The organism is Micromonospora mangrovicola (assembly GCF_047200535.1).
Classification (GTDB): domain Bacteria; phylum Actinomycetota; class Actinomycetes; order Mycobacteriales; family Micromonosporaceae; genus Micromonospora.
On sequence record NZ_JBJZOG010000001.1, the window covers coordinates 1 to 56,734 of the forward strand.

49 protein-coding genes, 2 tRNA genes and 2 pseudogenes (1 of these 53 cut by a window edge) are annotated in these 56,734 nt (G+C 72.5%); 23 read left to right on the forward strand and 30 right to left on the reverse strand.

Features of this window, described 5'->3' with window-relative positions; translation table 11 throughout:
• Positions 1-8: 8 nt before the first annotated feature.
• Positions 9-590: a YceI family protein gene (locus ACL02O_RS00005; protein WP_412815827.1), complete on the reverse strand. Its 582-nt coding sequence runs from the start codon at positions 588-590 to the stop codon at positions 9-11.
• 100 nt (positions 591-690) lie between these two features.
• Here ACL02O_RS00005 and ACL02O_RS00010 point away from each other — a divergent pair, with 100 nt between their 5' ends.
• Positions 691-1,200 (forward strand): MarR family winged helix-turn-helix transcriptional regulator, encoded by a 510-nt coding sequence (locus ACL02O_RS00010; protein ID WP_412815828.1) that lies wholly within the window; start codon positions 691-693, stop codon positions 1,198-1,200.
• Between the two features lie 228 nt (positions 1,201-1,428).
• Here the strand turns inward: ACL02O_RS00010 and ACL02O_RS00015 are convergent, their stop codons facing one another.
• The 9 genes from ACL02O_RS00015 to ACL02O_RS00055 all read right to left on the reverse strand — a co-directional run bounded on the left by ACL02O_RS00015 (position 1,429) and on the right by ACL02O_RS00055 (position 16,349).
• Positions 1,429-3,990, reverse strand: a complete 2,562-nt coding sequence (locus tag ACL02O_RS00015; protein WP_412815829.1) for an ATP-binding protein — start codon at positions 3,988-3,990, stop codon at positions 1,429-1,431.
• 123 nt (positions 3,991-4,113) lie between these two features.
• A complete protein-coding gene (locus tag ACL02O_RS00020; RefSeq protein WP_412815830.1) occupies positions 4,114-5,268 on the reverse strand; it encodes an acyl-CoA dehydrogenase family protein in 1,155 nt (384 codons plus the stop codon).
• Between the two features lie 89 nt (positions 5,269-5,357).
• A complete protein-coding gene (locus ACL02O_RS00025; RefSeq protein ID WP_412815831.1) occupies positions 5,358-6,890 on the reverse strand; it encodes an acyl-CoA carboxylase subunit beta in 1,533 nt (510 codons plus the stop codon).
• A 197-nt stretch (positions 6,891-7,087) separates the two neighbouring features.
• Positions 7,088-8,008 (reverse strand): hydroxymethylglutaryl-CoA lyase, encoded by a 921-nt coding sequence (locus ACL02O_RS00030; RefSeq protein ID WP_412815832.1) that lies wholly within the window; start codon positions 8,006-8,008, stop codon positions 7,088-7,090.
• A gap of 91 nt (positions 8,009-8,099) precedes the next feature.
• The gene (locus ACL02O_RS00035; RefSeq protein WP_412815833.1) at positions 8,100-9,437 is read right to left on the reverse strand and encodes an acetyl-CoA carboxylase biotin carboxylase subunit; all 1,338 of its coding nucleotides are present in this window, start codon (positions 9,435-9,437) and stop codon (positions 8,100-8,102) included.
• 99 nt (positions 9,438-9,536) lie between these two features.
• Positions 9,537-10,151 carry a TetR/AcrR family transcriptional regulator gene (locus ACL02O_RS00040; RefSeq protein WP_412815834.1) on the reverse strand — a complete coding sequence of 205 codons (615 nt, stop codon included), beginning with the start codon at positions 10,149-10,151 and terminating at the stop codon, positions 9,537-9,539.
• Positions 10,152-10,278: 127 nt separating this feature from the next.
• The gene (locus tag ACL02O_RS00045; RefSeq protein WP_412815835.1) at positions 10,279-11,316 is read right to left on the reverse strand and encodes an FUSC family protein; all 1,038 of its coding nucleotides are present in this window, start codon (positions 11,314-11,316) and stop codon (positions 10,279-10,281) included.
• A gap of 353 nt (positions 11,317-11,669) precedes the next feature.
• Entirely contained in the window at positions 11,670-14,558 is a 2,889-nt protein-coding gene (locus tag ACL02O_RS00050) for a hypothetical protein (protein WP_412815836.1), read from the reverse strand.
• 3 nt (positions 14,559-14,561) lie between these two features.
• A complete protein-coding gene (locus ACL02O_RS00055; protein WP_412815837.1) occupies positions 14,562-16,349 on the reverse strand; it encodes an HSP90 family protein in 1,788 nt (595 codons plus the stop codon).
• Positions 16,350-16,459: 110 nt separating this feature from the next.
• On the opposite strand from ACL02O_RS00055, the gene ACL02O_RS00060 reads away from it, so the two are divergent.
• Positions 16,460-17,692, forward strand: a complete 1,233-nt coding sequence (locus ACL02O_RS00060) for an MFS transporter (protein ID WP_412815838.1) — start codon at positions 16,460-16,462, stop codon at positions 17,690-17,692.
• Between the two features lie 123 nt (positions 17,693-17,815).
• Here the strand turns inward: ACL02O_RS00060 and ACL02O_RS00065 are convergent, their stop codons facing one another.
• Positions 17,816-19,012, reverse strand: coding sequence for an FAD-dependent monooxygenase (locus tag ACL02O_RS00065; RefSeq protein ID WP_412815839.1), 1,197 nt, complete (start codon positions 19,010-19,012; stop codon positions 17,816-17,818).
• 102 nt (positions 19,013-19,114) lie between these two features.
• Here ACL02O_RS00065 and ACL02O_RS00070 point away from each other — a divergent pair, with 102 nt between their 5' ends.
• Positions 19,115-19,690, forward strand: a complete 576-nt coding sequence (locus tag ACL02O_RS00070) for a TetR/AcrR family transcriptional regulator (RefSeq protein ID WP_412815840.1) — start codon at positions 19,115-19,117, stop codon at positions 19,688-19,690.
• 111 nt (positions 19,691-19,801) lie between these two features.
• Here ACL02O_RS00070 and ACL02O_RS00075 read toward each other — a convergent pair whose 3' ends face one another.
• Positions 19,802-20,704 carry a sulfurtransferase gene (locus ACL02O_RS00075; RefSeq protein WP_412815841.1) on the reverse strand — a complete coding sequence of 301 codons (903 nt, stop codon included), beginning with the start codon at positions 20,702-20,704 and terminating at the stop codon, positions 19,802-19,804.
• A gap of 117 nt (positions 20,705-20,821) precedes the next feature.
• Here ACL02O_RS00075 and ACL02O_RS00080 point away from each other — a divergent pair, with 117 nt between their 5' ends.
• A complete protein-coding gene (locus ACL02O_RS00080; RefSeq protein WP_412815842.1) occupies positions 20,822-21,352 on the forward strand; it encodes a SigE family RNA polymerase sigma factor in 531 nt (176 codons plus the stop codon).
• Positions 21,345-22,571, forward strand: coding sequence for a hypothetical protein (locus tag ACL02O_RS00085; protein ID WP_412815843.1), 1,227 nt, complete (start codon positions 21,345-21,347; stop codon positions 22,569-22,571). Before ACL02O_RS00080 ends, ACL02O_RS00085 begins: the two co-directional genes overlap by 8 nt.
• Before the next feature lie 51 nt (positions 22,572-22,622).
• On the opposite strand, the gene ACL02O_RS00090 is transcribed toward ACL02O_RS00085, so the two are convergent.
• Genes ACL02O_RS00090 through ACL02O_RS00100 form a run of 3 tightly spaced genes read right to left on the reverse strand, consistent with a single transcriptional unit; the run spans position 22,623 to position 24,427 of the window.
• Positions 22,623-23,069, reverse strand: coding sequence for an imidazolonepropionase-like domain-containing protein (locus ACL02O_RS00090; RefSeq protein WP_412815844.1), 447 nt, complete (start codon positions 23,067-23,069; stop codon positions 22,623-22,625).
• Between the two features lie 2 nt (positions 23,070-23,071).
• Positions 23,072-23,842, reverse strand: coding sequence for an SGNH/GDSL hydrolase family protein (locus ACL02O_RS00095; RefSeq protein WP_412815845.1), 771 nt, complete (start codon positions 23,840-23,842; stop codon positions 23,072-23,074).
• 60 nt (positions 23,843-23,902) lie between these two features.
• Positions 23,903-24,427, reverse strand: coding sequence for a TolB-like translocation protein (locus ACL02O_RS00100; RefSeq protein WP_412815846.1), 525 nt, complete (start codon positions 24,425-24,427; stop codon positions 23,903-23,905).
• A gap of 233 nt (positions 24,428-24,660) precedes the next feature.
• On the opposite strand from ACL02O_RS00100, the pseudogene ACL02O_RS00105 reads away from it, so the two are divergent.
• The 5 genes and pseudogenes from ACL02O_RS00105 to ACL02O_RS00125 form a co-directional block, all read left to right on the forward strand.
• A pseudogene (locus ACL02O_RS00105) lies at positions 24,661-26,523 on the forward strand (glycogen debranching N-terminal domain-containing protein); the annotation flags it as partial.
• Positions 26,524-26,591: 68 nt separating this feature from the next.
• Positions 26,592-28,361 carry a proline--tRNA ligase gene (locus ACL02O_RS00110; RefSeq protein ID WP_412815847.1) on the forward strand — a complete coding sequence of 590 codons (1,770 nt, stop codon included), beginning with the start codon at positions 26,592-26,594 and terminating at the stop codon, positions 28,359-28,361.
• 55 nt (positions 28,362-28,416) lie between these two features.
• On the forward strand, positions 28,417-28,836 hold the full coding sequence (locus ACL02O_RS00115) for a CBS domain-containing protein (RefSeq protein WP_412815848.1): 420 nt from the start codon (positions 28,417-28,419) through the stop codon (positions 28,834-28,836).
• A gap of 69 nt (positions 28,837-28,905) precedes the next feature.
• Positions 28,906-29,331, forward strand: a complete 426-nt coding sequence (locus ACL02O_RS00120; protein ID WP_412815849.1) for a SufE family protein — start codon at positions 28,906-28,908, stop codon at positions 29,329-29,331.
• 20 nt (positions 29,332-29,351) lie between these two features.
• Complete coding sequence (locus ACL02O_RS00125) at positions 29,352-29,984, forward strand: DsbA family oxidoreductase (protein WP_412815974.1); 633 nt, start codon at positions 29,352-29,354, stop codon at positions 29,982-29,984.
• Positions 29,985-30,033: 49 nt separating this feature from the next.
• Here ACL02O_RS00125 and ACL02O_RS00130 read toward each other — a convergent pair whose 3' ends face one another.
• The 5 genes from ACL02O_RS00130 to ACL02O_RS00150 form a co-directional block, all read right to left on the reverse strand.
• Positions 30,034-30,582, reverse strand: coding sequence for a YbaK/EbsC family protein (locus ACL02O_RS00130; protein ID WP_412815975.1), 549 nt, complete (start codon positions 30,580-30,582; stop codon positions 30,034-30,036).
• Positions 30,583-30,682: 100 nt separating this feature from the next.
• Positions 30,683-30,880, reverse strand: a complete 198-nt coding sequence (locus ACL02O_RS00135) for a hypothetical protein (protein ID WP_412815850.1) — start codon at positions 30,878-30,880, stop codon at positions 30,683-30,685.
• Positions 30,881-30,917: 37 nt separating this feature from the next.
• Positions 30,918-31,697 (reverse strand): SDR family oxidoreductase, encoded by a 780-nt coding sequence (locus ACL02O_RS00140; RefSeq protein ID WP_412815851.1) that lies wholly within the window; start codon positions 31,695-31,697, stop codon positions 30,918-30,920.
• Between the two features lie 161 nt (positions 31,698-31,858).
• Entirely contained in the window at positions 31,859-33,238 is a 1,380-nt protein-coding gene (locus ACL02O_RS00145) for an MFS transporter (RefSeq protein ID WP_412815852.1), read from the reverse strand.
• Positions 33,239-33,293: 55 nt separating this feature from the next.
• Entirely contained in the window at positions 33,294-33,554 is a 261-nt protein-coding gene (locus ACL02O_RS00150) for a hypothetical protein (protein ID WP_412815853.1), read from the reverse strand.
• Between the two features lie 279 nt (positions 33,555-33,833).
• On the opposite strand from ACL02O_RS00150, the gene ACL02O_RS00155 reads away from it, so the two are divergent.
• On the forward strand, positions 33,834-38,354 hold the full coding sequence (locus ACL02O_RS00155; protein WP_412815854.1) for a cation-translocating P-type ATPase: 4,521 nt from the start codon (positions 33,834-33,836) through the stop codon (positions 38,352-38,354).
• A 126-nt stretch (positions 38,355-38,480) separates the two neighbouring features.
• On the opposite strand, the gene ACL02O_RS00160 is transcribed toward ACL02O_RS00155, so the two are convergent.
• Positions 38,481-38,906 carry a CBS domain-containing protein gene (locus ACL02O_RS00160; RefSeq protein ID WP_412815855.1) on the reverse strand — a complete coding sequence of 142 codons (426 nt, stop codon included), beginning with the start codon at positions 38,904-38,906 and terminating at the stop codon, positions 38,481-38,483.
• 113 nt (positions 38,907-39,019) lie between these two features.
• On the opposite strand from ACL02O_RS00160, the gene ACL02O_RS00165 reads away from it, so the two are divergent.
• Both ACL02O_RS00165 and ACL02O_RS00170 read left to right on the forward strand, forming a co-directional pair.
• Positions 39,020-39,310: a hypothetical protein gene (locus ACL02O_RS00165; protein ID WP_412815856.1), complete on the forward strand. Its 291-nt coding sequence runs from the start codon at positions 39,020-39,022 to the stop codon at positions 39,308-39,310.
• 197 nt (positions 39,311-39,507) lie between these two features.
• Positions 39,508-40,968, forward strand: a complete 1,461-nt coding sequence (locus ACL02O_RS00170; RefSeq protein WP_412815857.1) for a serine/threonine-protein kinase — start codon at positions 39,508-39,510, stop codon at positions 40,966-40,968.
• Positions 40,969-41,010: 42 nt separating this feature from the next.
• Here ACL02O_RS00170 and ACL02O_RS00175 read toward each other — a convergent pair whose 3' ends face one another.
• Positions 41,011-41,964, reverse strand: a complete 954-nt coding sequence (locus ACL02O_RS00175; protein ID WP_412815976.1) for an L-threonylcarbamoyladenylate synthase — start codon at positions 41,962-41,964, stop codon at positions 41,011-41,013.
• Between the two features lie 204 nt (positions 41,965-42,168).
• Here ACL02O_RS00175 and ACL02O_RS00180 point away from each other — a divergent pair, with 204 nt between their 5' ends.
• The 5 genes and pseudogenes from ACL02O_RS00180 to ACL02O_RS00200 form a co-directional block, all read left to right on the forward strand.
• Positions 42,169-42,423, forward strand: a complete 255-nt coding sequence (locus ACL02O_RS00180; RefSeq protein ID WP_412815858.1) for a DUF7660 family protein — start codon at positions 42,169-42,171, stop codon at positions 42,421-42,423.
• Positions 42,424-42,472: 49 nt separating this feature from the next.
• On the forward strand, positions 42,473-43,267 hold the full coding sequence (locus tag ACL02O_RS00185; protein ID WP_412815859.1) for an alpha/beta fold hydrolase: 795 nt from the start codon (positions 42,473-42,475) through the stop codon (positions 43,265-43,267).
• Positions 43,268-43,349: 82 nt separating this feature from the next.
• Positions 43,350-43,625, forward strand: a complete 276-nt coding sequence (locus ACL02O_RS00190; RefSeq protein ID WP_412815860.1) for a hypothetical protein — start codon at positions 43,350-43,352, stop codon at positions 43,623-43,625.
• Positions 43,626-43,926: 301 nt separating this feature from the next.
• The gene (locus ACL02O_RS00195; RefSeq protein ID WP_412815861.1) at positions 43,927-44,307 is read left to right on the forward strand and encodes a YciI family protein; all 381 of its coding nucleotides are present in this window, start codon (positions 43,927-43,929) and stop codon (positions 44,305-44,307) included.
• A gap of 261 nt (positions 44,308-44,568) precedes the next feature.
• Positions 44,569-45,447 (forward strand): annotated as a pseudogene (locus tag ACL02O_RS00200) (RNA polymerase sigma factor); the annotation flags it as partial.
• 106 nt (positions 45,448-45,553) lie between these two features.
• Here the strand turns inward: ACL02O_RS00200 and ACL02O_RS00205 are convergent.
• Both ACL02O_RS00205 and ACL02O_RS00210 read right to left on the reverse strand, forming a co-directional pair.
• Positions 45,554-45,940 (reverse strand): VOC family protein, encoded by a 387-nt coding sequence (locus ACL02O_RS00205; RefSeq protein ID WP_412815862.1) that lies wholly within the window; start codon positions 45,938-45,940, stop codon positions 45,554-45,556.
• On the reverse strand, positions 45,940-46,260 hold the full coding sequence (locus tag ACL02O_RS00210) for an ArsR/SmtB family transcription factor (RefSeq protein WP_412815863.1): 321 nt from the start codon (positions 46,258-46,260) through the stop codon (positions 45,940-45,942). The genes ACL02O_RS00205 and ACL02O_RS00210 overlap by 1 nt, the downstream gene beginning before the upstream one ends.
• 398 nt (positions 46,261-46,658) lie before the next feature.
• Here ACL02O_RS00210 and ACL02O_RS00215 point away from each other — a divergent pair, with 398 nt between their 5' ends.
• The 4 genes from ACL02O_RS00215 (at position 46,659) to ACL02O_RS00230 (ending at position 49,535) form a co-directional block, all read left to right on the forward strand.
• On the forward strand, positions 46,659-47,033 hold the full coding sequence (locus ACL02O_RS00215) for a tyrosine-type recombinase/integrase (RefSeq protein ID WP_412815864.1): 375 nt from the start codon (positions 46,659-46,661) through the stop codon (positions 47,031-47,033).
• Between the two features lie 340 nt (positions 47,034-47,373).
• Positions 47,374-47,946 (forward strand): hypothetical protein, encoded by a 573-nt coding sequence (locus ACL02O_RS00220; protein ID WP_412815865.1) that lies wholly within the window; start codon positions 47,374-47,376, stop codon positions 47,944-47,946.
• Positions 47,947-48,031: 85 nt separating this feature from the next.
• Positions 48,032-48,226: a helix-turn-helix domain-containing protein gene (locus ACL02O_RS00225; protein WP_412815977.1), complete on the forward strand. Its 195-nt coding sequence runs from the start codon at positions 48,032-48,034 to the stop codon at positions 48,224-48,226.
• 133 nt (positions 48,227-48,359) lie between these two features.
• A complete protein-coding gene (locus tag ACL02O_RS00230) occupies positions 48,360-49,535 on the forward strand; it encodes a tyrosine-type recombinase/integrase (RefSeq protein ID WP_412815978.1) in 1,176 nt (391 codons plus the stop codon).
• On the opposite strand, the gene ACL02O_RS00235 is transcribed toward ACL02O_RS00230, so the two are convergent.
• The 6 genes from ACL02O_RS00235 to gyrB form a co-directional block, all read right to left on the reverse strand.
• Positions 49,517-49,589 (reverse strand) — tRNA-Ala (locus tag ACL02O_RS00235). The genes ACL02O_RS00230 and ACL02O_RS00235 overlap by 19 nt on opposite strands.
• A 42-nt stretch (positions 49,590-49,631) precedes the next feature.
• The gene (locus ACL02O_RS00240; protein ID WP_265009727.1) at positions 49,632-49,760 is read right to left on the reverse strand and encodes a DLW-39 family protein; all 129 of its coding nucleotides are present in this window, start codon (positions 49,758-49,760) and stop codon (positions 49,632-49,634) included.
• A gap of 42 nt (positions 49,761-49,802) precedes the next feature.
• Positions 49,803-49,876, reverse strand: a tRNA-Ile gene (locus tag ACL02O_RS00245).
• Positions 49,877-50,027: 151 nt separating this feature from the next.
• Positions 50,028-50,918 (reverse strand): DUF3566 domain-containing protein, encoded by an 891-nt coding sequence (locus ACL02O_RS00250; RefSeq protein WP_412815866.1) that lies wholly within the window; start codon positions 50,916-50,918, stop codon positions 50,028-50,030.
• 3 nt (positions 50,919-50,921) lie between these two features.
• Complete coding sequence (gene gyrA / locus ACL02O_RS00255; protein ID WP_412815867.1) at positions 50,922-53,447, reverse strand: DNA gyrase subunit A; 2,526 nt, start codon at positions 53,445-53,447, stop codon at positions 50,922-50,924.
• Between the two features lie 130 nt (positions 53,448-53,577).
• Positions 53,578-55,524 carry a DNA topoisomerase (ATP-hydrolyzing) subunit B gene (gene gyrB, locus ACL02O_RS00260; RefSeq protein WP_412815868.1) on the reverse strand — a complete coding sequence of 649 codons (1,947 nt, stop codon included), beginning with the start codon at positions 55,522-55,524 and terminating at the stop codon, positions 53,578-53,580.
• Positions 55,525-56,203: 679 nt separating this feature from the next.
• Here gyrB and ACL02O_RS00265 point away from each other — a divergent pair.
• Positions 56,204-56,734, forward strand: partial view of a hypothetical protein gene (locus ACL02O_RS00265; RefSeq protein WP_412815869.1) — the 5' portion only. Its footprint extends 24 nt past the window's final position; the window shows 531 of its 555 coding nt (coding positions 1-531); it begins with the start codon at positions 56,204-56,206; its stop codon lies off the right edge, out of view.

Below are 56,734 nucleotides of genomic sequence, written 5' to 3' on the forward strand. Positions count from 1 at the left end.
ACGGGAGATCAGGCCTGGCGGACAGCCTCGCCCTCGATCTCGATCTTGATCTTCTTGCCCACCAGGACGCCGCCGGTCTCCAGCGCGACGTTCCAGGTGAGGCCGAAGTCCTCGCGGTCGATCTCGGTGCTCGCGGAGAAGCCGAAGATGTCCTGACCGAACGGGCTGCGGCCGACACCCTCGAACTCGACCTCGAGTTCGACCGGGCGGGTGACGCCCTTGATGGTCAGCTCGCCGGAGAGGACGAACTCGTTACCGTCGTGGGACTTCACACCGGTGCTGCGGAACTCCAGGGTCGGGAACTGCTCGACGCCGAGGAACTCCGGGCTGCGCAGGTGCGCGTCACGGTCGGCCTGCGCGGTGCTGATGCTGGCCGCCTGGATGGTGGCCGTCACGGCGGACTGCATCGGGTCCTCCGCCACCGTGATCGTGGCCGCCGCCTCGGCGAACTCACCGCGCACCTTGCTGACCATCATGTGCCGGGCGACGAACCCGACGCGCTTGTGAGCCGCGTCCAGCAGGTACGTACCGGCGGTCGGGATGGTGAGGCCTTCCCACTCGCGGGTAACGGCTTCGGTGCTGCTGGTCATGGTGCTGTCCTCCACGGAGATTGTTTAGTAGCCCAACGACTGACTGAGCAACTATAGGCACAGCAATATTCCCTCTGTCAAGGACTGCTAGGATGGAGCCGTGGACCACAACGTGTTCGACGATCCCCGGATCACCGCCATCGGCCTCCTCTTCGAGGCGAGCGCCGGGCTGTCGGCCCGGTTCGCCGCCCAGTTCGAGGAGCACGGCCTCTCCCCGGTCGAGTTCGAGGTGCTGATGCGGCTCTCCCGCTCACCCGGCCATCAGCTGCGCATGACCGATCTCGCGGCGCAGACCTCCCTCTCCACCAGCGGGGTGACCCGGGTGGTCGACCGGATGGAACGCGACGGCCTGCTCTGCCGCCGGGCCTGCCCCTCCGACCGGCGCAGTTCGTACGCGGTGGTCACCGCCGCCGGCCTCGCCCGGCTGGACGAGACCCTGCCGGGGCACCTGCAGATCATCGAGCAGTGGTTCACCGGCCAGCTCGACCCCGCCGCCCTGGCCGCTCTCCTCGACGGCCTGCGCCAGGTCCGCGATGCGGTCCACCCGGGCGCGACCGCCGGGAGCACCGACCTGAGCCCGACCCAGCTGCCGTCCGCCGCCGGCTGCTGAGCCGGCCGGGAATACCGGCCGGCTCACCGGCAGAAACACCGGCAGAACGCGCCGAGTACCCGCGCATAAGACTGCAGAAACGCCCAAGTCACCTCGGCACCCTGGATAGGCTTCCGACGAGCGGGGGCGCACCGGGGGGTGCCGGCGCGAGCGATGAGCGAGGGGCAACACCAGGGGGCTTCTTCGCTCGCGCCACCCCCGCTCCCTCGTCGGGCGCGCAGCGGTCGGTCAGCGCCGCCCGCGCCCGGCCACCAGGGCGTAGAGCAGCTCCTCCTCACGAGGCAGCAGGCTGATGCCGCTCGACCGGCGCGCCCGGTCCAGCCGGTCCAGCACCGTCACGTCGGCCGTGCTCGCGGCGAGCCCCACCAGCGCCTCGATCAGGTCGCGCCGGTCCCGGCCGTCGACCGCCGCCGCGGCAGCCGCCTCGAACCACTCGGCCGCCAGTTCCCGGTCGCCCCGACGCAGTGCGAGGTGCCCCTCGATCAGCGCACAGACCGCGTCCTCCGGCCGGCGGGCCCGGACCGTTCCGGTCGGACCCACCGCGGTCGGTGACCGCTGCCCCAATACCGGCAGGACGGGCCGCAGCTCGGCCACCACGCTCAACGCCTCCGCCGGGCGCCCCTGCTCGGCCAGGGCCAGTCCGACCGTGCCGAGCGCCCGGCGACGCTGCCCCGGATCGCCCGACTCGGCCAGCGCCGCCGCCACCCGCCGCCCCTGCTCGACGGCGTCGACGTACCGGCCCTCCAAGCGGATGACCTCGGCGAGGCTGGCCCGGGCCTGCAACCGGAGCCGCTGATCCCCGCACTCCGCGGCCAGGCGGTCCACGGTGGCCAGCCGGCGGCGCGCCCCCGTCAGATCACCCACCCGTACGTCGTGCCAGGTCAGGTGCGTCTGGGCGACCGCCGTCTCGCGTACCCGGCCGTGCCGCCTGGCCGCCTCCAGCAGCGCCTGCGCCTGATCCCGGGCCTCGTCGTGGGCCCCGACGGCGGGCAGCAGCGCACAGAGCACCGAGCGGGCCGACAGCTCGCCGGTCACCTCCCCGGCGGCATGGAAGACGGCCAGCGCGGCACGCGCCCCCGACAACTCCTCCGGACCGGCACCGTGCTCGACGGCCAGCCGGGCCGCCCCGAGCATCGCCCAGGCCCGCAGCGCCGGATCGGCGTCCGCGGTACGCGGATCGGCCAGCAGCCGCCGCAGCCACCGCCGCCCGGAGGCGTCCCGCCCGCGCAACCGCCACCAGCGGGGCAGCGCCGCCGCCAGCCGCAGCGCGGTCCCCGGGTCGTCCTCGGCGGCGTGCCCGAGCGCGGCGATGATGTCGCTGGTCATCTCGTCCAGCACCCGCACGGCGCCGGGTACGTCCGCGCCGACCAGGTTCGGGGCGGTCCGCCGCACCAGCCCGGCCACGACGAGGGCGTGCCGGCGCCGGATCCGGGCCAGTTCTCCCTCACCGCCGGCCTGCTCGGCGGCGAAGTCCCGGACCGCGTCGAGGAGGCGGAACCGGAACGGGCCGGTGCCCCGGACACTCAGGAGGCCGAGTTCCCGGAGCCGGTCGAGCAGCGGAACGGCGTCCTGCCGGTCGCCGTCGTCGGCGAGCAGCTCCTCGGCCAGCTCCACCGACCAGCGGTTGCGGAAGGCGGAGAGCCGGCGCAGCGCCGCCTGGTCCTCAGACGCGAGCAGCCGGTAGCTGGTCGCCACCGCCTCGCGCAGGGTCACCGAGGCCGCGGGCCGGTCGGCCGGCCGCCAGCCGGGGCGGCGGCCGGTGGCGAGGTCGAGGACCCGGTCGCCGTACCGGTCGAGCAGCTCGGTGACGTCGAGGATCCGGCCCCGGGCCGCCATCAGCTCGATGGCCAGCGGCAGGCCGCCGAGGCGACGGACCAGGGCGGCGAGCGCCGGCAGCTCGGCCGGGGTGGGCGGCTCGGGCCGCACCTTGGCGAGTCGCGCGGCGAACAGCGCCGTGGCCGGCCAGCGGGTCAGCTCCGCCGGCCCGGCCGGGGTGACCCCGACCGGCGGCACATCGAGCGGCGCGACCGGGCGGACCAGTTCGCCGGGCAGACCGACCGGGCGGCGACCGGTGACCAGCACCCGCAGGGTCGGCGCGGCGGCGACCAGCGTCGCGAGCGCCTCGGCCACCGGCTCGGGCGCCCGTTCCACCGCGTCGACCATCAGCAGGGCCGGCCGGTCGGCGAGATGACAGGCGAGGTCGGCCAGCCGGTTCACCCCGAGGACCGCGACCGAGGCGGCGAGCACGTCGGTGGCGTCGGAGCCCTCGCCGATCAGTACCCCGGCCACGCCGGCCGGGTGGTCGCCGGCCACCGCGTACGCGACGGTGAGGGCGAGCGCGGTCTTGCCGACGCCGGCCAGCCCCACCAGGCTTACCACCGGGTGTTCGGCGCCGAGCAGGGCGGCCACCTCGGTGACGTCCCGGTCCCGGCCGAGCAGCGGCCCCGGTTGGGGCAGCGCGATCGACGTACCGGATCGGGCGGCGGCACCGGCGGTCGGGGGCGGCCCGGTCGGGGGCGGCGCGGTGGCCGCGGCCGGCCGGGCGGCGGCGAGGAACGCCTGCCGGCCGTCGCCGCTCAGGCCGAGGGCGTCGGCGAGCAGGTCGACGGTGGTGCGCTGGGGCCGCGCGGCCCGGCCCCGCTCCAGATCGCGGACGGTCCGCACCCCGACGCCCGCCCGCGCCGCCAGCTCGGCCTGGGTGAGGCCGGCGGCGAGCCGGTGCCCGCGCAGCAGATCGGGCAGCGGGGTACGGCCACCCGGGCTCCGCGAACGGTCATGATCCGGAGTCATGGGCACGAAGAGTACGGATCGGCTCCGACGTGCCACAGCGGATCGTCGGGCAGCCGACCGTCCACGGCGGATATCCGACAGCCGGGTGGCCCGTCCGGGCCGACCGGCCCGGACGGGGCCGGGTCACATGCCCAGGTCGCGGGCGATGACCATGCGCTGCACCTCGCTGGTGCCCTCGCCGATCTCCAGGATCTTGGAGTCCCGCCAGAACCGGGCCACCGGGTACTCGTTCATGAAGCCGTAGCCGCCGTGGATCTGGGTGGCCTCGCGGGCGTTGTCCACCGCGATGGTGCTGGCGTGCAGCTTGGCAATCGCGGCCTGCCGCTTGAACGGTTCGCCAGCCAGCATCCGGGCGGCGGCGTCGTAGTACGCCAGGCGAGCGGTGTGCGCCTTCAGCTCCATGTCGGCGATCTTGAACTGGATCGCCTGGTAGTTGCCGATCGGCTGGCCGAAGGCCTGGCGCTCCTTGGCGTACTTGATCGACTCGTCGACGCAGCCCTGGGCGAGACCGACGGCGAGCGCGGCGATGGCGATCCGCCCCTCGTCGAGAATGCGCAGAAACTGGGCAAAGCCCCGGCCGCGCTCGCCGAGCAGGTTCTCCGCCGGCACCCGGCAGTCGTCGAAGGTCAGCTCGTGGGTGTCCGAGGCGGTCCAGCCGACCTTGGAGTAGCCGGGCGCGACGGTGAAGCCGGGCGTGCCGGACGGGACGATGATGGTGGACAGCTCCTTGCTGCCGTCCGGCTTCGTCCCGGTGACCGCGGTGACCGTGACCAGCACGGTGATGTCGGTGCCCGAGTTGGTGATGAACGCCTTCGAGCCGTTGATCACCCACTCGTTCGTCTTCTCGTCGAGCACCGCCCGGGTCTGGGTACCGCCCGCGTCCGAGCCGAAGCCCGGCTCGGTCAGCCCGAAGCCCGCGAGGGCCTCGCCGCTGAGCAGCTTCGGCAGCCACTGCGCCTTCTGCTGGTCGGTGCCGAACCGGTGGATCGGCATCGCACCGAGGGAGACCGCCGCCTCCAGGGTGATCGCCACGCTGGAGTCGACCCGGGCCAACTCCTCCAGGGCCAGGCAGAGCGCGAAGTAGTCGCCGCCCATGCCGCCGTGCTCCTCCGGGAAGGGCAGGCCGAACAGGCCCATCTTCCCCATCTGGCGGATGATCTCGTACGGGAAGGTGTGCTGCTCGTAGTGCTCGGCGATGGTCGGGGCGACCACCTCGCGGGCGAAGTCCCGCACGCTGGACCGCAGCGCCTCTTGTTCCTCGCTGAGCCGGAAGTCCATCTGCTCCTCCTGTGGGAAGCCCTGAGCCTCGTCGGTGAGTGGGCCGCCGGGCGCTCGTGGCGCCGGGACGGGGTGGTGCTGCGGGATGCTCAGACCGGGGTGACGCCGTGCCGGCGCTTGGAGAAGTGCCGCTCCTTGCCCCGGGCGGCGGCGAACCGGCGGACCAGTTCGGCCCGGAGCTCGTGCGGTTCGACGATCGCGTCGACCACCAGTTCGCTGGCGAGCCGGACGATGTCGATGTCCCGCTCGTACTCCTCGCGCTTCGCGGCGACGAAGGCGGCCCGCTCGGTCTCGTCGGAGATCGCGGCGATCTTGTTGGCGTAGACGGCGTTGACCGCGGCCTCCGCGCCCATCACCGCGATCTTCGCGGTCGGCAGGGCGATCGTCGCGTCCGGCTCGAAACCGGGGCCGGCCATCGCGTAGAGGCCGGCGCCGTACGCCTTGCGGACCACAACGCAGATCTTGGGTACGGTCGCCTCGGAGATCGCGGTGATCATCTTGGCGCCGTGCCGGATGATGCCCTGCTTCTCCACCGCGCTGCCGACCATGAACCCGGGCACGTCGCTCAGGAACAGCAGCGGCACGTTGAACGCGTCGCAGAGCTGCACGAAGCGGGTCGCCTTGTCGGCCGAGTCGACGAAGAGCACGCCGCCCTTGAACATCGAGTTGTTGCCGACCACGCCGACGACCTCGCCGTTCAGCCGGCCGAAGCCGATGGTCAGCTCCTTGGCCCAGAGCGCCTGGATCTCGAAGAAGCTGCCCTCGTCGAGCAGGCCCTTGACGTACCGGCGCATGTCGAAGGCCTGCCGCTCGCTGGCCGGGACCAGCGCGGCCAGGTCGGCCTTCTCCGGCGCGGCCACAGCCTCGGCGGTCGGCGGCACCTGCGTCCAGTTGGCCGGCAGGTACGACAGGTATCGCCGGACCACGTCGAGCGCGTCGGCCTCGGTTTTGCAGAGGAAGTGGCCCACGCCGGACTCGGCGCAGTGCACCTTGGCCCCGCCCATCGCTTCCAGGGTGGTCTTCTCGCCGGTGACCATCTCGACCATCCGGTCGGAGCCGAGGTACATGCTGGCGTTGCCGTCCACCATCGCGACTACGTCGCAGAACGCCGGGATGTACGCCCCGCCCGCGGCGCTCGGCCCGAAGAGGGCGCAGACCTGCGGGATCGAGCCGGAGGCGCGGACCTGGTTCCAGAAGATCTTGCCGGCGCCGCGCCGGCCGGGAAAGAGCTCGACCTGGTCGGTGATCCGGGCGCCGGCCGAGTCGACCAGGTAGACCATCGGCACGCCGGTCGCGTACGCCCGCTCGATGATCCTGATGATCTTCTCGACGGTACGCGCGCCCCAACTGCCGGCCTTGACGGTGGAGTCGTTCGCCATCAGGCAGACCTGTCGGCCGTCGATGGTGGCGGTGCCGGTGACCACGCCGTCGGCGGGCAGCCCTTCGGCCATCGCGTTGGCGTAGAGGCCGTCCTCGACGAAGGAGCCCTCGTCGACCAGGAGCGCGACCCGCTCGCGGGCGAACAGCTTGCCCTTGGCGGCGTTCGCCGCGTGGTACTTGTCCGCACCGCCGGCCCTGGCGCGCTTGCCCAGCTGCTCCAGTGCCTCACCGTCGAGCGTCACGCCGACTCCCTCGCCACCCGCGCCTCGTGAGCGCGCCGACCGACCTGAACGATCGTTAGGGTAGCGCATCCGCGCCCGCTCCGGCGAGCCCACCGCCCGGCCGCCACCCGATCGGCTCCGGACGCGGAAAACGGCGGTGCCCGAGGCGCCGGACACCGCCATTTCGCGCGAAACCGGGTAGGTCACCCGGCCCGGCCTCAGGACGGCAACGGAGTGAGGCGGGTACGGGGGCCGGCGCGGAGCACGCCGGACGGGAGCTTCTTGCCGACCAGCTCCTCGGCCAGCTCGGCCGCCTCGATCAACGCATCCAGGTCGATTCCGGTGTCGATGCCCATGTCGTGCAGCATGTGCACCGCCTCCTCGGTGGCCAGGTTGCCGCTCGCGCCCGGGGCGTACGGGCAGCCGCCGAGGCCGCCGACGCTGGCGTCGAACTCGGTGATCCCCAGCTCCATGGCGGTCAGCATGTTGGCCAGGGCGGTACCCCGGGTGTTGTGGAAGTGCAGCAGCACCGGGACGTGGGCGTTCCGGTCCCGGACCGCGGTGACCAGCTCGCGGACCCGGCGGGGCGTACCCATGCCGGTGGTGTCGCCGAAGGCCACCCGGTCGGCACCGTCACGGACCACCCGGTCGACGATGCCGGCCACCCGCTGCGGGTCGACGTCCCCCTCGTACGGGCAGCCGAAGCTGGTCGCCACGATCACCTCGGCCCGGGCGCCGGCACCGTGCAGCAGGTCGATCAGCTCGGCGATGTCGTCCAGCGACTCCTCGGTCGAGCGGTTGACGTTGCGCCGGTTGTGCGTGTCGCTGGCCGACACCACCACCTCGATCTCGGTGAAGCCGGCGGCGAGGGCCCGCTGCGCGCCCCGGCTGTTCGGCACCAGCGCCGAGTAGCGCACCCCGGCCGCCTTCGTGGCCCGCTGCCACACCTCGTCGGCGTCGGCCATCTGCGGGATCGCCTTCGGATGCACGAAGGACACCGCCTCGATCCGCTGGACGCCGGTGCCGGAGAGCGCGTCGAGCAGCCGCACCTTGGCGTCGGTGGGGATCGGCTCCTCGTTCTGGAGTCCGTCCCGGGGCCCGACCTCCCGGATGGAGACGAAGTCCGGCAGTTCCGCCATAGGGGTCACCTCACTGTGACGGTGTTACGTGATGGGTCCTTCCACCCTGCCACCCCGCCGGGCCACGGCGCACCCGGCCCGGCGGCCCGGGTCAGCGCATCCGGGAGACGATGCCCGTGTCGTAGTCGCCGGAGAGGAACTCCGGGTTCTCCAGCAGCTCGGCGAAGAACGGGAGGTTGTTCTTCGGGCCGGCGATCTCGAACTGGGCCACCGCGGCCCGCGCCCGCTCCACCGCCTCCTCGCGGGTGGCCCCGCTGACGATCAGCTTGGCCATCAGGCTGTCGTAGAACGGCGTGACCGTGTTGCCGGCGACGTAGCCGGAGTCGACCCGGACACCGGCACCGGCCGGCTCGTTCCAGGTGGTGATCGCACCCGGACCGGGGAGGAAACGCTTCGGGTCCTCGGCGTTGATCCGCAGCTCGATGGCGTGCCCGTGCGGGGTGAGCGCGTCCGGGTCGAAGGTCGGGGCCAGGCCGGCGGCCACCCGCAGCTGCTCCTCGACCAGGTCGACGCCGTAGACGTGCTCGGTGACCGGGTGCTCGACCTGGAGCCGGGTGTTCATCTCCAGGAAGAAGAACTCCTGCGTGGCCGGATCGAGGAGACACTCGACGGTGCCCGCGTTGCGGTAGTTGACCGCCTCGCCGGCCCGCACCGCCGCGGCGAGGAAACGCTCGCGCAGCTCCGGGGAGACCGCCGGGGACGGCGACTCCTCGACCAGCTTCTGGTTGCGCCGCTGCACCGAGCACTCGCGCTCGCCGAGGGCCACCACCCGGCCGTCGGCCAGCCCGAGGATCTGCACCTCGACGTGGCGCACCCGGGGGAAGTACCGCTCGATGAGCACCGAGCCGTCGCCGAACATCCGCTCGGCGAACGAGCGGACCTTGTCGTACTCGGTGCGCAGCGCGGCCTCGTCGGCCGCCACACCCATGCCCATGCCGCCACCACCGGCCGCGGCCTTGACCATCACCGGGTAGCCGATCCCGGCGGCGGCGGCGACCGCCGCGTCCAGGTCGGCCGCCGGATCCGTGGTGCCGGGCGCGACCGGCACCCCGGCCGCCGCCATCAGGTTCCGGGCGTTGATCTTGTCGCCCATCGCGGTGATCGCGTCCGCGCCGGGCCCGACCCAGATCAGGCCGCTGGCCTCGACGGTACGGGCGAAGTCGGCGTTCTCCGACAGGAAGCCGTAGCCGGGGTGGATCGCCTGGGCCCCGGTCTTCTTCGCCGCGGCGAGGATCGCCTCCACGTTCCGGTAGCTCTGCGCCGGGTTGGCCGGCCCGACGCACACCGCCTCATCGGCCTCGGTCACGAACGGCAGGCCGGCGTCGGCCTCCGAGTGCACCGCGATCGCCCGGATCCCGAGCCTCTTCGCGGTACGGATGACCCGGCGCGCGATCTCGCCCCGGTTGGCGATCAGCAGCGACTCGATCATGTTTTCCTCCAGCGTCCATGGGTGGGGACGGCTGTCAGGTAACCATGCCCCGCCGGTCAACTACGAGTCGCCCCGACGGTGGCGGTGCACCGGCCCAGGTCAGGCGGGATCGGTCGGGGCCAGCAGGGCAGCGAGCGTCGCGCCGCGCAGCAGCTCGGCCCGGCGCCGGCGGTCCACCTCGCCACCGAGGAACGGTGTGGAGTTCATCAGGCCGAAGGCCGCGTGGGCGAGCACCCGCGCCTCACCGTCCGGCAGGCCCGGGTGCAGCGCGGTCAGCACGGCCACCCACTCCTCGACGTAGAGCCGTTGGAGCCGGCGGATGCGGCGGCGCGGCTCGTCGGGGAGGCGGTCCAGCTCGTGCAGGTGCAGGGCGATCACCGCCGGGTTGGCCAGCGCGAAGTCGACGTGGAAGTCGATCAGCGACTCCAACGTGCCGCGCGGGTCGTCCGGATGGTTGGCGGCCCGTTCCCGGCCGCCCGCGAGCAGCCCCTCGCTGACCGGGATCAGCGCGGCGACCAGCATCGCCTCCTTGCCGGCGAAATGGTGGTAGAGCGCCGGGCCGGTGACCCCGGCGGCGGCACCGATGTCGTCCATCGACACGCCGTGGTAGCCGCGGGCGGCGAAGAGCCCGACCGCGATCTCCAGGATCTCGTCCCGCCGGGACCGGCGTCGGCCCGTACCCGTCGCGCCCCGCGCCTGCTGTTCCACCGCCACCGGGCCAGCCTAGACCGAGCCTCCGCCGCGGCGAAGGCTCGGTTACCCATCGGTCGGTTCAGCCGCCAGCCGGCGTCCAGGCCGTGGTCGGCCCGGGAATCATCGCTGATTGGTGGCTTCCCTCCAGCTAGGCGACGCCGGGTTGACCACCCGCCCGGCGCACCTCCCGATCCGCCTCGTCGTGGGCGAGGCCGGTCGTACCGAGCAGGTCGGTGGCGATCGCCCTGATCTGGGCGACCACGACCTGACCCGAGAACCCAAGACCCTGCTGGTGCGCCTCGCTCGCCTTGGCCACCGACCGGCACACCAGGGCGACCGCGTCCCGGGGCGTGTGCCCACGTTGCAGGTCCCGCCGCACCACGGCGGCCGCCTCGGCCAGCGCCGCGACCGACTCCACCAACTCGCGCGGTCGTGGCTCGTCGTCGCGCAGCAGTGTCACACTGCGCCGGGCCAGGACCCGGGTGTTACGGGCCGACCGCTCGATGTACTCGGCCGACTCGACGTACCGGCTCAAAGCGTCACGCGCATGCCACCGCAAGGGCGCCAGCGTGGCCGCCTCCCGCCCCTCGGGCAGCGCGGCGTGCAGGGCGTCGACCTTCGCCTCACCCTCCCGCACCAGGACCAGCGCGTCGTGCGCCCGGTCGACGTTCCGTTCCGACAGGCCACGGGCCACGCCCCGAAGCCCGTCGATGAGCACGTCCAGCGCCGGTCTCGCGACCCGGGACATCACGGTGAGCGGATTGACCGGCAACAGCAACGCCATCACCGCCAGGGCGACACCGCCGCCGATCAGCGCATCGATCACCCGGACGAAGAAGATGCCCTGGCTCGGCGGTGACAGCGTCGCGATCAGTACCGCGGAGACCGTCGACTGCGCCACCACCGCCGCGGTCCCGCCCGCGAAGATCGCCGCCGACATCGCCAGCGCGACGGCCAAGCCGAGCTGCCAGCCGCCGGTGCCGATCAGGAAGATCAGCCCGTCACCGACGGCCACGCCGAGCGCAACTCCCAGGACGAGCTCCACCGCCCGACGGAACCGCTGTCCGGTGGATATCCCGAGTGTGATCACCGCCGAGATCGGCGCGAACACCGGAGCTGGATTGCCGACCAGGTTGTGGGCCACTCCCCAGGACACGATGGTGGCGACCGAGGTCTGAGCCACCACGATCGAAAGGGCACCGAGCCTCTGCCACCGCTGCCGCAACCCGCTTCGCACCCGGTCCCAGGAGACGGCCGCCGCGTCCCTCACTCCAACCGTCCGCAGCTCACCGCAACCGGCCACATCCCCTTAATCACGGTTAACACGGTAGGCACCGACGCGGCCACCAGACCGCCGATCGGGCGTACCGGGTCGCCGGCCTCGGCGGGGTTCTCGACCGCGACACTGCCGGCCGGCCCGAGCAACCCGGCGCATCCGGGGCGCGGGAGACGCCGGTCGCGCCATACCGGGCACCTTCCCGGGACAGTCCCGGCCGGCGCGGGCGCGACGGTCGGTGTGGCTGACCGTCGCGCCCCCGGTCAGTCCTCCTCGATGCCGTGCTCGGCGCGGATCTTCGCCGCCTCGGCGGGGCGGCCCTGGTCGTCGAGGGCGCGGGCCAGCAGCCAGGCGGCCTGGGCGGCCGGGCGGGAGCCGCTGGGCAGCCCGCCCAGCACCGGGCGCAGCAGCCGCTCGGCCTCCTCGGGCCGGCCGTCCCGCAGCAGCAACTCCCCGGTGAAGACCTCGACCTGCGCCGCCTCACCGAACGCCTCGATCGACCGGAGCCGCTCCGGCAGGCCGGTCACCCGGTCCAGCGCGGCGGTCACCCGGTCCTCGGCCGTCAGCACCCGGGCCACCGCGTCGGCGGCCATCGCCCGCTCGTACGTCACCACGGGCGGCTCGTCGGGCAGGCCGGCGAGCGTACCGGCGGCCTCGTCGACCCGCTCGATCGCGGCCGCCGCGGCCGGCAGGTCACCCGACCAGTGCAGGGCGAGCAGCTCCCGCCGCCGGGCCCGCAGCTCGTCCACCGGATGCCCGGCGAGCCGGTACGCGGCGGCCGCCGCCGCGAACTTCTGCGCGGCCACGGCGTCCCGGTCGGCGTCGTAGAGGATCCCGCCCGCCTCCTCCAGCACCTGCGCCCGGTGCGGAAGATTGTCCGGGCCGTCCAGGTTCTCCGCGAGCTGCTCGAGCAGCGCCAGCGCCGGATCGATCTCGCCGAGCCCCTGGTAGATGCCGGCCAGCAGGTGCCGGCACCGGTCGGCCTCGGCCTGCGCGCCGGCCCGATCCAGCCCGAGCACCGCCTCCTCGGCCACTTCGGCGGCCTCGCCGAGCCGACCGGCCAGCCGGTAGGCGTTCGCCAACTCCCAGCGGAGCAGCGCGTCTCCCGGCAGCCCCTGCTCGACGCAGAGGGTGACCGCCTCGGCGAGGTCCTCCACCGCCTCGGCGGCCCGGTCGGCGGCGAGCAGCGCCCGCCCCCGGGTGACGCGGACCGGCAACCGGGCGGCGGCCAGCGCGGCGGCCAGCGCCTCGTCGCAGGCCGTCACGGCCTCGGCCGGGTCGTCCGCCGAGCGGGCGTGCGCGAGGCAGGCGGCGGTCAGCATCTCGCCGTCGCCCAGCTCCCGGGTGAGCCGGCGGGCATGCGCCGCCGCCTCCCGGAACTCGTCGGCCCGCTCCAACTGCTCCAGCACGTGCGTGCGGTGCAGCGCCACCCGGCCCGCCAGCCACGGGTCGACGTCGGCCCCGGCGGTGGCCCGGTCGAGCGCGTCCAGCGCGTCCGACCACTGCCCACGGTGCACGTGGGCCACGGCCAACCGGTCCCAGGCGGCGGCCCGTTCACGCCGGTCACCGTGCTCCGCGAGGTGCTCGGCCGACTCCCGGGCCAGGGCCAGCCCCTCCTCCGCACCCTCCTCGGTGGTGCAGAGCAGCGTGCCCAGCCGGCCGGCGACCACCTGCGCCCGGAGCGGGTCCGGCACCTTCCGCCAGGCGGCCAGCGCGGCCCGGTTGGCCTCGATCGCCACGCCCACCTCGTCGCCGTCCTGCTCGGACAGCTCGCCGGCCCGCAACTCCAGCCGCCAGGCCCGGGTGCCCGCCGGCAGCTCGGCGTCGCCGTACCGCTCGTCGAACGCCCGCAGCACGGCGACCAGCCCGTCCCGGCGATGGGTCCGCCAGCACTCGTCGGCCAGTGCCAGCAGTTCGTCGGCGCCGGCCTGGGCCGGCACGGTGACCGGCGCCGGCGTGGCGGACGCCGTCCCGCCGTCCGGGGCGGGCGTCGAGCCGCTGCCGCCCGGCACCGCTGCGCCGCCGCGCTGGGCCGGCACCGGCCGGCGCCGCAGGCTGGCGGAGAGCGGCAGGTGCTCGCCGACCGGGCCGGCCGCGAGGCGCCGGGCGATCAGCCCGGACTGGTGGGCGGTGCCGTTGCGGGCGTCGAACCGCTCGGCCAGCGCGGTGGCCGTGCCGGCCAGCTCGTCGGCGAGTACCCCCGCCGGCACGTCGGCGGCCGCCCGGTCGCCGGCCGCCCGCCGGTGCACGGCCAGCTCGGCCGGCACCTGGCGCAGCGCCGCCGAGGCGGCGGCCGCGAAGTGCATGGCGGCCGCCGGGGTGGGTGCCCGGTCCAGCCAGTCGAGGTGCCGTTCGACCAGCTCCAGGGCGCGCGCCTCGTTACCGGTCACGGTGCAGAACTCGATGTGGTCGGAGATCTCCCACAGGTCGGCGAGGCGCCCACGCAACCGCCGGTACGCCTCCCGGTGCGCGTTCCGTGCGGCGTCCGCCCGGCCGGTCTCCCGGTACGGCGTGAGCAGCGCGGTGAGGATCGCCTGCGGCTGCTCGGTGCAGCTCAACCGGCCGGCGAGGACCGGCTCGGCCAGCGCCACCGCCTCGTCGTGCCGCCCGGTGCCGGCCAGGTGCTCGACCTGGGTGGTCGGATCGCAGCCGGCGCAGTCGGAGAGGGCGTCCCGGGGCGTGGTCATCCAGCGGCGGTACCACTCCGCCGCCTCCACCTCGGCGCCCAGGTGCGCCGCGACCAGGTAGCGGTGCTTGTACACGGCCTGGAGGGTGTGCCCGGACTCGCGGTAACGCCGCTCCATGTCGTCGAGCACCGCGTACGTCCGGTCCAGCGGCAGCTCGGGGAACTTCAGCATGGCGGTGACCATGTACTTGAAGAACCAGAGCAGCTGGTGCGTGTAGCGCTGGTGGTAGGGCTGCGGGTCGCGGTCGTACTCGGCGAGGCACCAGGAGAAGGTGACAAAGGACTTCGCCGGCTCGCCGCCGTACACGTACGCGGTGGTGCCGGTGATCCGGGCAGCGAAGGCGAGGTGCCGGTCCTCGCTCACGTCGGCCCGGCGCAGCAGCTGCTCCAGCGCGGCGATCTGCCCCGGGCCGTACGGCATGTTGTCGATCTCGTAGAGCATCCGCCAGAGGTCGTCGTCGGCCACGGCTCACTCCCGTCCGGGTACGGCCCGGCCGAGCAGGCCGAGGAAGGAACTGTTCAGCAGGGCGGCGTCCGCCGCCCGGATCGGATGGTGCCCGAGCAGCAGGGCCTGCCCGTAGAGCGCCTCGACGGCCAGCCCGACCAGCTCCGGGTCGGTCAGCGTGATGACCCGGCGGACCAGCGGGTTGCGGTGGTTGAGCACCAGCTGTGGCCGGTCCGGCGGGGCGGAGGCGGCCAGCGCGTCGAGCACCCCGCCCCACAGTTCGTCGGCCTTGTCCCGACTCGCGGCGAGCTGGTCGTGGAACGCGGCCGAGCGGGAGACCAGGTAGAGCGCCGGCAGCGAAACCGGGTCGTACGACCGGACCACCACCTCGCAGCCGAGCCGTTCCAGGGCCCGCTGCGCCCCGGCGAGGAACGGCCGCAGAGCGAGCTCGGTCTGCGGGTCGAGGATGTCGAAGCGGGTGGTGAGGTCGCTCGGCTCCAGCCGCTCGATGAGCACCGACCGGTCCACCGTGGGCAGTCGCTCGATCAGCTCGGTGTCGTACGTGTAGCCGCCGTTGACCACGGCCAGGTCCTGGGCGGCCGCGACGGCGGCGAGCTGGCGGAACTCGTCGAGGCTGGCGGCGTAGCGGAGCACGCCGTGCCGCTGGCGGAACTCGGCGAGGGTTAGCGTGCCGACGTTGGTGTCCATCGGCCACCACTGGTCGACCAGGCGGAGCATCTCGTCGTCGTGCAGGGCGAGCGCCTTGACCCCCAGGTGGTGCACCTGGAGGAACTCGGCGAGCCGGCGCGGGTCGTGCTTGGCCAGCCGGACCAGCCAGCCGCGGACCTGGTCACCGAGGGCGTCCCGGGTGGCGGCGAGCAAAGCGTCCTCGTAGAGCGCCTCGCGACTGGCGGTGGGGCGCAGCTCGCTGGCGTCGACCACGCAGTGGGCGAAGAACGCCCAGTCGGGCAGCAGCCCGTCGGCGTGCTCGGTGAGCAGCATCCGCTTGAGGTGGACCCGGTGCCCGGCCCGGGCGGCCGGGTTGACCGGGGTGGGCAGGATGAAGGCCACCCCGGTTAGGCCCGCCTCGGGCACCGACAGCGGCACCACGTCGAACGGGACGAAGCCGAGCACGTCCCGCGCGTACCGCTGGAGGGCGGCGCGGTCGACCGGCGCGCCCGGAGTGGTCGGCCAGGGCGGCGGGCCGGCGGTGGTCGGGGTGTCGCCGACCCGGACGTCCACCGGCAGCAGGCTGCCGTAGAGGCGGGCCAGCTCGGTCACGGTCGGCACGCCGAACCACTGGTCGGCGTCGGGTCGGGGCACCAGGGTCACCGTGGTGCCGGGTTCGTCGCGGGCCTGCTCGGGCGCCGCGACCCGCACCGCGTAGCGGCCGTCGGACCAGCCCGTCCAGAGCACGGTGGGCTGGTCGGCGTGCCGGGTGACCACCCGGATCTCGTCGGCGACCAGGAAGCAGGAGAGCAGGCCGATGCCGAACTGGCCGAGGAACTCGTGCCGGGAGAAGCCCAGCTCGTCCCGCTTGGAGCTACGGCCGATGGTAGCCAGCAGCTCGTGCACCTGGGCCTCGGTGAGGCCGATGCCGGTGTCGTGCACGCGCAGCGTGCCGTCGCCGGTCAGCTTCGGCGGCTCGATCCGGACCCGGGCCGGGGCGTCCGGCTCGGTCAGCCGGCGCGCGGTGATCGCGTCCACGGCGTTCTGGAGCAGCTCCCGGACGTAGACCCGGGGGCTGCCGTAGAGATGGTGACTGAGCAGGTCGACCACGCCACGGAGGTCGACCTGGAAGGTGCGGTCCACTCGTGCTCCCCGTTCGGTTTCCGGCGCTCACCGTACCGGCCGGCGCCCACACTGTCCGCCCCCCGGCCCGCTTGACCCTCCACCCGGTTCAGGCCGCAGGGTCCGTCGGCATGACCGCTCCCGTACTCGGCCGGGACTTCCGGCTGCTCTGGTCCGCCGCCGTCTCCTCGCGGTTCGGCGACACACTGCGTACGCCGGCACTGGCCCTGCTGGCCGCCACGCTGACCCGTGACCCCCGGGCGATCGCCGCGGTGACCGTGGCCGGGCAGCTCCCGCCACTGCTGCTCGGCCTGCTCGGTGGCGCGTACGCCGACCGTTGGGAGCGCCGCCGGACGATGGCCGCGGTGGACGGGGCGCGGGCCGTGGTGGTGGCCGCCCTGGCCGTGCTGGTCGCCACCGGGCGGGCCGGCGTGGCCAGCCTGGTGGCCGTCGCGTTCCTGCTCGCCGCCCTCGGCACGCTCTTCGACCCGGCCTCGTTCGCGCTGCTCCCGTCGGTGGTGCCGCCGGCCGCCCTGCCCACCGCGAACGGCCGACTCCAGGCCGGCACGGCGGTGGCCGGCGGTTTCCTCGGCGCCCCCCTGGCCGGCGTCCTCTTCGCCGTCGCGGCGGCCCTCCCGTTCGCCGTCGACGCCCTCACCTTCGCCCTCGCCGCCGTCCTCGTCCTCGCGATTCCCGCTTCCCCGGCCCCGGCCGCGGCCCGGCCGCGGCGGTCGGTGTGGCGGGAGTCCTGGGCGGGGGTGCGGTGGGTGCGGCGGGACCGGACCCTGTGGGGGGTCACGGTGGCGAGCGCCGGGTCGAACCTGGCGATCAGCGGGGTGATGGCGGTGCTGGTGCTCTACGCGCTGACCGTGCTGCGGGTGCCGGCGGAGGCGTACGGGTTGTTCGCGGCGGGGGTGGTCGTGGGCGGACTGGTCGGGGCGCTGGCGGCCGGCCGGCTGGCGGCACGGTTCGGCACCCTGCCCGCCCTGCGTGCGGTGCTGGTCTGGCAGACCCTGGCGCTGGCCGGGTTCGCGGTGGCGCGGCACCCGCTGTCCGGCGGGCTGGCGCTGACCTGTTTCGCCGCCGGCACCACGGTCTGGAACAGCCTCTGGTCGGCGTACGGACAGCGGCACGTCCCGCCGGAGCTGCTCGGCCGGGTCCGCGCGGCGCAGCGGGTGGTCGGCCTGGTCAGCGCACCCGTCGGGGCGGCGCTCGCCGGGCTCGCCGGCCAGGCGTACGGCGTGGCCCCGGTGGGCTGGGCGGCGGCCGGGGTCTTCGCCGTGGTCACCGCCGGAGCCTGGCGGACGCTGCGGGGGGCGGGTTCCGCCGTCGAGCGCCGGGCCGAGCCGGTCGCCCGTCCCTAGGCCGGGACGGACAGCGGGTGTCCGGCACGAGGCCGTGCCGGGCACCCGCGGCCGACCGTACCGGGTCCAGGCTGAGCGGCGGTGACGCTGCCCGGGAGGCGCTGGAGGCCTCCCGGCGCCGGGTCAGCGCCGGGCCACCGCCCCGTCGGGGGTGAGCGGGTCGACGGCCGGCGCGCCCGGCTCGAAGCCGGCCAGCCGCACGGCGATCCGCTGCCGAACCGACGGCAGCATCGAGAAGCCCCGGAACATCAGGTCCCGCAGGGGACGGCCGGCGGGCGGGACGGTGGCGAGCCGGGTGAGCCGGTCGGAGAAGGCGAGCACCTCCTCGGCGAGCGGCCGGCGCGCGGTGGCGTACTCGTCCAGCAGGATCGTCGGTTCGCCGGCGAGCACCGCGGCGAGCGCGTCGCCGAGGGCGACCGCGTCCCGGAGGCCGAGGTTCATGCCCTGCCCGCCGGCCGGGCTGTGCACGTGGGCGGAGTCCCCGGCGAGCAGCACCGGCCCGGCCCGGAACGAGCCGGCGATCCGGTGGTGGACCCGGAACCGCGAGGTCCAGAGCAGTTCGGTGATCCGGTTCGACCCGCGAGCGGGTCCCCGCTCGTCGAGCAGCGCCTGGAACTGGGCGACATCCGGGTCGCGCGGCGCATCGGCCACCGCGGCGACCAGCCGGACCACCCCGTCCGGCAGCGGCGCCCAGACCAGCGGCCCCTGCCGGGCCAGGAAGAGCGCGGTCTCGTCGCGGGGCAGCCCGCTGTCCACCCGGGCGTCCGCGAGCAGGAACGACTCACCCGGGTCGGTGGGCGCGCCGAAGTCGATGCCGGACAGTTGGCGGACCGTGCTGTGCATGCCGTCCGCGCCGATCACCCACCGGGCCCGGACCGTCTCCCCACCGGCGAAGCGGGCGGTCGCGCCGGTCTCGTCGAGGTCGAGTCCGGCCAGCTCGTACGGCCGGAGCACCCGGCCGCCGAGCGCGGTCAGCCGGTCGGCGAGCACCGCCTCGGTCTCCGACTGCGACACCATCAGCGCGTACGGATAGCGGGACGGCAGCCGGTCGAAGCGCACGGTGAGCAGCCTGCGGTCCCGGTCGCGGACGGTGAACCGGGGCGACGGCAGGCCGCGGTCGACGAGCGGGGCGGCGACCCCGATCCGGTCGAGCACCTCCAGGGTGCCGGCGTGGACGACGGCGGCCCGGGAGGTGATCGGCGGCGCGGCGGACCGGTCGACGACGGTGGCCGTCACGCCGTGCCGGGCCAGGGTCACGGCCGCCGCCAGGCCGGTCGGTCCGGCCCCCACCACGAGGACGTCGGTGCGCTCGGGAAGCATGTCCCACCTCCGTATGCCAACGATTGTTTGCCAACGCTTGTTGACAAACGGTAGGCGCGACCCGGCGTCAATGTCAACGCTTGTTGGCATACAGTCGTGGACATGACCGACACGGCACCCGGCACCCGTCGCTCGGACGCCACGCGGGCCGCGATCCTGCGCGCGGCCCGAGAACGCTTCGCCGCCGACGGGTACGACCGCGCCACCATCCGGGCCATCGCCGCGGCGGCGCGGATCGACCCGTCGATGGTGATGCGCTACTACGGCAGCAAGGAGGGCCTGTTCGCGGCGGCGGCGGAGTTCGACCTGCGCCTGCCCGACCTGGCCGGCGTACCGAGCGACCGCCTCGGCGAGACGCTGGTCCGCCACTTCCTCGACCGCTGGGAAGGCGACGGAACGCTGGCCGCCCTGCTCCGCGCGGCCAGCACCAACCCGGGCGCGGCCGAGCGGATGAGGGGCATCTTCGCCGACCAGCTCGGCGCGGCCGTGGCCCGGTTCGGCACCGACCCCGCGACCACCGCTCGCCGGGCCGGCCTGGTCGCCAGCCAGATCCTCGGCCTCGCCCTCACCCGGTACATCGTCGGGCTGCCGCCGATGGTCGAGGCTCCGCCGGCCGAGCTGGTCGCCTGGGTGGGACCGACCATCCAGCGCTACCTCACCGGCACGGCCCCGGCCTGACAGTCCCGGCCCGACCGACCCGGCCCGACCAGCGCTGAATGCGGCATGTCGCGGTGTCCCGCCTCGGGGACACCGCGACATGCGGCGGAACGCGAGCGACCAGCCGGTGGGTCAGCCAGCGAGGCCGCCCGGCTGGTCGCCCTTCACGACAGGGGCCCGGACCAGGTTGCCCCACTCGGTCCACGAACCGTCGTAGTTGCGGACCTGCGGGTAGCCGAGCAGGTGGTGCAGCACGAACCAGGTGTGGCTGGACCGCTCGCCGATCCGGCAGTACGCCACCACGTCGTCGGACGGGCTCAGCCCGAGCTGGTCGGCGTAGATGGCCCGCAGCTCGTCCGCGGACTTGAAGGTGCCGTCGTCGTTCGCGGCGGACTTCCACGGCTTGCTCACCGCACCCGGGATGTGCCCGCCGCGCAGCGCGCCCTCCTGCGGATAGTCCGGCATGTGCAGCATCTCGCCGGTGTACTCGCCGGGCGAGCGGACGTCGACCAGCGGCCGGCCGGCCGCCACATGCGCCATGACCTGCTCGCGGTAGGCCCGGATCGGCGCATCGTTGCGCTCCGGCACCGGGTACTCGGCGCGCGGCCGGGCCACCTTCTCCCGGGTCAGCTCACGTCCCTCGGCGATCCACTTCTGCCGGCCGCCGTCCAGCAGCCGGACGTCGGGGTGGCCGAAGAGCGAGAAGACCCAGAGGGCGTACGCGGCCCACCAGTTGAAGTTGTCACCGTAGAAGACCACGGTGTCGTTCCGGCCGATGCCCTTCGCGGCGCAGAGCTCGGCGAAGCTCTCCGCATCCAGATAGTCCCGGGTCACCTGGTCGTTCAGCTCGGTGTGCCAGTCGACCTTGACGGCGCCGGGGAGGTGGCCGGTGTCGTAGAGGAGCACGTCCTCGTCGGACTCGACCACCACGAGGCCCTCGTCGCCCAGGTGCTCGGCCAGCCACTCGGTGGTGACCAGGCGCTGCGGGTCGGCGTACGACTGGAGGCGGGGATTCGGATCGCTCGGCACAGGCATGATCCCCAAGGTACGCCCGATCCGGGGCCGTCAACCGGTCTGCCGGAAATCGGGTGCAGCGAATGTGGCGGGCCGCACGTGACAGGAGCGGAACCCGCCGACCACAGAGGATCGCCCATGACCGTTCGGCAGCAGACCGGGCCACCCCGGTCCGCGGCAGCACCGGTGGACTTCACCGACTTCTACCAGGCCCACTTCCACCGGATCGCCGTGCAGCTCTACGCGTACCTGGGCGACCACGCCGAGGCGCAGGACCTGACCCAGGAGGCGTTCTGCCGGACCCTGGAGCGCTGGGCCCGGATCAGCGGGTACGACGACCCGTCGGCGTTCGTCCGGCGGGTGGCCTGGAACCTGGCGACCAGTCGGCTGCGCCGGGTGCGTACCACCGTGCGGCACCGGGCCCGGCAGCGCGAGGAGCACGTGCCGGGCCCGCAACCCGACCGGGTCGCGCTCACCCGGGCGCTGGCCACCCTGCCCGCCAACCAGCGCCGGGCGATCGTGCTGCACCACCTGGCCCAGCTGAGCGTCGCCGAGATCGCCGAGCAGACCGGTGCCCCCGAGGGCACGGTCCGGTCCTGGCTCTCCCGGGGCCGCGCCGCGCTGGCCGGCTACTTCACCGAGACCGGATCGGAGGACGGCCGTGCCTGAGACCGCCATCAAGGAGATGTTCGCCGAATTCGAGGCGGCGGCGCGGGAGACCTTCCGCCCGCCGGGCGTACCCGCGGCGCAGCGCCGGGTCCGGGACCGCCGCCGCCACCGGCGGGGCATGCTGGCCGGCCTGGCCGCGCTGCTGCTCGCCGGCTCGGCCGGCGGGTACGCGGTCGCCCACCGTGGCGACCGCTCCGCGCCGCACCCCACCCCGTCCGGCTCCCCCTCGCCGGACGGGAAGCTGACCGAGCGCGAGGTCATCCTGCCCGGCTTCCCCGGCAGGCTGAGGGACCTGCGGTTCGTCGACGGCCGGGCCGGCTGGGCGCTCCTCGACACCTGCCCCGCGCCGGACCCGGCAGCCGAGGGATGCCGCCGTACCGTGGCGCGGACCACCGATGCGGGGGCGACCTGGCGGTCGACGAACGTGCCGGAGATTCCGCCGGGCTTCGTGCAACTGTTGCCCCGGGACGGCGAGCGGCTGACCCTGATGCTCGACCGGCGGTACCTGGTCACCGTTGACGGGGGCGTCACCTGGACCAGCCACTCGGGGGAGTCGCCCGCCGAGGAGATCCTGCGTACCTTCTCCACCCCCGGCGGGTTGCGCCTCGGCTGTCCCCACGCGACCGGTGACATCCGCGGGCAGATGTGCCGGCGATGGCAGGTGCTGCGGTTCGACGGACGGCCGCTGCCGCACCAGCCACCGGTGACCGTGCCCCCGGACTCGGAAGGTGCCCTGCTCGAAGGCGCCGACGGACGGCTCTGGCTCACCCTGGTCGAGCGGGACCAGCTGACCGTGGTGACCAGCGACGACCGGGGCGACAGCTGGCGAAAGATCCCGCCGGCCACGGGGGCTCGCCGGCTCACCGTCTCGCCGGACGGCCGCGAGGTCTGGCTGGTCCGGACCGACCGGCCGAATCGGGTGTGGCGGCTGGTCGGCGACCGGTGGCGGCCGGGGCCCGCCCTGCCGGACGACACGAGCCAGGTCACCGCGGTCGGGGCGGGTGCCCTGCTGGTCACGAGCTGGTACGGCGGGATCGGTTTCGTGGTCGACGGCCGCTACGTCGACATCCGGGAACTGCGCGACCTGCTGCGCGACGACCCTGAGCAGCACCCCGACATCGCGGCGCTGCCGGACGGCACGGTCCAGGTCCTCTACCGCAACGTGCGGCTGCTCGGCACCGGCCGGGGCGCCGACCGTAGCTGGATCGCCTTCTCCTGACGGACGCCCGCCCGGCCCAGCCGGACCTGTGGCGTCCGGTGCCGCCGACGGTCAGGCCCGGCGGTGCACCAGCCGGCCGGCGACCACGGTGGCCAGGCAGGAGCCGTCGTCGCCGAAGACGGCCAGGTCGGCCCGGCCGCCGACGACCAGCGCCGGCTGCCGGGGGCGATCCAGCACGGCCAGGCCGTTGCGGGCGGCGGCGGCCCGCAGTGCCGGGTCGGTCAGGTGGGCGGCGAGCACCGCGCCGACGCCGGCCCGGAACAGGGCGTGCACCCGCTCACGCGGGCTCGGCGCGGGCGGCGGCGGCCCGTCGTGCACCAGCGCCGGCCCGAGCGTCCCGGCCCACCGGCGCACCCGCACCCCGGGGTACGCCGCCGTCAGCTCGTCCAACGGCGCGACCGCCTCGATCCGGTCGCCGGTCACCAGGACCGCCTGGCCCGCCCGCGCCTCGTCGTCGGGCGTCAGCCGCAGCAGGTCGGCGGTGTGGACGGTGCGCACCGTCAGTCGAGGGTGATCGGGCCGAGGGTGGGCCGCTTCGCGGTGACGGAGTCACCGGAGGAGCGGCCGGTGAGGCGGCGCTTGACCCAGGGGGCCAGGTGCTGGCCAACCCAGCGCAGGTCGGCCGCACGGGCGGCCAGCCACGGGCTCGGTGCGGGGCGCTGCGGCACCAACAGCCACTCCTCGTCGCAACCGACCCCGAGCGCGGCGAGCACCTGCGCGGCGACCCGGCGGTGCCCGGCGGCCGACAGGTGCAGCCGGTCGGTGCTCCAGAGCAGCGGGTTGAGGTAGGTGTCGTCGGCGTACAGGTCGACCAGGATCGCACCGTGCCGCTCCGCGACCTCACCGACCACCCGGTTGAGCAGGTTCACCCGGGGGGCGACCAGCCGCTGCCCGGGCAGCCGGGCCATCACGTCGGCGAACCGGAAGAGGACCACGTCGGCGCCGCTGGACCGCAGCTCACCGATGACCGCGTCGAAGCGGGGGACGAAGGAGTCCGCGTCGAAGGTACGGCGCAGCACGTCATTGCCGCCCGCCGCGAAGCTGATCAGGTCGGGTTCCATGGCCAGTGCCGCCGGCACCTGTTCGGCGACGATGTTCGGGAACAGGCGGCCCCGGATCGCCAGGTTGGCGTACCCGAAGTCGGGCCCGGCCTCGGCGGCGAGCCGGGTGGCGATCAGGTCGGCCCAGCCGCGGTAGGTGCCGTCCGGATACGCGTCGTCCATGCCCTCGGTGAAGCTGTCACCAACCGCCACGTAGCTGCGCCAGCGCACCGCGCCTCCCTCTGACGTCCCGGCAGAGCTGCGCCGCCCAGTCTGTCACCGCGCCCGGTGTCACCGTGCGCCTCCGGCCCGCGACGTGGCGGAGGTCATCGAAGGGACGGATTCCGTCGCACCGACCGTGGATGATGTCGACCGGCTGCGCTGACCCGAACGGCGCGCACGAAGCGGGGCGGACCGCCGACCGGCGTGCCGCAGGTTCCGTCCGCCCAGCGGCAGGTCGACCTTCTTCCCGGTCCGGGTGTCCAGTCCGGCGTTGACGTCGAGTTCCCGCGCGACGTCGCCGGCGTCCTCGTTCGGCCCCCGCCGCAGCAGGGCGATCCGGGAGCCATCCGGCGACAGGCTGGCCACGTCGAAGGAGGCGTACCGGGCCCCGCCGCCTAGGCCGGGGATGAACCGCTGACCGCTGCCGTCGGCCCGGCTCACCGCCACCCGACCCGCACCGTCGGCGTAGGCCAGCACCCGGCCGTCGGCCGACCACAGCGGGTGGCATCCCTTGATCTTCCGGATTGCCTCGTACTTCCCCGAGGTCACGTCGACGACTCCCTGCTCCATCACCAGGTTTGGTTCGGCGCTCATCACGCGGGACACCAGCAGTTGCCGGGAGTCGGGCGACCAGGACCCACCGTTCGTGGCACCGGCTGCACGAGAGTGGCAACGCCGCGGCGTACACCCCGACCCCGGACCCGTCCACCACTACGGAGGCGCCGGCGACCAGCTCGGCGTCCGGTGAGCCCACCGCGACGATCGGCCGGCTGTACTACGGCCCGAAGCCAGGCAGCACCACTGCTGAGACCGCTCACCTCTGGTGCCTCGTACCCGGGGAGCCGACGCACTATGTCGACGCCAAGGTTTCGGTTATCCGGGAGCAGTCGATCTTTCGGGACTTCACCGAGCGGGTGACGGTCCTGAATCACGATATCCGGCCGGCGCACTTCACCGTGCGGGTGGAAATTGGCAGCGACTTCGCCGACTTGTTCGAGATTAAGGACGTACGGGCCAAGAGCGGGGTGACCTCGGTGCGCCCGGAGGACAGCCGCCTGTGCTTCCACTATGAGCGGGCCGGCTTCCGGGCGCGCCGCGATCATCTCCAGCACGGCCGAGGCCCGGATCGACGACGCGGGAATGACCTTCGAGATCTACGTGGCACCCCGGTCGTCCTGGCATACCGAGCTGCGCGTGCAGCCGATCATCCAGGAAGCCCGCGGTGACGGGGCCCGGACCATCTGGAACGTCTACCGGGAAAGGACCAGAGCAAGCCTGCGGCAGGATCTGGAGCGCTGGCTCGCGGAGACCCCCGGTTGATCTGCGACAACGAGCCGCTCCAGACGACGTACGAGCGGAGCATCGTCGATCTGGCCGCCATGCGGTACGCCTCGCTGACCAATCCTGCAGCTCCCTTGCCGACGGCCGGTCTGCCCTGGTTCATGACCATCTTCGGGCGGGACAGCATCTTCATCTGCCTGCAGGCCATGCCGTTCGCACCGCAGTTGGCTCCGCCCGTACTGCGCCTGCTGGCGCTCCTGCAGGGGGTGACGCTGGACGATTTCGAGGAGGAGGAGCCGGGGAAGATCCTGCACGAGTTCCGCTACGGGGAGTCAGCCGCGTTCGAGGAGCAGCCGCACACGCCCTACTACGGGTCGGCGGACGCCACCCCGCTGTTCGTGATCCTGCTCGACGAGTACGAGCGGTGGACCGGGGACGTCGAGCTGATCCATTGGCTTGAGCCCAACGCCCGGGCGGCGTTGGACTGGATCGACGAGTACGGCGACCTGCTCGGCAACGGCTACCTGTCCTACTGGCGGCGCAACAAGATCAACGGCCTGGAGAACCAGTGCTGGAAGGACTCCCCGGACTCGATCTCCTACCACGACGGCCGCCTGCCCCTTCCTCCCCGTGCCACCTGCGAGTTGCAGGGCTACGCCTACGACGCGAAGATCCGCGGTGCCCGCCTCGCCCGCCAGTTCTGGAACGACGCGGCCTACGTCGAGCGGCTCGAACGGGAAGCCGCCGAACTCAAGGAGCGGTTCAACCGCGACTTCTGGATCCCGGACAAGGAGTACTACGCGCTGGCCCTCGACCCCGACGGCAAGCCCGTTGACGCGCTCGCCTCCAACATGGGCCACCTGCTGTGGAGCGGCATCGTCGAACCCGCCCGCGCGAAGAAGGTCGCCCAACACCTGCTCGGCCCCAGCATGTTCTCTGGTTGGGGCATTCGCACTCTCGCCGACACCGAAGCCCGCTACAACCCCGTCGGCTATCACGTCGGCACCGTCTGGCCGTTCGACAACTCCATCATCGCCTGGGGGCTGTGGCGCTACGGCTTCCGCGAAGAAGCAGCCCGCATCGCCGAGGGCATCATCCAGGCGTCAGCAGAATTCGAGGGCCGCCTTCCCGAAGCCTTCGCCGGCTACGACCGTGCCCTGACCAACTACCCGGTCGAATACCCCACCGCGTGCAGCCCGCAGGGCTGGTCCGCCGGAGCCCCCCTGCTGTTCCTGCGCACCATGCTCGGCCTCGAACCCCACGAGAACCACCTCGCGACCGACCCGTTCCTGCCACCCTCCATCCAGCGCATCGAACTGCTCGACATCCCCGGACGCTGGGGACGGGCCAACGCATTCGGCCTCCGCACCGGCAGGCGCAAACGACGACACCACCAGTTCCCCGAGTAACCGCCGCGACCCGCGCCGCCTGCCGAATTGGATCGCCGCGCTGGCGGCACCGGTCGTACGCTGCGGCAATGCTGCTACGCATGTCGACTCTGCTGCTCCGGACCCTGCGCGAGGACCCGGCCGACGCGGAGGTGCCGAGCCACCGGCTCCTGCTCCGCGCCGGCTACGTCCGCCGCGCCGCCCCGGGCGGCTACACCTGGCTGCCGCTGGGCAAGCTGGTGCTGGACCGGGTCACCGAGATCGTCCGCGCCGGGATGGTGGCGATCGGCGACCAGGAGGTGCACTTCCCGGCGCTGCTCCCGGCCGAGCCGTACCGGACCAGCGGGCGGTGGGCGGAGTACGGCGACGACATCTTCACCCTCGCCGACCGGAAGGGCGCCGAGCACCTGCTCGCCCCGACCCACGAGGAGATGGCCGCGCTGCTGGTGAAGGACCTGTTCACCTCGTACCGGGACTTCCCGGTGACGCTCTTCCAGATTCAGACGAAGTTCCGGGACGAGGCCCGGCCCCGGGCCGGCCTGCTGCGCGGACGCGAGTTCCTGATGAAGGACGCGTACTCCTTCGACCTGGACGAGGCGGGCCTTCAGCAGGCGTACGACCGGCACCGGGCGGCCTACTCGAAGATCTTCGACAAGCTCGGGCTGGACTGCACCGTGGTGCACGCGATGTCCGGGGCGATGGGCGGGTCGGCGTCGGAGGAGTTCCTGGCCGCCACGCCGGTCGGCGAGGACACCTTCGTCGGCTGCACCGCCTGCGACTACGCGGCCAACACCGAGGCGGTGGTGACCCGGGCGCCGGTCGCCGGTGACCCCGACGCGCACCCGGCGACCGAGGTGCACGACACCCCGGAGACGCCGACCATCGCCTCCCTGGTCGACCTGGCGAACGAGCGCGCGCTCGCCGGACGTACCGACTGGACCGCCGCCGACACCCTGAAGAACGTGGCGCTGGCCGTCCGCCGGCCGGGGGTCGAGCAGGCGGAGCTGCTGGTCGTCGGCCTGCCCGGCGACCGCGAGGTGGACCTGAAGCGGGTCGGGGCGGCGCTGCACCCGGCCACCGTGGCGGTCTTCGACGACTGGGCGGGCCACCCCGAGCTGGTCCGCGGCTACATCGGGCCGCAGATCCTCGCCAAGCACGGCGTCCGCTACCTGGTCGATCCCCGGGTGGTCGCCGGCACCAGTTGGCTGACCGGCGCCAACGAGCCGGGCCGGCACGCCACCGACGTGGTCTGCGGCCGGGACTTCACCCCGGACGGGACCATCGAGGCCGCCGAGGTACGCCCCGGCGACCCCTGCCCGGCCTGCGGTGACGGCGAGCTGACCATGCGCAGGGGGATCGAGGTGGGGCACATCTTCCAGCTCGGCCGCCGGTTCACCGACGCCTTCGCGGTGGACGTGCTCGGGCCGGCGGGCAAGCCGGTCCGGCCCACCATGGGCTGCTACGGCATCGGCGTCTCCCGGCTGGTCGCGTCGATCGCCGAGCAGCACCACGACGACCGGGGGCTGGTCTGGCCGGCGGCGGTCGCGCCGTGCGACGTACACCTGATCGCCGCCGGCAAGGGTCCGCAGCTCGACGCGGCGCTCGACCTCGGCGGACGCCTCTCCGACGCCGGCCTGCGGGTGCTGGTCGACGACCGGACCAACGTCTCCGCCGGCGTGAAGTTCACCGACGCCGAGCTGATCGGCGTCCCGCGTGCCGTCGTGGTCGGTCGCCGTCTCGCCGAGGGGTATGTCGAGCTGCGCGACCGGTCCACTGGCGAGCGGACCGAACTGCCGGTGGCGGGCCTGGTCGAGCGGCTGCGCGACGAGGCGGACGCGACGCGCCGCGATCGGGTGTAGCGGACGCGCCAGGGGGTACCGCCTCGGGATCGACCGGAGGTGTTCGGAGGCTCTCATGTACCGGGTCAGCGATGTGATGACGAAACAGGTGGTCTATCTCCCGGCGGAGACCCCGCTGGAGGAGGCGGCCAGGGTGATGAAGGAGGCGGACATCGGTGACGTGGTGGTCACCGACGGCGCCACCCTCGCCGGCATGCTGACCGACCGCGACATCGTGGTGCGGGCCGTCGCCGAGCGGGCCGACCCGACGAGCACCACGATCGGTTCGATCGTCACCCGCGAGGTGGTGATGATCGAGCAGCACTGCACCGCGAACGAGGCGGCCGCGCTGATGCGCGAGCGCAACATCCGACGGGTGCTGGTCTGCGACAACGACCGCAAGCTGGTCGGCGTCGTCTCCCTGGGCGACCTGGCCATGCAGCTCGACCCGGACTCCGCGCTGAGCGACATCAGCGAGGCCGCCCCGAACATGTGATCCGCCCGACCCGGTGCCCGCTCCGCTGACCCCGAGAGGCACCGGGTTTCCGGCGGTAGCCTGGCGCTCATGCCCGAGATGCCGAGCAAGCTGGCCGAGATCGTCGACGAGTTCGCCGCCGCGCCCCGAGACGTGGTGCTGGAGATGCTGCTGGAGTTCGCCGACGTGATCCCGCCCCTGCCCGCCGGGGTGGACCGGGCCGAGCTGGAGCAGGTCCCGGAGTGCCAGACGGCGTTCTTCCTGCGCGCCGAGGTCAACCCGGACAAGACGGTGAGCACGATCTTCGACTGCCCGCCCGAGGCGCCCACCACCCGCGCGTTCGCCGGCATCCTCGCCGAAGGGCTGGCCGGGGCGAGCGCCGAGGAGGCGCTGGCCGTGCCGGACGACCTCTACCAGCGGATGGGGCTGGCCCAGGCGATCAGCCCGCTGCGGGTACGCGGTGGCACGGCGATCCTGGCCCGACTGAAGCGCCAGGTCCGGGAACAGATTTCCTGATCAACGGGTTGTCGCTGATCATGGAGATCGAGATCTACGCCGACGTGGTGTGCCCCTGGTGCTGGATCGGCAAGCGCCGGTTGGAGCAGGCGCTGGAGTCGTACGACGGTGAGGTGACCGTCCGGTACCGGCCGTTCCAGCTCGACCCGACGCCGGTGACCGAGCCGAAGCCGCTGGTCGAGGCGTTGAGCGCGAAGTTCGGTGGCCGGGAGCGGGCCGAGGGGATGGCCACCCACGTCACCCAGGTCGCCGCGACCGTGGGGATCGACATGCACTTCGACCGCGCGGTGGCTGCCAACACCTTCGAGGCGCACCGGCTGGTCCGGTTCGCCACCGAGCGCGGCCGCGCCGCGGAGCTGGTGGAGCGGCTCTACCGGGCGCATTTCCAGGACGGGATCGACGTCGGGTCGACCGACGCGCTGGTGAAGCTCGCCACCGAGGTGGGCCTGGACGAGACCGAGGCCCGCCAGTACCTGGAGTCGAACCTCGGCCGGCGTGAGGTGGCCGCCGATTTGTCGGCCGCGCACCAGCTCGGCGTCTCCAGCGTGCCGACCTTCGTGCTCGCCGGGAAGTACGCCGTCACCGGCGCCCAGGAGCCGGAGACCCTGCTCGCCGCCCTGCGCGAGGTCGAGCAGCGCGAATCCGCCGAGTGATCTCCGCCGATCTTGTTCCACGTGAAACAAGATCGATGAAGCTTGCCAGCTAGGCGGGCCTGGCCAGGTCCGCCACCACCGTTGCCCCGGGCAGCGCGCCGAGCGCGGGCCCGGGCAACGCGATCTTGCTGTGCCGTACGCCGGACCCGATGATCACGTGCGGCATGGCGATCACCCGCGAGTCCACCAGGATCGGCCACTCCTCCGGCAGGCCGATCGGGGTGATCCCGCCGTACTCCATCCCGGTCAGCTCGACGGCGTCGGCCATCGGCGCGAAGCTCGCCTTGCGCACGTCCAGCATCCGGCGGACCACGCCGTTCACATCGGCCCGGGTGGTGGCGAGCACCACGCAGGCCACGTACCGGATCTCGCCACCCCGCTTGCCGGCGACCACCACACAGTTCGCCGACTCCTCCAGCCCCACCTCGTACGCCGCGCAGAACGCCGCGGTGTCCGCCAGCTCGGCGTCTATCGGGGCGACCAGCACGTCGTCGACGTCCACCGGCGCCACCACCGGCCACTGCTCGACCGCGGCGGCGACCGGCGGGGCCAGCAGGTCCAGTCGGGTACGGGCAGGCTCCGTCTTCAGCGTCCCCATCACGGGAGCGATCCTCGCACCCGCCGTCCGCTTCCGCTCGGCAGCGTGCCGCCGTGCCCGCCAGACGGGACCCGCATCCCCGGCCCGATCCCCGGCGGGTTCAGTTGTTGTTGGACAGGAAGGCGTTCTCGCGGTTGAACTCCAGGTCGTGGGCGGCGGCGAGCTGCGCCCGGCGCAGCACCTCGGGGCGGTTCGCCTCGGCGTCCTCGATACCGTGCCGGACGCCCAGCCGGATCACGCCGTAGAGGAAGACGAAGCCGGCAACGTAGAGGATCACCGTGGTGACGAGAACCAGCATGCAGCCACGGTAGGGCGGCCGGAACCGCAAGAAGGTTTCATCTCCGGCCGGTTCCCCCGTACGTGTCAGCGAGGTGATCCGCCCAGTTCCGGGTGCCGGTCGGGGTAGCGCTGGTGGTGAGGCCGCCGGCGCGCAACTCCCGGCCGAGCCGCCCCGGAATCCGTACCGGCAGCGGTGGACGGTGCGAGCGGCGGGCCGTACGCCAGGCGCGCACCGCCTCGTCGAAGCGGAGCACCTGCGGACCGCCGAGCTCCTCGATCCGGTACGACGGGCCGGCGGCCAGCATCGCGACCAGCCGCGCCGCCACCTCATCCGGGTCGACCGGCTGGGCGAGCACGGCCCGGTCCCCGATCGTCAAGCCGAGCCGGCTGGCACCCCGCAGCAACTCCTCCAGGAACTCCGGGAACTGGGTCGCCCGCAGCACGCTCCAGGGCACCTGCCCGGCCGTCACGACCTGCTCGGCCGCGAGCTTGTGCCGGTAGTAGCCGAGCGGCACCCGGTCGACCCCGACGATCGAGATGTAGACCAGGTGCCGCACGCCGGCGTGACCGGCGGCGACGACCAGCCGGCGGGTGCCGAGCACGTCGATCCGGTGGGTTCGCCGGGTCGGTGAGGACGCCAGGTGCAGCACCGCGTCGATCCCGGTCACCGCCGCGACCAGGCCCTCGCCGGTGGCCAGGTCGGCCGCCACCCACTCCACCCCCGCGTCCGCCCGGGGCCGCCGGCTGACCGCCCGCACCGTCCAGCCCTCGTTTCGCAGCCGGGGCAACACCACCCGCCCGAGCCGCCCGCTCGCCCCGGTCACCAGCACCCGCATCGACCACTCCTCTCCGTGCCCTCCGACCGACGGGACGGCGGCGCGAATCGTGACTCAGCCCGCGCAGGCCCGTGCCGCCTCCGCCGATCATCACCGGCGCGACGACCGGGCGCGGCGCAATCGAAGCCCTCGCGAACGGGCAGGCGCCGGCCGGAGCCGGGTCAGCCGGCGGCCGGGCGGACCACCACCCGTCCCGCCAGCAGCAGACCGAGCAGCGCGCAGCCGGCCGCCACGGCCAGGGTGGCCGCGTAGTTCACCGGGCCGGGAGCCGCCCCGGCGGCCAGCACCGCGCCGGTCAGCGCCAACACGGTGGCCACGGCGAGCGAGTCGCCCAGTTGCAGGGCCGAGCTGTTCCGGCCCTGCTCGCCCGGCGCGGACAGCGCCAGGGTGAGCACGGACAGGGACGGGAAGAGCAGCCCCATGCCGAGACCCGCGACGGCCCACGCGAGCACGGCGAGGGCCACCGGAACGCCCGGCAGCACGGCCAGCGTGACGCCCGCCGTACCGGTCGCGACGCAGGCCAGCCCGGCCCGGGGCAGGGTGGCGGCGGACCGCGGCGCGGCGAGCCGGCCCTGGAGCCAGGAGCCCACCGACCAGGAGACCGCCCCGATGGTCAACACCAGGCCGGCCGCCGTCGGCGAGAAGGCCCGCTCCCGGGAGAACATCAACGGGATCACCACCTCCGCCCCGGCGAACGCCGCCGAGCCGAGCCCTCGCAGGCCGATCACCGTCGGGAGCCCCCGGGCGGCGCGCAGGAAGCCGGCGGGCAGCAGGTGCGGCACGCAGACCAGCAGGCCGACCAGCGCCGCCCCGGCCAGGCCGGCCGCGAGGAGGCCGCGCTGCTGCCCCCCGTAGTGCAGCAGTGCGGCGCTCGCCCCCGCCCCGCAGGCCCAGCCGATCCGGGCCGCCGCGCCAGCCGGCGGCGAGACCCGGGTCGCCGCGCCCAGCGAACGCAGCCCTGGCTGGATCAGCAGCGCCGCCGGCACCGCGACCGCCGGCACCGCGAGGAACACCCAGCGCCAACCCAGGTGCTCCACGATCACGCCGGCGACCGCCGGGCCGACCAGTGACGGCACCACCCAGGCCGCCGCGAACGCGGCGAAGATCCGGCGGCGCAGCTCCTCCGGGTACGCCTGGCCGACGATCACGTACAGCGCGACGGAGAGCAGGCCGGAACCGAAGCCCTGCACCACCCGCCCGGCGACGAGCACCCCCATGGTCGGGGCGACGCCGGCCACGGCGAGCCCGGCCACGAACCAGGCCACCCCCTGCCACATCGGGGCGCGCGGTCCCCGGGCGTCGCACCAGATGCCGGAGAGCACCATGGCGACCACGCCGGAGGCGAACGGGCCGGCAAAGGCGAGCGCGTACAGGGCCAGCCCGCCCAGGTTGCGGGCGACCGTGGGCATCGCGGTGCCGACCGCCAGAGCCTCGAAGGCGAGCAACGAGACCAGGGCGACGCTGCCCACGGTCATCGCCCGCAGGGACGGGGCGAAGAGGTGTACAGGTGGGCCCGCCGGCGCGGCGGTGGCGGTCGACATGGGCTCAAGCCTCGGACCTCAACCCGGATTGAGGTCAACGGTGAGCCCCGTCTCGTCAGGCCGACTCGAGCGCCTCGCCCACGCCCTTCACCACGCCGGACAGGTGCTGGTCGGCCAGCAGGTGGCCGGCGGTGATCACCAGGGCCATCGGCCACTCGATCACCTTGAGCGCGGCCAGCACACCCAGCCCCGCGTAGTAGGCGACCTTGTCCGGCGGGGGCACCATCACCTCGCCGAGCATCGGGATCTCCACCCGCCGGCTGTACGTGCGGATCGACTCACGCCCCCCGCTGAGGCTCCGCGTCAGTGTGCTCATCTCCGCCTCCCCGTCTCCGGCCACGACATCGACGTCCGAGCCGCATTCCACCCGCTGCCCGGTCCATGCGCCGGGCAGCGGAGAAACTTCCCTTGGCCAGGGGGCATAACGGACGCCACGCCGGGAAATCGGGCCGCCGGACGGAACGCGGGAGGCGACGATGGCATACGGCTACGACGACTTCAGTTCGGCGCGTGTCACGCCGCGCCGCGTCCTGAAGCCGTCGCGCAGCGACGGGAGCACCGGGAAGCGGGGCCGACGGCTCGGCCGTACGACTCGATGACGTCACTGGGCCGGTACGCCGGCCTCCTGCTGTCGCCGGCCACGCTGCCCGACGCCGTCGCGCGCGTCGCCCGTACCGTCGCCACCGCCGTGCCCGACGCGGCGTCGGCGGCCGCCGACGGCGCCCCCCGCTCGCTCGGCGAGGCGGCCGGTAGCGCGGGCGCGGCAGCCGCCCGGCTGGCCCGGCTCGCGGGGCTGACCCGGCGGCGGGTGTGGACCCGGGACGGCCGGCACCACATCGAGGTGCACGGCGTCTGCCAGAACGGCGGGGACCGGCTGGCCCGGCAGGTCGAGGCGGCACTGGAACGGCTGCCCGGGGTGGCCTGGGCGCGGGTGAACGCCCCTTCCGGCCGGGTGATCGTCGCCGTCCGGGAGCCGAAGCCGAAGCTGCGCGACCTGATCGCCACCGTCGCCCACACGGAGCGGGTCTGCCCGCACGAACCCGACCCGGAGATCGCACCGCCGCACCCGCCCGAGGAGGGCCCCCGTACCCCCCGCACGCTGGGCGCGCTGGTCTCGGACGCGCTCGGCCTGACCATCTCCGCGGCCAGCCGGATCCTGCCGTTCACCCCGGTGCCCGCCGAGGTCGCCGGCTTCCTCACGGCGGTCGACCTGCACCCGAAGCTGCACGCGCTGGCCGACCGGGGGCTGCGCGCCGACCCCCGCGCCGACGTGCTCTTCCCGCTCGCCGAGGCGGTCGTGCAGGGCCTCACCGGCGGCTGGACCAGCATCCTGCTGGACGGCGCGCAGCGGGTGGTGCAGTGGGGCGAGGCGCGGGCCCAGCTCACCACCTGGTCCAAGGCCGAACCGAGGCTGACCGGCACCCCCGAGCGGGCCGTCGCCCGGGTGCCCGACGGCGAACGGCCCTGCCCCGTCCCGGACGGCCCGGCCGAGCGGTACGTCACCGGGATGCTCGCCGCCGGGGCCGCGGCCGGCGCGGCGGCGCTCCCGGTGGTCGGCCACAAACGGGCCGGGGCCCTGGCCCTCTCCGCCCTGCCCAAGGCACCCGGGAACGGCCGGGAAGGGTACGGCGCCCAGCTCGGCCGGATACTGGCCCGGCGTGGCGTCATCGTCATGGACCGCAGTGTCCTGCGCGAGCTGGACCGGATCGACACGGTGCTGCTGGACACCCGGGTACTCGGCTCCGACCGGGGCGTGCTGGCCGACCTGGCGCCGCTGCCCGGCGCGGACGCCGGGGAGGTCGCCACGCGGTCCTTCGCCCTCTTCGACCCGGCCGAGCCCGACGGGGTACGGCAGGCCGACGGCTGGCGGCTCGCGCCGCTGGACCGGGTCGACGCCGAGGATCCCGGCGACACCGAGGACAGCCGGCGGCTCAGGGAGGACGGCGGCCACCTGCTCGGCCTGACCGACGGCGGCCGGCTCGCCGCCGTACTGAGGGTCGAACCGGAGCCCGCGCCCGGCGTGGATGCCCTGCCGACCGCCACCCGTCATGCCGGACTGCGGCTCGTGGTGGCCGGCGACGACGACGGCCGGTACGGCTTCGCCGACGCCCTGCTGCCCGGCGGTCCCCACCTCGCCGACTCGGTACGCACCCTGCAACGCGAGGGCGCGGTGGTCCTGGTGGTCTCCGGCGACCGGGCCGCACTCGGCGCCGCCGACTGCGGGGTCGGCGTCTCCGCCCCGGAGGACCTGCCGCCCTGGGGCGCGCACCTGATCGTCGGCGAGGACCTGCGCATCCCGGCGCTGCTGATCGACGCGACCGGGGTAGCCCGCCGAATGACCGGACAGAACATCCGGCTCGCGATGGCCGGCAGCGGCCTGGGCGCGCTCGGCGCGTTCACCGCCGGCCCGGAGCAGCTTCCCGGCCGAGCCTTCGCCGCGGTGAACGGCGCCGGCGCGATCGCCTTCGCCCACGGCGTGTGGCGGGCCCACCGGCTGCCGGACCGGACCCGCACCCCGGTGCCCGCCCTGACCGCCTGGCACCTGATGCCGGTGCGGACCGTGCTGGACCAGCTCGGCACCGACCACGACGGGTTGACCAGCGAGGAGGCGGTCCGGCGGCGACGGGAGACGACCGGGGACCACGGCGGCCCGACCGGGCTGCTCCGGGCGTTCGTGGAGGAGCTGTCGAACCCGCTCACCCCGGTGCTCGCCGCCGGCGCGGTGCTCTCCGCCGCCTTCGGCTCGCTGGTCGACGCCGCCCTGGTCGGCGGGGTGGTGGGTGGGTCCGCGCTGGTCGGGGCGGTGCACCAGCGCAACACCGAGCGGTCCCTGGCCGAGCTGCTGTCCCGCTCGGCGGTGACCGCACGGGTGCTCCGCGACGGCGTGGAGCGGGTGCTGCCCGCCGAGGATCTGGTGGCGGGGGACGTGGTCGCGGTCGGCCCCGGCGACGCGATCCCGGCCGACTGCCGGTTGCTCACCTCCGACGGCCTGGAGACCGACGAGTCGTCCCTGACCGGCGAGTCGCTGCCGGTGGCCAAGGCCCCCGATCCGGTCGTTGCGGCGGCCGTCGCCGAGCGGCACTCGATGCTGTACGAGGGCACCACCGTCGCGGCCGGCCACGGGACCGCGGTGGTGGTGGCGACCGGAGAGGAGACCGAGGCGGGGCGGAGCCTCGCCATGGCGCGGCAGGCCCCGCCGGCCAGCGGGGTCGAGGCACGGCTCGGGAAGCTGACCAGTGCGGCGGTGCCGCTGGCGGCCGGCTCGGCGATCGCGGTGGCCGGGGCGGGACTGCTCCGGGGCGTACCCCTGGCGGAGACGGCGGCGACCGCCGCGAACCTGGCCGTGGCCTCGGTGCCGGAAGGGCTGCCGTTCCTGGTCAGCGCCGCGCAACTGGCGGCGGCGCGGCGGCTGGCCGAGCACGGCGCGTTGGTCCGCAACCCCCGGACAATCGAGGCGTTGGGCCGGGTCGACGTGCTCTGCTTCGACAAGACCGGCACCCTCACCGAGGGGAAGCTGCTGCTGGCCGGGGTCGGCTCCGCCGACGACCGGTACGCCCCGCCGGATCGGCTGGACGGGTCGCTGCGGCCGATCCTGGCCACCGGGCTGCGGGCCACCCCGGCGGCGGCCGACCCGGACGAGCTGCCCCAGCACACCGACCGCGCGGTACGCCGGGGTGCCGGCACGGCCGGGGTGGTCGAGCAGACCGGCGCGGCCGACTGGGCGGCGGTGGGCGGGCTGCCGTTCGAGCCGTCCCGGGGCTACCACGCCACGGTCGGCCGGTACGCCGACGGGCTGCTGCTCAGCGTCAAGGGGGCGCCCGAATCCGTGCTGCCGCGCTGCACGGCCCGGCGCGTCGCCGGGGGCGACCAGCCGCTGGACGACGCCGGACGGAGCGCACTGCACGCCACGCTCGCCGACCGGGCCGGGGCCGGGCACCGCATCCTCGCCGTGGCCGAGTGCCACGTCGGCGCGGAGTCGGTGACCGACGAGCAGGTCGAAGGGCTGGTCTTCGTCGGCTTCCTGGCGCTCGCCGACGGGGTGCGGGAGAGCGCCGCACCGGCCGTACGCCGGATCCGGCAGGCCGGCGTGCACACCATCATGATCACGGGCGATCATCCGGCCACCGCCGAGGCGATCGCCGCGAAGATCAGTCCCGACCACGGCGAGCAGCGGGTGGTCACCGCGACCGACCTGGTCCGGCTCGACGACGAGGCCCTCGCCGCGCGGTTGATGGCCACCGACGTGGTGGCCCGGTGCACTCCGACCCACAAGGTCCGGATCATCCAGGCGCTCCAGCGTCAGGGCCGGACGGTGGCGATGACCGGCGACGGCGCCAACGACGCCCCGGCGATCCGGCTGGCCGACGTGGGCATCGCCCTCGGCCAGCGGGGCACCCCGGCGGCGCGGGCCGCCGCGGACCTGGTGGTCACCGACGACCGACTGGAGACGATCATCGCCACCCTCGTGGAGGGGCGGGCGATGTGGTCCTCGGTCCGCCACGCGCTGAGCATCCTGGTCGGCGGCAACCTCGGCGAGATCGCGTTCAGCGTGCTGACCGCCGCCACGACGGGCCGGTCGGCCCTCAACGGCCGGCAGCTGCTCCTGGTCAACCTGCTCACCGACCTGGTGCCGGCGCTGGCCATCGCGGTCCGCCCGCCCGCCTCCGACCGGGCCGACCACCTGCTGCGGGAGGGGCCCGACACCTCGCTGGGCGAGACGATGACGCGGGAGATCGCGCTCCGGGCGGGGGCCACCACGTTGGGCGCGACGGCCGGGTGGACGCTCGCCCGGTACACGGGACGGCAGCGTCGGGCCGGCACGGTCGCCCTCGCCTCGCTGATCGGCACCCAGCTCGGCCAGACCGTCCTGGCCGGCGGGACCAGCCCGACGGTGTTGGCCTCCACCGCCGCCTCGATCGGCGTGCTGGTGGCGGTGGTGCAGACCCCGGGGGTGAGCCAGTTCTTCGGCTGCACCCCGCTCGGCCCGGTGGGCTGGACGATCGCCGCCGGCTCCGCGTTCGGCGCCACGTTCGCCAACGGCGCGCTCACCCGGCTGGTGGACCGCCTCCCGCAGCACGGCCTCCGCCCGCCCGGCGATCGGGGCGGGCTGGCCTGAGGCGGGACCGGAGCGCGTCGGGCCGACGCGGGCGGCATTGCGGCAGGTCGCGGTGTCCCGGTGCCGCGAAGGGCCGCTCCGCCGTGATCCCGGGTCGACCCGACGCCCGGCGTCGGGCCGGCCAGGTCAGGCGCGCTCGGAGATGGCCTCGATGAGGTCGCCCACCGGGCGGTCCGGCAGCGACCGGGCCACGTCGGCGACGGCCACGATGCCGACGAGTTCGGTCCCGTCGACCACCGGCAGCCGGCGTACCTGGTGCCGGCCCATGGTCCGCAGGACCTCGGCCGCGTCGTCGTCGGCGCCGATGGTCACCGTCCCGCCCTGAGCCAGCTCACCCGCGGTCACGCTGCCCGGGTCGCGTCCCTGGGCGAGCACCTTCACCACGATGTCCCGGTCGGTCAGCATGCCCCGGAGACGGTTGTCGTCCCCGCAGATCGGCAGCGAGCCCACCCCGAGCTCGGCCATCCGCCGGGCGGCGGTACGGAGGTCGTCCTGTTCGCGGATGCAGCTCACGTCGCTGGTCATGATGTCGCGTACGGTCGGCATTGCCATGACACCTCACCTTCGGGGGGTTGCCACCCTTTCCCTTACCCCCGATCCTGGCCCGCGATGCCGGCACATGGATGGCGACGGGGCGGGAACCCCGGTGGTGGAGGTGATCTGAGATGTCCTTCGTCCAGGTTGTGGAGTATCAGACCGACCGACCCGACGAGGTGCGCCAGCTCGGCGAGGAGTGGAGTCGCGTCAACCCGACTCCCGGTCCGGAGCGGCTCACCCTCGCCGAGGACCGGGACCGGCCGGGCCACTTCGTGATAGTCGCCGAGTTCGACAGTTACGAGCAGGCGATGGAGCACAGCAAGCAGGCCGAGACCGGCGAGTACGCCGACCGGATGCGACAGTTGGCCACAAAGGAGCCCCGCTACGTCAACCTTGAGGTCGCCCACCAGGAGACCTGACCAGCGGGCACCCCGCCACCGGGCGCGACATGGCCGACACCGGACGACCGGTGGCCTTCCCGAGGGCGGATTGACTAGCTTAGGGAGCATGGTCCACGACGAGCAGATCCTGACGATGCGTCCGAAGACCCCGATTCCGGCCCCCGCGCCACCGGTCGCCGCTTGCGGAGGCGAGCCCGGCCGGAAGGGGTGACGGCGTGCCGAGACGTCTGCTGGATGGCCGGTACCAGTCCGAGGAACTACTGGGCAGCGGCGGGATGGGCGAGGTCTGGCAGGGTCGTGACCTGCGGCTGGACCGCCCCGTGGCGATCAAGCTGCTGACCGTCGGTCCCGACGAGCCCACGGCCGTGGAACGCTTCGACCGGGAGGCCCGTGCGGCGGCCCGGCTGACCCACCCGCACATCGTCGGCGTCTACGACTTCGGCACCGAGGACGACGACTCCTTCCTGGTCATGGAACTGGTGACGGGTCCGACGGTGGCCGCGCTGATCGCCGACGGCCCACTGCCGCTGGCGCAGGCGGTGTCGATCGCGGTACAGACCTGCGACGGGATCGCCGCCGCGCACGATGCCGGGGTGGTGCACCGGGACGTCAAACCGTCGAACCTGATCGTCACCCCCACCGGCACCGTGAAGATCTGCGACTTCGGCATCGCCCGCCTGCCCTCGGCAGCCGGGCAGGACACCCTGACCGGGCCGGTGACCAAGCTCGGCACCAGCTCGTACATGTCACCCGAGCAGGCGCTCGGCGGGCCGGTGGACCCCCGCACCGACCTGTACGGCCTGGGCTGCACCCTCTACGCGATGCTCGCCGGCCGACCGCCGTTCAACGGCGACCCGCTCAGCGTCCTGCACCAGCACGTCAACGAGCCGCCCGCACCGCTGCGGGACCGCCGACCCGACGTACCCGCCGAACTGGACGCGCTGGTTGCGGAGCTGCTGGCCAAGGATCCGGCCGACCGGCCGGCCGATGCCGCCGCGGTCCGCGACCGCCTCGCGGCCATGTCACCCTCGGCGGTCCACCGGACCGTGCCCGTCGTACCGGTGCCGTCGCCGCCCGCACCGCCGGCCGGTTCCGTGCCGGTGGGGCCGGGCCGGGCGGCGGCGACGGTCACCGCCGGCCGGCCGGTAGGCCGCAGCAGTGTGCTGCTGGTGGCGCCGTCCCTGCTCGGAGGTGCGGTGCTCGCCCTGGCCGGGATCGCCCTGCTCGGTCCCGACCGCGAATCCTCGGTGGCGCTGCCGACCGCGCCCGCCCCGGCCACCTCCGGGCCGTCGTCGAGCGCACCGGCGATGTCGCCGACCGCCACGCCCAGCCCGCCGGCGTACCGGACGCGCAAACCCGCCAACCGGGCCGACCGGTCGCCGCTGCCCCGGGCCACCTCCCGCACGCCGACCGCCGACCCGATCGTCGCGATCCGGCTGTCGATCCGGCGGCAGGTGGACACCGGCCAGTTGAACCCGGACGCGGCCACGGACCTGCACAACCGGGTGGACGCGATCGCCCGGGAGATCGGCGAGGACGACACCAACCAGGCCGAGGACCAGGTCAGGAAGCTACGCGGCCGGTTGGACGACCTGCTGCGCGGCGGCAAGCTCACCGCCGACGGGTACGACGTCCTGACCGCCGACGTCGACCGGATCGCCGCCGAGCTGCCCTGACGAGGTCGGCCGGCTGCCGGCCGGTCGGCGGGCCGCAGACGGTCAGTGCCAGGTGGCGGCGGCCCGCCGCAACCGGTCGTTGATCGCCCTGCCCACCCCGATCTCCGGCACCGGCTCGGCCACGATCTCGGTCACCCCGGCCGCGTCGAGCTGGTGCAGCGCGTCGAACAGTCGCGCGGCCGCCACCGTGAGGTCTCCGTCGGGCGACAGCACCTCCACCGCCGCCCATCCGCCGTCCGCCGGACGCTCCCGGAAGGCCAGGAAGCCCCGCCGGCCACCGTCGCCGGGCACCGGCCCGGCCGCCCCCAACCGCAACGGGGTACGCGGGGCGTAGTGCGCGGCCAGCGTCCCGGGCGCCACCGGCTGGCCGGAGCTGCCCGGCCGTACGTCGACCGGCCCGACCGCCTCGACCAGCGCCTCCACCGGCAGCGCGCCCAGCCGGAGCACCACCGGCCGCTCGCCCCGGGCGTCCACGATCGTCGACTCGATGCCGCACCGGGTCGGCCCGCCGTCGAGCACCACGTCCACGGCGTCGCCCAGCCCGGCCACCACGTGCTCGGCCCGGGTCGGGCTGAGCTGCCCGAACCGGTTGGCGCTGGGCGCGGCGACCGGCAGCCCGGCGGCGGCGATCAGGGCCCGGGCGGACGGCTCGTCCGGCACCCGGACCGCCATGGTGTCCAGTCCGGACGTGACGATCGGCGGGATCACCGCGGGCCGGTCCACGATCAGGGTGAGCGGGCCGGGCCAGAACCGCTCGACGAGCGCGGCGGTCGCCGGCGGCACCTCGCCGATCAGGCCGGGCAGGTCGGCGGCGTCGGCCAGATGGCTGATCAGCGGGTCGAAGCTGGGCCGGGCCTTCGCCGCGAAAATCCGGGCCGCCGCCTGCGCGTCGAGCGCGTTCGCGCCCAGCCCGTAGACCGTCTCGGTGGGGAAGGCGACCAGCCCTCCGGCACGCAGGACGGAGGCGGCTTCGGCGATGCCGCTGTCGGCCGGCAGGACGCGCGGGGATCCGGTGCTCACGCCCCGACGCTAGCCTGCCACCCACCACCTAATACGCCGGGCCACCGGTAACACCGCCGCCGTCCGGTGCCGGGCCGCCCGACGGTCGGCGTAGGTCGCCGGCGATCCACCGCGCCCCGTCCCCAGGGCGGGAGTAGACACGAGGGTGTCCGCGCCGGCGGACGCGACCGAGGGGGCACGATGACGGACGACCGCCCGCACAAGCGGGTCGACAGCGTCGACGACCTGGTCACCTGGCTCCAGTGGCTCGCCGACGACGTGGCCCGCGCGCCCGACGCGGTGGTCAACCTGGAACTCGACCAGTTCCTGAACGCCTGCGCCACCCAGCTACGGGACCGGACGCGGCTGGCCCGCCGGGCCGGCCGGCCGGGCCCCGAACGGCCGTCCTGGCAGCTCGTGGCCGACGTGCTGCACGACGCCGCCTACCACTTCTGAAGCCGGCGGGGACAGCGCGGAACTCTCCCGTCACCGTACGATCACGGCCGTGCTGCCGATACACGTGACGGTGTGGGACGGCCAGGCCGGGCGCGGTGACCAGGTCATCCTGGTTCACGGCACCATGACCTGGGGGCTCGCGTCGTTCGCGCATCAGCAACCGCTGGCGAGGCACCGCCGGATCCTCCTCGTGGATCGCAGGGGCTTCGGGGCCAGCCCCGACACTGACCGGAGTGACTACGACGTCGACGCCGACGACATCGTCGGGCTGATGGACCGGCCCAGCCACCTGGTCGGTCACTCGTACGGCGGCGTGGTCGCGATGCTGGCCGCGGCGGGCCGCCCGGACCGGGTCAGCTCCCTGGCGCTCATCGAGCCGTCGGCGCTGGCGGTGGCGGCCGGGCAACCCGTCGTCGCCGCGGCGCTCGAAGCCAACCGGCGGCACGTGGCCGCGTCCCGCTCCATGTCGGCCGAAGAGTACCTACGAGCGGCCTACCGCGGGAGCGCCGAGCCGGTGCCCGAGCCGTTCGAGTTCGCCCTGCGGGCCGCGGAGACCGCGCTGCGGGAGCGGCCCTGCTGGGAGGCGACGGTGCCGGTCGACGGCATCCGCCGCACCGGCTACCCGAAGCTGGTGCTCGCCGGCACGTGGGAGACGGCGCCGGCGGAGTACCGCGCGGCGGCCGGGGACGCCCTGGTGGCGACCGCGAGGACGGTGGCGGAGCGCATCGGTGCCCACTTCCACCAGGTCGCGGGAGCGGATCACTCGCCGCACCGGCAACACCCCGACGAGGTGAACCGGCTGCTGCTCGACCTGTGGGAACAGGCGGACGGATCCTGCGCCTGACCACCGCCCGTCGATCTCGGGGACCATGCCGGGCCGGAACGCGTCATAGGCTGAGCGGCCGGTGGTGGGGTGCAGGCGCAAGGTGCGAACCGCAGAGGGCCAGGACGTCTACGACTTCTACCAGCGCGAGATACCCGAGGGCGCGTGGGGAGACCCGGTGAGCGGCACCGTCTCGACATTCGACAAGCCGTACACGCTCTGGCTCTCTGACGCCGACTGCGAGCCGGTCGAGGCGGTCACCGTGCCAACTCGAAGCCGTCGCACGTTCCAGGCGTACGTGGGCCAGACCTGGTACTGGACTGAGGCATCCGTGACGCAGCCTGCCGACGACTGCGAGTGCGGGGTCGTCAGCCCCTGAATTCGACGGCACGGTGCTCGGGCTTCGTGACCTGGCCCGGGAGGTTCGCGTGCCCGACCATCACATGTACGTATGGTGGTCGATCTAAGCGGGATCAGACCTGCTCGACCTGTGGGTTTCGAAGGGCGAAGGTCGATCCTTTCCTCAGTCACGACGCCGGGGCTGCATTGAGGAGGAGTTTCCGGGATGGTGTCGTATCAAGGCGTAGCCGTTCGTGGAACCAGTGTGCGGCGGCCGGCTGGGCCGCCGCACACGAGGAGCCGGGGGAAGGCCCTCGTCCGGGGACTGGGAGGAGACGACCATGACGGAGTACCTGATCACCTTCAACGATGAGTGGGTGCCCGACCACACGGCGGAGGAGTTGCGCGAGAAGGGCACGGCCGTCCGGGCCGTGATCGAGGAGATGCAGGCCGACGGTGTCCTGATCTTCACCAACGGCGGGCTCGACCGGTCCACCGCGGTGTGCAGTGTCGAGCCGGTTGACGGCAAGCCCGTCTTCACCGACGGCCCGTACGTCGAGACCAAGGAGCACCTCGGCGGCTTCGTCGTCGTGGACGTGCCCGACGACGCGGCGGCGCGATACTGGGCCGGCCGGCTCGCGACCGTGCTCGACTGGCCGCAGGAGGTGCACCGGTTCCGAGGTCCCGGGCAGGTCCGGCGTAACGGCTCTGGGGAGAAGTGAGCGCGGCACCCAGGTACCTGCCGTCCGCCTACGGACCGGCCGAGCGCACCGACTTCGGCACCGACCCCTCCCAGGAGGCCATGCTGCAGGCGTACGCCGACACCGGCGCCTTCACCGAGAGGCCCCAGAGGGGCGATCACTTCGTCTTCGGCCGACGGCCTGGAGCCCGCGACGGCCGCCACCACCGTCGACGGGCAGGGCGAGAAAACGGTTCTGCACCGTCGGGCCCTACCTGGAGACGAAGGAGTACCTCGGCGGCTTCTGCGGGTGGCGCTCACTCTGCGCCTGCTCGGCGGCCTCACCGTCCCCGAGATCGCCCACGCCTTTCTGGTGGAGGAGACCACGATGGCGCGACGGATCACCCGCGCCAAGGCAAAGATCAAGGCCGCACACATCCCCTACCGGGTGCCCTGGGCCGACGACATCCGTAAGCGGCTCGCCGGTGTGCTCGCGGGTCGTCTACCTCGTCTTCAACGAGGGCTATCTCGCCAGCGAGGGGGACGACCGGTGCGCGTCGACCTCACCGACGAGGCGATCCGCCTCGGCCGCCTGCTCCGAACTCTCCTCCCGGACGACGGCGAGGTAACCGGCCTGCTTGCCCTTATGCTTTTCACTGACGCCCGGCGGCCGGCGCGCGTGTCCCGCACCGGGGAGCTGGTGCCCCTCGGCGAGCAGGACCGCGGCGCATGGGACCGCACCCTCATCGCCGAGGGCAACGCCTTGGTTCGCGAGCGGATCGAGGCGGTGGTGGCCGGCGGTGACCCACCCGGGCGCTACCAGCTGCAGGCCGCGATCAACGCGGTCCACACGGATGCCCCATTCGCCCGGGACACCGACTGGTCCACGATTGTCGCCCTCTACAACCGTATGGTGCTGGTCGACCCCTCGCCGATCGTGCGGCTCAACCGGGCGGTCGCGGTCGCCGAAGTCGACGGCCCCGGGGTCGGCCTCGCCGAGATCGGCCGGCTCGCCGAGGTCCTTGACGGCTACCACGCCTTCCACGCCGCGCGCGCCGACCTGCTGCGGCGACTCGGGCGCCGCGGCGAGTCGCGGGCGGCGTACGACCGGGCCATCGGTCTCGCCGGCAACCCGGCGGAGCGGGCATACCTCACCCGCCGCCGCGACCAGCTCGCGGGCTGACCGACACGTGGAGCCAGCCCGTTCCAGCACCGTCCGCTGGCTAGATCCGTGCACGCGTGACCGAGTTCGTGAGGCACCAGACGCACCGGCAGCGGGCCGGCCCAGGTCAGGTGGCCTGCACGATCTGGATCAGGTTGCCGCAGGTGTCGTCGAAGACCGCTGTGGTGACGGGACCCATCTGCAAAGGCTCCTGGGTGAACCGCACGCCCAAGCCGCGCAGTCGTTCAAATTCTGAGTGGACGTCCTCAACCGCGAAAGACGTGTACGGGATCCCGTCGTTGACCAGCGCCTCCTTCCATGGCTTGGCTGCGGGGTGACCGTCCGGTTCGAGCAGCAACTCGCAGCCATCCGGATCGCCAGGCGAGACGACTGTGAGCCAGCGGTGCTCGCCGAGCGGAACCTCTGTCTTCTTCACGAAGCCCAGCACCTCGGTATAGAACCGCAGTGCCTCGTCCTGGTTATGGACGAGAACGCTGGTGAGGTGGATGCGCATCAGTTCTCCTTCGCTTCGCGGTTGCGCCATCGATCGGTAAGGCGCTCCAGGGGGCCGGTGTCGATGTGGTGAAACTTGTAGCGGCCCTCACGGTGGCTGGTGACCAGGCCCGCCCCGATCAGGACCTCCAGGTGCTGGGAGATCGCCTGCCGGGACGAACCGAGCCGGTATTTCATGGTCAGTCGCGAACAGATCTCGAACAGCGTCTGACCATCACGCTCCGCCAGTTCGTCGAGGATCTTCCGACGGGTCGGGTCGGCCAAGGCTTTGAAGACGTCGCCCTCTCCAGCAGCGTCGCGTTCGTGTTCGGCGTCACCCACCCGCCAATGATAGGCAAGTCACGACTTGCCTATCAAGGTCGATGGCATCGCAATCGGCAACCACACTCTGATCACCTGTCACCCAGCGCCAACGGACCGTACGGCCCTCCCGACGTCGCCGCCACCAAGATCAGACGTCGGCACATCGGCAGATCCGGGATGCTGTCGGCGGTCCCGCTCAGTGGCGGTAGCGGAGGTCTGCTCGTCAGAACGAAATCTCCGTAGCGATGCACGGGTCGTCTGCTATCACCTCCACCGCCAGCTCGACTTTGGCGGTCGATCTGTCGGCGAACACCATTCGGACCTGGTACCCCCCTCTCGTGGCCGTCTGTCACCGATGACCAATCCCATGGGTTGACGATGGTGAATGACCCCACGAGGGCGGGCTGCCAACTCGGTTGGTCCCTACCGGACAGTTGGTCGGCGCTCGTATCGTCTCCGCCGCCGAGCATCGCGTCGGCGCCCGCGCGATCGCGTCCTTGGTACGAGGGTCAGGTAGCGGTCGACCTCTTTACGGCGATAAAGCCGCGGAACGTCAACCGACGCTTCGAGCAGCTCCGTGCGGGCTGGACTGGCTGCACCTGCACGACCTGCGGCACGCGTTCGCCACGTTCCTGCTCGACCAGGGCGAAGAGCTGCGCACGATGATGGAGCTGCTCGGACACTCCGTGATCCGGATGACGGCCGACACCTACGGCCACGTTCTGCCGGCGCGGGCTTGTATGGCGGCCTCGGCCATCGATCGCGTACTGGGCGAGGAGGGGAAGGCGTGACCGCTTGGCCGTACAGATGGCTGTACTCGGGAGCGAGATCAACCAGGGAAAGTGCTGGTGGAGCCCAGGGGACTTGAACCCCAAAAGCGCGATCATGGAACATCGGAGATGTAAGCGGCCTCTGACCTGCTGTTACCTCCGATTGACTTCCGTCGCCTGACACTTGTTTGCGGCCTCAGGTGGTCCCGATGTGGTCCCGATGATCTTGCCGATCAAGGTAGCCCGAGCGTGCGGTCCGACGACGGACGAGATGTTGCCCGGTTGGTGGGCGGTGCTTGGTGGCGGTCTTGGCTGTACCGGTGGCTGTACGCCGACAGGACGTGGCCGCCATGCTGTCGGAATGACGGCGGAGCATCCGATCATCGACCTTGATGACCATGGCCATGGACGCCTCAGGCCGGATGAGGGTCCGCGACGCCGCAGACTGATCAACCGAGCAACGAGCGCCTACACCATCGGGGCGTTCGTCCTTGGCGTAGCGGTCGGCGGTATCGGCATAGCCGAGGTGCAGGGCTCACGCGACGCACGAACGCGGACTGCCACTGTCGCGGTTGTCGTCATAGCCAGCTCGGCAAGTGACGGCGGTGAAATCTCCGGCAGTACCGCCCAGTTCGACGCGCAACTGACGGTGGTCAACGCTGGTCCACAGCCGGTCACGGTTCGCGCGGTCGGAGCACGCCTCCCGGGCACAGTGATCGATGCCGCCGCTCCGTCTCGCCGGCTGCATCCTGGCGAGGTGGGCGTGATACAGGTCCAGGTTGTCGTGCACTGCTCCGTAAAGCCTGATCCGGTGCCGATGCGACTGTCGGTCGAGACGGCCGACCACCGAACCCGTGAGGTGAGCTACCCCATGGCGTACATCGGTACCGCCTGGCACAACCGGGCTGTGTTGCTATGCGGGCAGGGCGGCTAAGAGCGGATCTCCTCGTCGGGCAGTCGTAGACCGTCCAGCCTCCCCGGACGGGGACAAGGTGGAGCGCCCTACCGGACGAACGACCTTGGCCCCGTCCGGGGAGGCTGGTAGCCCTTGTGGTGCCCGGCGAGGTGATTCGCGGCGGCATCTGGGTGTCCCGGTCGGCACGCTCTATCAGTGGCGTCACCGTCGCACTGGACCGCGTGCTTCGCGCGTTGGACGTCATCTGCGTTATGACCCCGCTGCGGTCCGGGCATGGGTCACGGAACGGGAGGGCTGACGTGGCGGTCCACGATCTGTGGTATTTGAGCACTCCCGGTCCGGATGGCGAGAGGATCAAGTCTGGGAAGTATGGCCGGGGCAAGCGGTGGCGGGTCCGGTACGTCGATGCCGCTGGTGAGACGCGGGACAAGGTGTTCCAGCGCAAGCGCGACGCCGAGGACTTCGACCTTGCTGCCCGGAGCGGCACTGCCCCGGAAGTGAAGCTGGACCAGGGCGAGCGGAACGGCACGTTCGCCGTGTACGTGGACCGTTGGCGTCTGGCCCGGAACATCGGGTGGGCGTTGGAGACTCGGCGGCGCATCGAGTCGAACGTGCGGCGACACCTGGTCCCGGAGTTCGGCAACCGACTCGTCCGCTCGATCACTCAGACCGATGTGTTGCTGTGGCTGGCGCAACGTCTCGGCGCGGGTGTGCCTCAGTCCAGCCTGCGCCTGTACTTCGAGCTGTTCGACGCCATCATGAGTGCGGCAGTCACGGACAAGGTGATCCCGGACAACCCGTGTGATGGGATCAAACTGTCGCAGGTGTTCCGAGGGCTCAGCCGCGCGCCAAAGTGGGTGCCCGAGGAGAGTGACGTGCTCCGCCTATTCGATGCGGTGCCGGACCGCTATCACGGTTTGCTGTGGCTCGGCGCGGGCGCGGGCCTGCGGATCAGTGAGGCGCTCGGTTTTGAGCACGGGCCGCGCTGCCTGGACGCGGAGCATGAGGAGCTACACATCGTTCAGCAGTTGCGGTACGCGCCGCAGGAGTACGAAGGCGGCTTCTACCTCAGTACGCCCAAGGGCGGCTCGGTCGGCACCGTGGACCTGGACCCGATGGTCGCTTCCGCGCTGCACCGTCACGTGCAGGAGTACCCACCGACCGAGGTCGAAATAGTAGACGTGACCTCGGGCAATCCGGTGCGCCGTCGCGTTCCGCTGCTGTTCACCACTACCCACAAGAACCCGTTCACCGATCGCACCTGGTCGGCGGAGTGGGTCAAGTGGCGGGAGAAGGCGGGATGGCCCAAAGAGCACGGCGGCTTTCACGCCCTACGGCACTTCTTCGCCACGACGCTGATCACCAACCACGTCGACCCGAAGGAAGTCCAACGAGCGCTGCGGCATAGCACCCTGCAAATCACCCTGGAGACCTACGTTCACTTCTGGCCCCGCCGAGAGCGCCGACGCGGTGTCGTGGGTGATGTGTTGCGGGCCGCCGCTGGCAACCAGGACCATCGGCAGGGTGGTCCCGATGTGGTCCCGATGATCTTACGAGGTGCTCCGCCGCAGGTCAGAGGCGGAATGAGTGGAGCCCAGGGGACTTGAACCCCTAACCCCTGCCTTGCAAAGGCAGTGCTCTGCCAGTTGAGCTAGGGCCCCGAGGCGGGCGGAACCGCCCGGTGCTGGCAGTCGGAGGGACGGTCAGCGCAGGTCGGGAGCGGTTGTCGCCTCGTGCCACAGGGCGCGCTCGTCGTTCGAGGCCTTCACCTTCTTGGCCACGAGCGCGGCAACGCCGACGACGCCGGCCAGGATCAGGAGCTTCTTGAACATGGGACGACCCCTCGCGCTCGGCTACCGTCCGACGGTGTGCGGTGGGGCTAGCTGGAATCGAACCAGCGACCTCAGAGTTATCAGCTCTGCGCTCTAACCGACTGAGCTATAGCCCCGCGTAGCGACGAGCAAGGTTAACCCATCGCCGCCGCCGTACCCAAATCGGGGGGTCCGTGGCGGCCCTTGCCTTCACCCTGCTGGATTGAACCTATCCGGATAGCCGACGCCGGGGCGACCGCTTTTCGCGGTGCCCCGGCGCCGATTTGTTCAGTCCCGCTCGGCGAGGGTCAGTTCGATCCCGCCGACCAGGTCGGCGCAGACGTTGTAGACGAAGGCGCCGAGGGTGGCGAGCGCGGTGAAGAGCACCACGTTCACCAGCCCGATCAGCGCGGAGCTGAGGATGACCCCCTTGGCGGTGATCCGGAATCCGCCGCCGCCCTGGCCGCCGGCGTTGACCAGGTCGGTCAGGCTGGCGTTGACGCTCTTGAACACGCCCATCGCGTCGAGGGCCAGGTAGAGCACCGAGGTGGCGACGACCACCACGATGAAGAGCACCACCGAGACCGCGAACGCGAACTTCATCACGGACCAGGGGTCGATCCGCTTGAGGTTCAGCCGGGCCCGGCGCGGCCCGCGCGACGCGGCTGAGCTGATTGAGGAACGCGCGGCGCGTACCGCCTCACCGACGCGGGCGGCCCCGACGGCGGCCGCACCGCCGATGCCCGGCGGCAGGCCACCGCCGTTGGCGGGGCGACCGGTGGTGCCGGGCCGCGCCCCGTCCGGCGTCGGCTTCGGCGCGGTGCCCAAGCCGACGCCGATGCGCGGCTGGGTGCCGGTCGTGCCGGTCGACGGCTTGGCCGTGCCGGTTGTCTTGATCGGCTGTGTCGTCGTGGCGGCGGGCTTGATCGGGCCGGCGGCCGCGGGCGAAGCGTCGACCTGCTCGGTCCTCTCACTCGTTCCCGAGTCCTCCGCGGGCTTGTCCGGCGGCGGTGTCATGCCGGGGGCCCGGGTGAACTTCGGGGCAGGCGCATCGGCGGGGACCGTGGCCCGGCCCACGGCCGCGCGGCCGGTCGCTGACGTACCGCTCTTGGCGGCCTCCTCGTCGACCGGGTTGGCCGAGGTCCCCGCGTTCCCCGACTTCGCCTGTGTCTCCGTCATCAACTAGTCCTGTTCGTCAGGCTCGTCGGCATTGCGAGCAATCGCCACGATAGTCACGCCGTCCGGGAGGTCCATCAGCTTGACCCCCATTGTGTTCCGGTCCCGGGTACGGCGTACAGGCTTCACCGGAGTCCGGATGACGCCGCCGTTGCTGGTGATGGCGAACAGCTCGTCGTCCGGGCTGATCACCGCCGCGCCGACCAGACCACCGCGTCGCTCGGTGATCTTCGCAGTCAGCACGCCCTTACCTCCCCGGCCCTGGACCGGGTATTCCTCGATCGGGGTACGTTTCGCGTATCCGCCGTTCGTTGCGACGAGCACGTCCATCTCCATGCCCTCACGGACGACCTCCATGGCAAGGAGAACATCCTCCTCGCTGAAGCGCATGCCGATGACGCCGGATGTGGCCCGGCCCATCGGGCGCAGCGCCTCGTCGGCGGCATTGAAGCGGATGGCCTGGGCGTTCTTGGAGACCAGGAGAAGGTCGTCCTCCGGGCTCACCAGGGCAGCACCGACCAACTCGTCCTCATCGCGCAGGTTGATCGCGATGATGCCGCCGGACCGGTTGGAGTCGAACTCCTCGAGCCGCGTCTTCTTCACCAGGCCGTTCTTCGTGGCGAGTACCAGGTAGGGGGCCACCTGGTAGTTCGGAATTTCAATAATCTGCGCGATCTGCTCGTCCGCTTGGAAGGCGAGCAGGTTGGCCACGTGCTGGCCCTTGGCCACCCTACTGGCTTCCGGAAGCTCGTACGCCTTCGCCCGATAGACCCGGCCCTTGTTCGTGAAGAACAGGATCCAGTCGTGCGTCGAGCATACGAAGAAATGGCTGACAATGTCGTCCTGGCGGAGCGTCGCGCCGCTGACGCCCTTGCCGCCGCGCCGCTGCGAGCGGTAGAGGTCGACCTTGGTGCGCTTGGCGTACCCGGTGCGGGTGATCGTGACGACGACGTCCTCACGGGCGATGAGGTCCTCCATGGAGACCTCGCCGTCGAACGGCACGATCTTCGTCCGCCGGTCGTCGCCCCACTTCGCGACGATCTCGCCCAGCTCCTCGGAGACGATCTTCCGCTGCCGCTCCGGCTTGGCGAGGATGTCCTTGAGGTCGGCGATCTCCACTTCGAGCTTGGCCAGGTCGTCGAGGATCCGCTGGCGCTCCAGGGCAGCCAGACGGCGCAGCTGCATGTCCAGAATCGCGGTGGCCTGGATCTCGTCGATCTCCAGCAGCTGGATCAGGCCCCGGCGGGCGTCCTCGACCGTGGGCGAGCGCCGGATCAGGGCGATCACCTCGTCGAGCGCGTCGAGGGCCTTGGCCAGACCGCGCAGGATGTGTGCCCGCTCCTCGGCCTTGCGCAGCCGGAACGCCGTCCGCCGGCGGATGACCTCGATCTGGTGCTCGACGTAGAAGCGGATGAACTGGGCCAGGTTGAGCGTGCGCGGCACGCCGTCAACCAGCGCCAGCATGTTGGCGCCGAACGTCTCCTGGAGCTGGGTGTGCTTGTAGAGGTTGTTCAGCACCACCTTGGCGACCGCGTCGCGCTTGAGCACGAGCACCAGCCGCATGCCGGTACGCCCGGAGGACTCGTCGCGGATGTCGGCGATGCCGGCGAGCTTGCCCTCCTTGATCAGCTCCGCGATCCGCTCGGCGAGGTTGTCCGGGTTGACCTGGTACGGCAGCTCGCTGACCACCAGCGCCGGACGGCCGCGCTTGTCCTCCTCCACCTCGACGACGGCGCGCATCCGGATCGAGCCGCGGCCGGTCCGGTAGGCGTCCTGGATGCCGGCCTGGCCGACGATCAGGCCGTGGGTGGGGAAGTCCGGGCCCTTGACGATCTCCAGCAGCGCCTCGAGGGTGGTGGCCTCGTCGGCTTCCGGGTGCTCCAGGCACCACTGCACGGCAGCGCCGATCTCGCGCAGGTTGTGCGGCGGGATCTTGGTGGCCATGCCGACCGCGATGCCCTCGGAGCCGTTGATCAGGAGGTTGGGGATCCGGGACGGCAGGATGGTGGGCTCCTTGGCCCGGCCGTCGTAGTTGTCCTGGAGGTCGACGGTGTCCTCGTCGATGTCCCGCAGCATCTCCATGGCCAGCGGGTCGAGCTTGCACTCGGTGTAGCGCATGGCGGCGGCCGGGTCGTTGCCGGGAGAGCCGAAGTTGCCGTTGCCGTCGACCAGCGGGTAGCGCAGCGACCAGGGCTGCGCCATCCGGACCAGCGCGTCGTAGATGGCCGAGTCACCGTGCGGGTGGAACTGGCCCATCACGTCGCCGACGACGCGGGAGCACTTCACGTAGCCGCGGTCCGGCCGGTACCCGGAGTCGAACATGGCGTAGAGGATCTTCCGGTGAACCGGCTTGAGCCCGTCCCGGACGTCCGGCAGGGCCCGCCCGACGATGACGCTCATCGCGTAGTCGAGGTACGAGCGCTGCATCTCGACCTCGAGGCCCACCGGCTCGATCCGGTCGTGCGCCACGACGGCGGCCAGTGTCTCCGGGGTCTCCGGCTCGTTCGGGGTGGACTCGGGAGTATCCGTCACTGTTAACCCTTATCAGACTCAGAGTCGTGTTCGTGCTGTGGATAACGGCTGTGGAAACCGGCCGGACTGTGGATAACTCTGTGGACCGCCGGGCCGGCCGGTGGATCCCCGTCCGGCCCGGACCGGCCCGTCAGATGTCCAGGAACCGCACGTCCTTGGCATTGCGCTGAATGAACGAGCGGCGCGCCTCGACGTCCTCGCCCATCAACACGCTGAACAGCTCGTCGGCGGTTGCGGCGTCGTCGAGGGTCACCTGGCGAAGCGTACGGGTGGCCGGGTTCATGGTGGTCTCCCACAGCTCGGGATAGTTCATCTCGCCGAGCCCCTTGAACCGCTGGATGTCGTCCGGCTTGGCGTTGGGCTTCTTCTGCTGGCGCAGCGCGATCAGCCCGTCCCGCTCCCGGTCCGAGTACGCGTACTGGGCGTCGTCGCCCTTCCGGTTCCACTTGATCTTGTAGAGCGGCGGGGCGGCCAGGTAGACGTGGCCCAGCTCGACCAGCGGCCGCATGAAGCGGAACAGCAGGGTGAGCAGCAGCGTCTGGATGTGCTGGCCGTCCACGTCGGCGTCGGCCATCAGCACGATCTTGTGATACCGCAGCTTCTCGATGTCGAAGTCGTCGTGGATGCCGGTGCCCAGCGCGGTGATCAGCGCCTGGACCTCGTTGTTCTTCAGCACCCGGTCGATCCGGGCCTTCTCCACGTTAAGGATCTTGCCGCGGATCGGCAGGATCGCCTGGGTACGCGGGTCGCGGCCCTGCTTGGCCGAGCCGCCCGCCGAGTCACCCTCGACGATGAACACCTCGGACTCGCGCGGGTCGGTGGACTGGCAGTCGGCCAGCTTGCCCGGCATCGAACCGGACTCCAGCAGCGACTTGCGCCGGGCCAGCTTCCGCGCCTGCTGGGCGGCGATCCGGGCCCGGGCGGCCTGGGACGCCTTGGTGATGATGGTCTTCGCCTCGGCCGGGTTCCGGTCGAGCCAGTCGACCAGCCACTCGTTGCAGACCCGCTGCACGAAGCTCTTCACCGGGGTGTTGCCGAGCTTGGTCTTGGTCTGACCCTCGAACTGCGGGTTGGTCAGCTTGACCGAGATGATCGCGGCCAGGCCCTCGCGGATGTCCTCGCCGGAGAGCTTCTCGTCGCCCTTGAGCAGCTTCTTCTCCGCGCCGTACCGATTGATGACGCTGGTCAGCGCGGCCCGGAAGCCCTCCTCGTGGGTGCCGCCCTCGTGGGTGTTGATGTTGTTGGCGAAGGTGTAGACCGACTCGCCGTACGACTCGTTCCACTGCATGGCGATCTCGACCGACATGCCCTCCTCCTCGGCGCCGAACTCGACCACCGTCTTGTGGATCGGGTTCTTCGAGGCGTTGAGGTGCCGGACGAAGTCGGCGATGCCGCCCTCGTAGTGGAAGGTCACCTCGCGCGGCTTGCCCTCCTCGCTCTCCACGACCCGCTCGTCGAGAAGGTGGATGGTGAGGCCGCGGGTGAGGAACGCCATCTCCTGCAGACGGCGGTAGATGGTCTGGAAGTCGAAATCGACGGTCTCGAAGACGTCCGGGTCGGGCCAGAAAGAGACGGCCGAGCCCGTCCGGTCGGTCGACTCGCCCTTCTCCAGCGGGGTCGGCTTGGACCGGTCGTACTCCTGCCGCCAGACGAAACCGTCCTTGTGGATCTCCACAGCCATCTTCGTGGAGAGGGCGTTCACCACGGACACGCCGACGCCGTGCAGACCACCGGAGACCGCGTACGCCTTGCCGTCGAACTTGCCGCCGGCGTGCAGCACGGTGAGCGCGACCTCGACGCCCGGCTTCTTCAGCTTCGGGTGGAGGTCGACCGGGAAGCCACGCCCGTTGTCGGTGACCCGTACGCCGCCGTCGGCCAGCAGCACCACGTCGATGGTGTCGCAGTATCCGGCCAGCGCCTCGTCCACCGCGTTGTCGACGACCTCCCACACGAGGTGGTGCAGACCGCGTTCACCGGTGGACCCGATGTACATACCGGGCCGCTTCCGGACCGCCTCCAACCCCTCGAGGACGGTGATCGACTCGGCACCGTACTTCTTGTTGTCCTCCGCTGCCACCCTCGGCCACTTTCTCGCACCGACCACGCCAGAGCGCGGGGCGCGGGTTCGGCGGACAGGACGCGACGGCGGCGTGCACGGACCGGTCCCCGGACATCCAGGTCACGGATGGCTACGCCGGTCGGCGCGGTTGCCCGCGGATCGCGATCGGCTCGACCCGACGCGGGACAATGATCAAGGGCCCTGCGGGCCCGTGTCCGTCGCTCCGTGTCGCGTCTTTCGTCTCGCCCTCAATCTTACTGTGCGCAGCCGACCAAACCGCCACTCGGCACCGCTCCGGGAGGGCTGAGAAGTCCGTAGCCGGCCGAATCGCGCCGTCCGCAACTCCCCACACGCCAGCGACGGCTTCCGGTCGCGGTACGGCGTCAGACCGGCCTTCATCCGGTCCGGACCGCCGCCCGACCGCGCGGAGGCCGAAATTGTGGCCGCCGGCCGAGCCGGCAGTCGTCGTGCCCCCGACCGGGAGCGCTTCCACCGGCGGGTCCGACGCTACGCCGCGACCCGGACCAGTCGTCGGTCACCGCATCGGTATCGGCACGTGACCGACCAGGGGTCGCGGCGGGACCGGACGTGCCGTAACTTTGCGGCGCCGCCGCTGCGGTCTTGATCTTTCGCGGCCGGAACCGGGACGATCGACCCGATCGGTCCGACAAACGCGCTTGGTGAGAGGTGACGCCAGATGGGGCTGGACAACGTCGCGGTGCACTGGCCGCGTACCGGCCGCTTCTACGATCCGGTCGCGCCGGCCGAGTTCGTCGACTTCGGCGAGATCGTGGACATGCCACACATCTCCGCCCCCACCGCCGCACTCGCCGAATTGATCGCGAAGACCGGCACGGTACGCGCGACCGCGTACACCGAACTGGTCGACCTGATTCTCGGGCTGGAGAATGTGCTCTACGCCACGGAGAACGCCGCCGAGGACGAGGACCCCGTGATCGACCCGGACGGCTGCTCCTGGATCGCCGACGGGGTGGAGAAGTTCGTGGCCCGGCACCGGCCGATCGACGAGGCGGTGACCTTCGAGTCGGTCAGCGACGTGCTGCGGTCCCTGCTGGGCGACGGCCGCCTGGCCGAGCAGCAGCTACGCTGGCTGGACAGCCGGCTGGACAAGCTGCGCGACGAGGACGGCGATCCGCCGCAGTGGAACTTCACCTGCGCCGAGTTGAGCGTGCTCGCCGCCTTCTACCGGCGCTGCGCCGACCGCGGC

What these genes read in the sequence shown, in the direction of transcription:
- ACL02O_RS00005 (WP_412815827.1), bottom strand. Translation starts at nt 590, where the DNA reads ATGACCAGCAGCACCGAAGCCGTTACCCGCGAGTGGGAAGGCCTCACC.
- ACL02O_RS00015 (WP_412815829.1), bottom strand. Translation starts at nt 3,990, where the DNA reads ATGACTCCGGATCATGACCGTTCGCGGAGCCCGGGTGGCCGTACCCCG.
- ACL02O_RS00020 (WP_412815830.1), bottom strand. Translation starts at nt 5,268, where the DNA reads ATGGACTTCCGGCTCAGCGAGGAACAAGAGGCGCTGCGGTCCAGCGTG.
- ACL02O_RS00030 (WP_412815832.1), bottom strand. Translation starts at nt 8,008, where the DNA reads ATGGCGGAACTGCCGGACTTCGTCTCCATCCGGGAGGTCGGGCCCCGG.
- ACL02O_RS00035 (WP_412815833.1), bottom strand. Translation starts at nt 9,437, where the DNA reads ATGATCGAGTCGCTGCTGATCGCCAACCGGGGCGAGATCGCGCGCCGG.
- ACL02O_RS00060 (WP_412815838.1), top strand. Translation starts at nt 16,460, where the DNA reads ATGACCGCTCCCGTACTCGGCCGGGACTTCCGGCTGCTCTGGTCCGCC.
- ACL02O_RS00065 (WP_412815839.1), bottom strand. Translation starts at nt 19,012, where the DNA reads ATGCTTCCCGAGCGCACCGACGTCCTCGTGGTGGGGGCCGGACCGACC.
- ACL02O_RS00070 (WP_412815840.1), top strand. Translation starts at nt 19,115, where the DNA reads ATGACCGACACGGCACCCGGCACCCGTCGCTCGGACGCCACGCGGGCC.
- ACL02O_RS00075 (WP_412815841.1), bottom strand. Translation starts at nt 20,704, where the DNA reads ATGCCTGTGCCGAGCGATCCGAATCCCCGCCTCCAGTCGTACGCCGAC.
- ACL02O_RS00080 (WP_412815842.1), top strand. Translation starts at nt 20,822, where the DNA reads ATGACCGTTCGGCAGCAGACCGGGCCACCCCGGTCCGCGGCAGCACCG.
- ACL02O_RS00100 (WP_412815846.1), bottom strand. Translation starts at nt 24,427, where the DNA reads ATGAGCGCCGAACCAAACCTGGTGATGGAGCAGGGAGTCGTCGACGTG.
- ACL02O_RS00110 (WP_412815847.1), top strand. Translation starts at nt 26,592, where the DNA reads ATGCTGCTACGCATGTCGACTCTGCTGCTCCGGACCCTGCGCGAGGAC.
- ACL02O_RS00115 (WP_412815848.1), top strand. Translation starts at nt 28,417, where the DNA reads ATGTACCGGGTCAGCGATGTGATGACGAAACAGGTGGTCTATCTCCCG.
- ACL02O_RS00120 (WP_412815849.1), top strand. Translation starts at nt 28,906, where the DNA reads ATGCCCGAGATGCCGAGCAAGCTGGCCGAGATCGTCGACGAGTTCGCC.
- ACL02O_RS00125 (WP_412815974.1), top strand. Translation starts at nt 29,352, where the DNA reads ATGGAGATCGAGATCTACGCCGACGTGGTGTGCCCCTGGTGCTGGATC.
- ACL02O_RS00130 (WP_412815975.1), bottom strand. Translation starts at nt 30,582, where the DNA reads ATGGGGACGCTGAAGACGGAGCCTGCCCGTACCCGACTGGACCTGCTG.
- ACL02O_RS00135 (WP_412815850.1), bottom strand. Translation starts at nt 30,880, where the DNA reads ATGCTGGTTCTCGTCACCACGGTGATCCTCTACGTTGCCGGCTTCGTC.
- ACL02O_RS00140 (WP_412815851.1), bottom strand. Translation starts at nt 31,697, where the DNA reads ATGCGGGTGCTGGTGACCGGGGCGAGCGGGCGGCTCGGGCGGGTGGTG.
- ACL02O_RS00145 (WP_412815852.1), bottom strand. Translation starts at nt 33,238, where the DNA reads ATGTCGACCGCCACCGCCGCGCCGGCGGGCCCACCTGTACACCTCTTC.
- ACL02O_RS00150 (WP_412815853.1), bottom strand. Translation starts at nt 33,554, where the DNA reads ATGAGCACACTGACGCGGAGCCTCAGCGGGGGGCGTGAGTCGATCCGC.
- ACL02O_RS00155 (WP_412815854.1), top strand. Translation starts at nt 33,834, where the DNA reads ATGACGTCACTGGGCCGGTACGCCGGCCTCCTGCTGTCGCCGGCCACG.
- ACL02O_RS00160 (WP_412815855.1), bottom strand. Translation starts at nt 38,906, where the DNA reads ATGGCAATGCCGACCGTACGCGACATCATGACCAGCGACGTGAGCTGC.
- ACL02O_RS00165 (WP_412815856.1), top strand. Translation starts at nt 39,020, where the DNA reads ATGTCCTTCGTCCAGGTTGTGGAGTATCAGACCGACCGACCCGACGAG.
- ACL02O_RS00180 (WP_412815858.1), top strand. Translation starts at nt 42,169, where the DNA reads ATGACGGACGACCGCCCGCACAAGCGGGTCGACAGCGTCGACGACCTG.
- ACL02O_RS00195 (WP_412815861.1), top strand. Translation starts at nt 43,927, where the DNA reads ATGACGGAGTACCTGATCACCTTCAACGATGAGTGGGTGCCCGACCAC.
- ACL02O_RS00205 (WP_412815862.1), bottom strand. Translation starts at nt 45,940, where the DNA reads ATGCGCATCCACCTCACCAGCGTTCTCGTCCATAACCAGGACGAGGCA.
- ACL02O_RS00220 (WP_412815865.1), top strand. Translation starts at nt 47,374, where the DNA reads ATGACGGCGGAGCATCCGATCATCGACCTTGATGACCATGGCCATGGA.
- ACL02O_RS00240 (WP_265009727.1), bottom strand. Translation starts at nt 49,760, where the DNA reads ATGTTCAAGAAGCTCCTGATCCTGGCCGGCGTCGTCGGCGTTGCCGCG.
- ACL02O_RS00250 (WP_412815866.1), bottom strand. Translation starts at nt 50,918, where the DNA reads ATGACGGAGACACAGGCGAAGTCGGGGAACGCGGGGACCTCGGCCAAC.